This window comes from Luteibacter sp., from assembly GCF_036499525.1.
Lineage (GTDB): Bacteria > Pseudomonadota > Gammaproteobacteria > Xanthomonadales > Rhodanobacteraceae > Luteibacter.
Genome location: NZ_DASYDO010000072.1, coordinates 1 through 56,631, shown reverse-complemented (window position 1 = coordinate 56,631; position 56,631 = coordinate 1). Strand labels below are relative to the sequence as shown.

Sequence of the window (56,631 nt, the reverse complement as noted above, 5' to 3'; positions counted from 1 at the left end):
GCGAACCTGGATTCGGAGTACGACATGGACTACTACTTCCTTTCGCTTCCTTCGTCTCAGGCGCGGACAAACGTGAAGTTTAATGGTCCCTCGGGAGTGATTTTCGAAGCATTGCTGGGCGGAGGATGGGGCGCTGTTCCCACAGGTAAGGTGGCGACGCTTCCATCTTCCAAGCCGGTCATCTTTCGAACTCGCAAAGCCCAAGGTGTGCCCTATGCGTCGGGCAACTATACGATTCACACCTCTGATGCTGCTGGTGGATCTACCGTCGTCTCAAAGAAAATAAGTGATGAGGACATCTCTCACTTGGCACCAACCTACGGGACGACCCATCCAGTCCCGGGAGGAGCGAACGCAGCGCGAGTACTGGATGTAACGGCAAGCGTCTATGACAGTACCGGAAACCACCTCGCGCCAGCTGGCGAACACGTCATCGTTGTTGCATTTGACTACGATCCTGTGACGAAGGAAAAGGCGATTCTGGACACTGTTGAAGGGTATACGGATTCGAGTGGCCAATTCAGCGCGCGGTTGAATATTGGCGAGTGCCGGGCGGGTATACAAGGGCCTGTGCGCATGCATCGAATTTCCTATCCACCTGTGTTCTGGGACATAACCTATGTTCCGACGGCCTATGTCACGGCTTTACTGGACGATGGCAAGGGCCAGCATAAAACTGAGTTTCAACACGTATGCTATGAGCGGTATCGGGGTTCTCGGCCATGATCAGCATTTCCGGTCTTTCCGGATTCGACCATCTTCGGCAGGACAACGCTTTCAAGGAAGAAGCAGCGCCAGTGGAGACGTTATCGGAGGTTCGCGAACTCCTGCCCGAAGAGGCGGTGAACGCCGTATTTCAGTGGCTTGATAGAAAGGGTGCGGTCGAAAGTGCTTTCGTACCGGTTGCAGAGCGCCTGTCGGTCATGCTGGGCGCCATGGAAAACGAACGCCCGGATGTCATGGGCCGTCGTTTCGACCTTGTACACAAGAATGGCCGTATGAAGGTGGTTGATTCGGATCTCGACGCCGCGTCGACTGAGTGGGTCGAAAGTCGGGTCAATGAGGACAAGGAGCTCGGTCGTTCAGCTGGCTTGTTCAACCGGCAGGTGGTCGAGACCTATGGGGCAAATCACGACCGGGAAGGCGACGATGGGCTGACTCATCGGGGCAGTCATCGTGTCGGTCTGCACCAAATTGTCGAATACAACGATCTTTCCACGACAGTGGATGGCCTTGTCCGGTTTCGTTCCTTGCTGGCCGACGTGCGCCGGCTGGATCTTCCGTTCGGAGTGGACGAGTCGTCCCGTTTCCTTCTCTGTGGAGACCTTGTGCAGGACTATATCGTGGGTGACATAACCACCTATGGTCTCGACGCGGAGGGTAACGTGACGACGGAAAGGACGCGCGGCTCGGTGCGCCTTTTCAATATATGGGGATGAATGCGGCTCAGTCTTCGACGGCGGTCAGCAAGGTGCCGACTACCGCCGCGAGCGCCGCGTAAAGTTCCGGCGGCACGTCGTCACGCAAACGCACAGCGGCCAGTAGCGTGGCGATCTGCGGATCGAGTTGCGGTGCGAGGCCCAGCGCCTGTGCGCGTTCGAGCATCGACTTGACGCCTTCGGTATCGATGCGCTGGCTGTTGCCGCTGCTGGTAGGCGATGCCAGGCGGAGTGTGACGCTGCGCCTGGGGGAAGGAAGCTGCTGGTTCATGCGCGTGCTTCCAGGAGTACCGCGCTATACGCGGTGGTCGGCACCGGCAGGCCATGCATGCAGGCGAAGTGGTCGAGCACCAGGCCGCTCTTTTCGAGCAGGCGGCGCAAGGAAACGAATTCGTTCTCGAGGCGCATGACCGTGGCGGCGTGCTGTGCCCACAGGCGCACCGATACGCGCGGCACGCGCAGCTGGATTTCTCCTTGCACGGCGCCGAGCGTCGGGGGGTCGATGGCGAAGCCCACCGTCCACGGGCCTTCCTGCTCTCCGGGGCCCGGCTTGCCTTCCTCGATGCGCAGCTGGAGCACGTCGTAACCGCGCACGCCGGCCAACGGGATTTCGATCATCCACAGGCCCGCTTGCGGTTGCGATTCCAGCTGGGCGATCTCGACGCGCGACAGCGCCGCGCGCGTATCGACGCGAAGCTGGCCGACGAGGCTGTCGACATCGTCCTCCGCCACCGGCAGCTCCGGCGCGCGCGCCTGGGCGACCAGCGGGCGTTGGGCCAGCGGCGGTGGGGTATCGGCCGTCGGCCGAGGCATCGTGGTGCCCGGGCGGGTGGCCGGAAGGTCGGCGAGCGTGCGACGCAGCGCGAGCAGGGCGGCCTTGAAGTCGTCGGCAGCGGGGGTCGCTTCTTTCGGTTCGGCCAGGTGGGCTTCGAGGAAGGTACCGCTGCGGGCGATGGCTTCCTTCATGCCCAACGGCGAGCTGACCTCGGCCGGCTTGTTGATAGCAGCCTCGAGCGTCGCCAGGGCGGCGCGCAACGGGGCGGGGAGCAGGCGTGCGATGGGTCGCCGGCCAAGCGCGGCCAGTACGCCCAGCAGCGAGGCGTAGCCGTTCTGCTGGGGCAGGCGCTCGCGCAGGCCTTGCATCGCGACGCGCTCGTCCACGTTTCCGGGCAGCACTTCCAGCTGTGGCTGGGCGCCCTGGGTGAGTACGCGAACCTGGAACTGAGGCGGCAGCTGGGTGCCGGAGGCATCGGCCTCGACCGTAAGGCCGCCGATCTCCAGGAGCAGCTTGCCAAGGTCGTTCTGACCCATCACCCGGGCCGTGAGCAGGGTGCCGACCCGCCAGGTGTCCGCCGCGGACGTGGTGCCCGCGGCCGCGCCGGCCCACAGCTGGGCAGCGAGACTGGTCGGCTGGATGATCAAGGGGATGTCCTCCCGCGGCCTGGCGGGCCCCGGTTGGGCACGCTCCTGTGAGTCAGGGAATCGGCGGATTCTTGCGAAACTTTAGGGAGTCGGGACCTGTGGCGCATCGCGAGAAGCGGTCGCGCGCAAGGCGCGCTCCTACAACCACGTTAGAATGAGAGGATGACCCAGCTTCCCTTCGAACTCCTCGCCACCGATGGCGCGGCGCGGCGCGGCCGTCTCCGTTTTGGCCGCGGCACGGTGGAAACCCCCGCTTTCATGCCCGTGGGCACCTACGGCTCGGTGAAGGCGATGACCCCGCGCGATGTCCTCGACACCGGTGCCGAGATCATCCTCGGCAACACGTTCCACCTCTTCCTCCGGCCCGGCCTCGAGATCGTCGGCGAGTTCGGCGGCCTGCATCGCTTCATCGGCTGGGACAAGCCGATCCTTACCGATTCCGGCGGCTTCCAGGTGTTCTCCCTGGCGCATAAACGCAAGATCACCGAAGAAGGCGTCACGTTTGCCTCCCCGGTGGACGGTTCGAAGGTGTTCCTCTCGCCTGAGGAATCGATGCGGATCCAGAAGGTGCTGGATTCGGACATCGCGATGATCTTCGACGAGTGCACGCCGTACCCCGCCACGGAGAAAGTGGCCTCCGATTCCATGGAGCTCAGTCTGCGCTGGGCCGAGCGTTCGCGCCGGGCCTTCGACGACCTGCACAATCCCAATGCCCTGTTCGGCATCGTCCAGGGCAGCACCTTCGAGCACCTGCGGCGGCGCTCGGCGGAGCGGCTGGTGGAGATCGGCTTCGACGGCTACGCCGTGGGCGGCCTTGCCGTTGGCGAGCCCGAGGCGGAGCGCAACCACACGCTCGACTTCACCCTGCCGATGCTGCCGAAGGACCGTCCGCGCTACCTCATGGGTGTGGGCCGGCCGGAGGACATCGTGGAGGCCGTGCGCCGCGGCATCGACATGTTCGACTGCGTGATGCCTACCCGGAACGCCCGCAATGGCTTCCTGTTCACGGACGAGGGCACCCTGCGCATCCGCAACGCGAAGTTCGCCACCGATACCCGGGTGATCGAGGAAGGCTGCGACTGCTACGCCTGTGCCAACGGCTTCTCCCGTGCCTACCTGCGCCACCTGGACCGCTGCAACGAGATCCTGGGCAGCCAGCTGGCCACGATGCACAACCTGCGCCACTACCAGCGCCTGATGGCAGGCCTGCGCGGCGCCATAGAGGGCGGTGGCCTCGAGGACTTCGTGGCCGCCTTCTACGCGGCCCGCCGGCCTCCACATACATAAGCGCCGGGGTGCGTGGCATAATCCACGATCTTTTTACGTGAGCGGTGCTTTTCCTTGGCCGTTCCATGACTTGCGAGAAATCCGATGAGCCTCACCACATTCGCCGCCATTGCACAGGCCACCCCCGGCGCCGCTTCGCAGGGCGGGGCCCTGGGTCTCTCGCCGCTGATCATGATGGCGGTGCTGTTCGGCATCTTCTATTTCATGATGATCCGCCCGCAGATGAAGCGTCAGAAGGAGCATCGTGCCCTCCTGTCCGCCCTCGCCAAGGGCGATGAGGTCGTGATGGGCGGCGGCATGGCCGGCCGCATCGAGGACGTGGGCGAGTCGTTCGTTCGTGTCGAGATCGCACCGGGCGTCGTCGTCCAGGTGCAGAAGGGCTCGATCACCCAGGTGCTGCCCAAGGGCAGCCTCAAGAAGTCGTAAGACTTCCACCCCACAATGCGTCAGCCGCGGCCGGCGCACGGCCGCTCCCATGGAATGCAAGGCATGAGTGATTTTCCACGCTGGAAGTACGCGCTGGTCGTGATCGTGTTGTTGTTCGGCATCGTGTATGCGCTGCCGAACGCCTTCCCGCCGCAGCCCGCGGTGCAGATCTCGGGCAATCGCGGCGCGGCCGTCGATACCGCCCTGAAAAGCAGGGTCGAAGGCCTCCTCGCCACGGCGAAGGTGCCGGCCTCTTCGATCGAACTGGACGAGAAAGGCACGCGCCTGCTCGCCCGCTTCGCGAACGTCGACGCCCAGGCCAAGGCCTCCGACACGCTGCGCGCCGACCTCGGCGACAACTACACGGTGGCGCTCAACCTGGCCTCCACGGTGCCGTCGTGGCTGCGCGCGATCAATGCGAACTCGATGCCGCTCGGCCTCGACCTGCAGGGTGGTGTGCACTTCCTGATGGAAGTGGACCAGAACGCCGTCATCGACACGCAGGAAACCCGCTACGCCGACGACATCCGCGCGCTGCTTCGCGACAAGAACGTCTCCTACGATTCGGTGAACCGCAACGCTCGCGGCAAGGGCGTGAGCGTGGTGCTGCGTTCGGATGCCGACCGCCAGCAGGCCGCCACGCTGATCGGCACGGACTACCCGGACCTCGTCGTCGCCGACGGCGCCAACACTGGCAACCGCTTCATCCTCAACGCCACGGTGAAGCCGGACAAGCTGCGCGAACTGGCGCAGAGCACCATCAGCCAGAACGTGACCACGCTGCGCCAGCGCGTGAACGCGCTTGGCGTGTCCGAGCCGCTGATCCAGCAGCAGGGCGCGAACCAGATCATCGTGGAACTCGCCGGCGTGCAGGACACCGCCGAGGCGAAGAAGATCATCGGTGCCACCGCGACACTGGAATACCGCGCGGGCCTCTACACGCCGCAGCAGGCGGTGGACGCCGCCCGGTCGGGCAGCGTGCCGCCAGACGCGAAGCTGTACCACGGTCGTGACGGCCGGCCGTACCTGCTGAGCAAGAAGGTCATCGCGAAGGGCGACGAACTCACCAGCGCGGTCTCCGGCCGCGACCAGCAGAACGGCACGCCGAACGTCAGCGTCACGCTGAACAGCGCCGGCGCGCGCAAGATGCAGGAATTCACCAACGATAACGTCGGCAAGCCGATGGCGGTGCTCTACATCACGCGTACGGTGGAGACCAAGACGGTCGATGGCAAGGAAGTAAAGACGCCGAAGATCACCGAGGAAGTGATCAACTACGCCAACATCAGCTCGCCCTTCGGCAAGCAGTTCTCGACCAACGGCCTGCCCAGCGACGCGGAAGCGTCGGAACTGGCCCTGCTGCTGCGTGGTGGTTCGCTCGCCGCTCCGGTCGACATCGTCGGCGAAAGCGTGATCGGCCCCAGCCTGGGCGCGGACAACATCGACAAGGGCTTCAAGGCGGTGATGCTCGGCCTTGGCCTCGTGCTGGTCGCCGCGGCGATCTACTACAAGCTCTTCGGCCTCGTGGCCGACATCGCGCTGTTCTTCAACCTCGTGTTGCTCGTCGCCGTCATGTCGCTGATCGGCGTGACCCTCACCATGCCGGGCATCGCGGGTATCGTGCTCACCCTCGGCATGGCGATCGACGCGAACGTGCTGATCTGCGAACGCATCCGCGAGGAGCTGCGCAACGGCTCGTCGCCGCTCGCGTCCATCCGCACCGGTTACGACAAGGCCTGGGCGACCATTCTCGATGCGAACGTCACCCATCTGCTCGCCGCGCTCGGTCTCATGACCATGGGCTCGGGTCCGATCAAGGGCTTCGGTGTCACACTGTTCATCGGTATCCTCACCTCGATGTTCACGTCGGTGACGGTCACCCATGCCATCACGGCGCTGATCCACGGCGGCCGCAAGCTCAAGACCCTGTCGGTCTGACGGGAGGGACGCCATGGAAATCTTCAACCACAATTCGAACTTCAACTTCCTGGGCCTGCGTAAGTTCAGCATCGGCCTGGCCGCGCTGCTCATGCTCGGCTCGATTGCGCTGATCATGACGCGCGGCTTCAATTACGGGCAGGACTTCCAGGGCGGCGTTGCCGTCCAGGTCGAGTACAAGACGCCCGTCGATCCGGTCGACGTTCGTTCGGCGCTGGACAAAGGGCACCTGGAGAACCCGGTGGTGCAGGCCGTGGGCGGAGCGCGGGAATTCACCATCCGCCTGCAGCCGAAGGGCGACGTGGCCGCGGCCGGCAACCTCACGAACGACGAGGCGGCCACCAAGGTGGCGAACGACATCATGGCGGCGCTCAAGGCTTCACGCCCCGACGTCACGATGAAGAGCAAGTCCTTCGTCGGCCCGCAGGTGGGCGAGGAGCTGCGCAGCGACGGCATCGTCGCGGTGATCTTCGTCATCGTCGGCATCATGGGTTACCTGTGGATCCGCTTCGAAAAGCGCTTCGCCATCGCGGCGCTGGCCACGGAAGTCCACGACGTACTGGTGACCCTCGGTATCTTCGCCCTTACCCAGCGCGAGTTCGACCTGACGGTGCTGGCCTCGGTGCTGGCCGTGGTCGGTTACTCCATCAACGACAAGGTGGTGGTGTTCGACCGTGTCCGCGAACTGTTCCGTTCCAGCCGCAACGCCACGCCGGAAGAGGTGCTGAACCGTTCGATCAACAGCACGCTGTCGCGAACCATCATCACCTCGCTGTTCACCGGCATCACCATGGCCGCGCTGTATTTCATCGGCGGCCCCGTGGTGCATGGCTTCTCGATCACGATGCTCATCGGCATCCTGGTCGGCACGCTGTCCTCCATCTTCGTCGCGAGTCCCATCCTGCTCTGGCTGGGTGTGTCGAAGCAGGACCTCATGCCGAGGTCGAAGGAAGATCCGGAGCTGGAGCGCCGGCCGTAACCTGCCGTAATCGCAGCAGCGAAAGAACCCGCCGTCACCGGCGGGTTTTTTAAGCCTCAGAAGTCGTCCCCGTCCTCGGTAGCGCCTTCCGCGTCGTTGGCCAGCATGACCACGACGTAGGCGGAGCCGACCAGCGAGGCGCAAAGCCACGCATAGATCATCTGGATCGCCGTCTTCGGAATGGCGGCGGCCACGCGAGGTGCGAGGGCCAGGCCGATAATCCCGGCGAGCGCAAGTACGGTGGCGACGATCCACGCGACACGCCGCGACGGCGACGCGGTGGTGATGAGGTTCATGTTGCTGTTACCCCCCTCGTCTTCCCCTGTTTCGCGGCCTTCGTGTATTTGGTGTGAGGCCGCTTGATGTAGGAAATACCCTACAAACTGGGGGCGGGCAAGTGCCAGTTCGGGGCACTTTTCTTGTAAAGATAAGGACTTTCCTGCAAGAGGATCGGCAAGGTCCCGGCTGCGTTAGACTTTCGTCCCCCAATGAGATCGTACCCATGGCAGAGCGCGAATTCCCCGGCTTCACCCTGCGCAGCGGCGCCACCCGCGAGGGATCGCGCTACACGGCACTCCTGTCTGCCCACCCGGCGGACGGCAGCTATCCCAGCTACTTCGCCGTCTATGAAAACCGCAGTTTTCGCGACGAGGCGAGCGCTGTCGAGGCGGCCGAGAAGGCCCTGGGCCTCGTGCTCGGTGTGGAAGAGGACGGTGCCCCCGTATTCGCCGAGGGCGAAACGGGCTTCGACGACGAAGCTTGAGCCGCATCACAGGTATGGCTTGACAGCTGCCGGTGTCGCGGCGCGTCATAGCGTCACACCAGGCGTGACGTAGGGGGCGGCGGCGGCCATGAGCGATGGGGACGGTCAGTACCGGCAGTTCGTCGAGGCATGCTCCGACTGCATGAAGGAACTCGACCGGGACGGCAACATCCGTTTCGTCGCCGGGCTTGGCTGCGCGGCATTGGCGCCAGGAGGGGTGGAGAGGCTGATCGGCACGCGCTGGCTCGACCTGTGGCCCATCGAAGCCCGGGACATGGTGGCGCGGGTGCTCGATCGCGCGGCGACCGGCGAGCGCGTGGATTTCGTGGGGGCGCGCCGGCCGGGCAATGGCCCCTCGCGCTGGTGGGAGGTGATGGTCGCCCCCGTCGTTGCCGGGGACGTGCTGGACCACTTCATCGTCATCAGTCGCGACGTGACCGACCGGGTCGAACTCCAGGCGTCCCTGGAAGCGATCATCGAGCTGCTGCAGGATCGCCTCAACGAAACCGTGGCGCGCTCGGCGACCGCCAGCACGCGTTACGGCACGCTCATGGAGCGCCTGGAATCGGAGCATGGCGCGCGACGCGATGCCGAGAAGCGTCTCGCCGGCATAAGCGAGCAGATGGAGATGGCCAACCGCGCCCGCGAACTCGCCGAGGCGGGCGCCCGGCAGGCCCAGAAGCAGCAGGCCATCGGCCAGCTAGTAAGCGGCATCGCCCATGATTTCAACAACATGCTGCAAACGGTGATTGTCAGCCTCTCGGGTCTGCAGGACGATGCCGACGAACTGTCGCCGCGGCACCGGCGGATGATCACCTACGCAGTGGAAGGCGCCCGCCACGCCACGGCGCTTACCCGGCGACTGCTGGCCTTCGCCCGCAATCAGTACGCACAACCGGAGGCGGTCGACCTGGGCGACCTCGTCGCCGCCTTCGCCGACTTCGCCAAGCATGCGCTGGGCGGCCGGATCGGCCTCGAGGTGTTCCGTCAGCCGGTCGCGCTGCCCGCCTGGGTGGACCGGCACGGGGTGGAGCAGGCCCTGATGAATGTCTGCCTCAACGCGCGCGACGCGATGGACGGGTTTGGCAGCATCGTGATCGAAGTGGGCGAGCGGATAGGCGACAGCTCCCTGCACGGCCTCGCGCATGAGGCGGGAGGCTTACGCCAGGTATTCGTCAGCGTTACGGATGCCGGCAGCGGCATGACGGACGAAGTGAGGCAGCGCCTGTTCGAACCTTATTTCACCACCAAGGACGGCGGTTCAGGGCTCGGCCTCGCCCAGGTGTACGGCATGGTCGCGCAGGCGGGTGGGGCAATCGAGATCGAAAGCGAGACCGGCGTGGGAACCCGCTTCAGGCTTGTGTTTCCCCGGTACCCGGGGCCTTGCGCACTGGATGAATAAACGTTCAAAGAACGTGACGGAGGTCCTCAATTTGTCACCGCCCTGGCCGATAAGGAGGGTGACTGGAGGAAGCAAGTCATGTTGGTCATCATCGGCTCGATCGTCGTCCTGGTATCCGTACTGGGCGGTTACGTACTTTCGCACGGCGAGCTCGCCGCGCTCTGGCAACCCTACGAGCTGCTCATCATTTTCGGTGCGGCGCTGGGTGCCTTCGTCAGCAGCAATTCCATCGATGTCGTGAAGAGCGCGGGTCGCGATTCAGTCGCGTTGTTCAAGGGGCCCAGGTACCGCAGGCAGGACTACGTGGACCTGCTCTCGCTGCTCTACGACATCTTCGTAAAGATGCGCAAGGAAGGGCAACTCGGCATGGAGGCCCACATCGAGGACCCGGCGAACAGCACGCTGTTCTCGGCCTACCCGCGTCTAGTCGCGGAGCATCACCTCATCGATTTCACCACCGACTGCCTGCGCCTCATCGTGGGCGGGAGCATGGATCCGCACGAGCTCGAGCAATTGCTCGACCTGGAACTGGAAACCCACCACCACGAGGCGCTGGTGCCGGCGCTGGCGGTCCAGAAGATGGCGGATGCCTTGCCCGGCTTCGGCATCGTCGCGGCGGTGCTGGGCATCGTCATCACCATGAAATCCATCGACGGCGATGCCGTGGTCATCGGCCAGCATATCGCCGGCGCGCTCGTGGGTACCTTCCTCGGCATCCTGCTGTCCTACGGTTTCGTCGGCCCGCTCGCGGCCGCGATGGAAGCGCGCGTGGCCACCGACGGCAAGGCCTTCGAATGCGTGAAGGTGGCGCTGCTCGCCAACCTGCGCGGCTATAACCCCATGGTCGCGGTGGAATTCGCCCGCAAGTCATTGCAGTCGTCCACGCGCCCGACCTTCCAGGACCTCGAAACCCACCTGAAGGCGGCACGGTAAGTCGCCATGAGCGATCTCAAGCAGATCATCATCGTCAGGAAGCGGCGAAAAGCGAGCCACGCCCATCATGGCGGTGTGTGGAAGGTCGCGTATGCCGACTTCGTCACGGCCATGATGGCGTTCTTCCTCGTCATGTGGCTGGTGGGCGCGGGCACCAAGCAGCAGCGCGCCGCCATCTCGGAGTACTTCAAGAACCCGAGCCTGACCCAGGGCCAGTCCACCATGTCCTCTTCGGGCGCCATGGGGCCCGGCGGCGCCAGCACCAGCATGATCAAGCTCGGCGGCGCGCTGGACCTGCCCAGGGGTCCGGGCGACCAGCAGGCCTTCGCGAAGCCGAGCTCGGCGGAAGTCGACAAGCTGGCGCGCGAACAGGAGAAGCTCCGCCTCGAGCAGCTCATGCAGGATCTCAAGGAAGCGATTGCGAAGAGCCAGGCCATGGCGCCCTACAAGGACCAGCTACTGCTCGACATCACGTCCGAAGGACTGCGCATCCAGATTGTCGACAAGCAGAATCGCCCCATGTTCGACGTCGGCAGCGGCGTGATGAAGTCTTACACCGTGCAGATCCTGCACGAGTTGGCAGGCTTCGTGAACCAGGTGCCGAATGCCATCAGCATCTCCGGTCACACCGACAGTGCGCCGTACATCCGCGCGGACAGCGCGTATGGCAACTGGGAACTATCGGCGGATCGTGCCAATGCCGCCCGGCGTACCCTGGTCGAAGGCGGCATGCAGCCGGGCAAGGTCGCGCGCGTAGTGGGCCTCGCGGCTTCGGTGCCTTTCGACAAGACCGATCCGGCGGCAGCGATCAATCGCCGCATCAGCATCGTGGTTATGACGAAGGCAGCCGCGAGGGCCGCACTGTCACCCGACGTCGCCAATGAGCCGGATGTGCCCGATGCCCCGTCGACGCTCCATTCGGCGGAGCAGGAACACTTGGGCGCCGGCGTGCCGGATAAGCCAGCGGCAGCGACGGAATCCACGATAGGCAGCGCGACTCCCGCGCCGCGTGCCCTGCGCCGCAGCTGACGCGACAGCATAACCTTCACGCCGTCCTGTCGGCACCCACCGCTACTGTCACATTGTCCCGTGCCTGTCACGGAGGCCACTTGCAACAGTCATCCTGCCCCGGCAGTATCCGGGAGACAGGGGAGGGAAGACGTAGTGGAAAATCACAACAAGTACAGGGTAGTCGCCAAGGCGGTGAAGCACCACGGCGATGCCGGTGAACAGCTCTACCGCGCCAGCTACCGCATCCTCGACCACGTCGGCGAAGAGATCGAAGCCAGCACCGGCACCAACGATTTCCTGGACATCACCAGCGCGTTCAACGAAGCCTTTGCGCTCGGCCACGAGCGATTGCGCGAGATGGGCGTCGAAACCGTCCAGTAGCATCTTCCCGGGTTAGCTGGCTCCAGCGATTCGCCGCAGTTCGTCAAGTTGCGCGGGTGTACCCACGTTGCGCCAGAAACCATCGAAACGTTCGCCAGCGAGGCGGCCTTCGGCGATGGCGCGCCGGTACATAGGCAAGAGTTTGAAACGGCCGGGTGCCTGCTGCGCCACGATCTCGCGGCGATACACGCCCACGTTGCCGAAGGTGAGCCGTTCGGCACCCGTCGGTCCGTCCCCTTCGTGAAGCTTTCCATCGGCGAGCGCGAAGTCGCCCGACACATGGAACTCCGGGTTCGGGACCATCACCAGATGCGCCACGCCGTCGGGTTCCCGCGGCAGCGCGGCATAATCGACATCGCTCCAGATATCCGCACTCACGACGATGAAGGGCTCCGGGCCAAGCAGCGGCAAGGCGGCAAGCATGCCGCCTCCGGTTTCCAGCGGCGTCGGTCCTTCATAGGAATAGCGCAGGCGCACGCCCCAGCGCGAGCCGTCGCCGAGGGCCTCGGGAAACTGCGTGGCGAGATGCGAGGTGTTGATGACGATGTAGCGCACGTCCGCGGCGGCCAGCTTTTCGATGTGATGAACGATGAGTGGTTTCCCGTTTACCTCGAGCAGCGGCTTCGGTGTGTGCGTGGTCAGCGGACGCATGCGTTCCCCGAGCCCTGCGGCGAGGATCAGCGCATGCCTCATGCGTCGTTGGCCACGCGGATATCGCGATGGCCGATCTTCGACTCGATGTAATCGGCGAGCGGCGCGACGTCGGCATGCCTGCGCGCTGTATCCAGCACATAGCGCAAGACGCGCGGAAGGTCGTTCAGGTAGCCGGGTTTGCCGTCGCGGTAACACAGCCGGCAGAACAGGCCGAGGATCTTTATGTGCCGTTGCAGGCCGGTGAGGTCGAACCAGCGCCGGAAGCGGTCGGTATCCACGCTTTCCTCAAGCAGGCGCGCATCGAGCAGGCGCAGGCGATACGCCTCCACCCAGCCTTCCACGCGTTCGTTGTCCCATGCGATGTACGCGTCGCGCAGCAGGGACGCGAGGTCGTAGGTGATCGGGCCGGACATCGCGCCCTGGAAATCGATGATGCCGGGCGAACGCTCCGCGGTGACCAGCAGGTTGCGACTGTGGTAATCGCGATGCATGAAGGCGCGCGGCTGCCCGGCGATCGCATGCATGATCGCCGTGAACGCGTTCTCGATGATGTCCCACTCTTCGCAGGCGATCGTCACGCCAAGGTGCTTCTGCAGCAGCCAGGTCGGCATGATCTCCATCTCCATGGTCTGCCAGGCATGGTCGAAGGCGGGAAGGCCGTTCGTGTCCACATGCGCCTGCATGCGCAGTAGCGCATCGAGGGCGTCACCATACAGGGCATCGACGGTCGTGTTCGTCAATTCGGGCAAGTAGGTGCGTGTCCCGAGGTCTTCGATCAGCAGGAAGCCCTCCGTCATGTCCGCGACCATCACCTTGGGCACGTGGAGCCCCGCGGCGGCCAGCCGTCCGCCGACCTCCATCCACGGCGCCGGGTCTTCCTTGTCCGGCGGCGAGTCCATCACGATCACTGGGTGGCCGTCGACGTAGCCCCGCAAATAGCTGCGAAAGCTGGCATCGGCCGATGCGGGCTCCAGGGCGAGGCCGGGCTGGCCGGTGACCTGACGGGCCCAGGCGAGGCGTGCGGCGGAACGGTCTAGGGAAGAAGTCATGCCTGGTCGGGGAAAACGAAGACGTTCGCGAGCTTAGAACCTTTGCAACAACCTGTCATGGCACCCGCTGCCGGCCTTCAGGTTGTTGTGTTTCGCAACATGTGCCTATGCTCGGCGCAAAGTGTTCTATCGGGGGGTAGACGGCATGGGTAGCGATGGTGCGGCGTCGATGACACGCCGCGATCTCTTGCGAATGATCGGCCTCGCCGGTGGCGGCGCGCTTATGTACCAGGCGATGACCAGTCTGGGTTTTGCCGCCGAATCGCCTTATCGGAAACCGCCGCCGCTTCAGGGCTCCGGCCGCGGCAGCGTCCTGATCCTCGGCGCCGGCCTGGCGGGACTCGTCGCCGCCTATGAGCTGGGCAAGGCGGGCTACAAGGTCAAGGTGCTGGAATACAACGCCCGCGCCGGCGGACGCAACTGGACACTGCGCGGTGGCGACGAATATACCGAGCTCGGTGGCTACAAGCAGCGGTGCCGGTTCGACGAGGGCGAGTATTTCAATCCCGGTCCGTGGAGCATCCCTTACCACCACCACGCGCTGCTGGCTTACTGCCGGCAGTTCGGCGTGGCGCTGGAGCCGTTCGTGCAGGTGAACCACAACGCTTATGTGCACGGCGAGAACGCCATGGGTGGAAAGCCGCAGCGCATGCGCGAAGTACAGGCCGACTTCAACGGCGGGGTCGCCGAACTCCTGTCGAAGGCGGCGGGCAAGGGGCGCCTCGACGACCTCGTAAGCAAGGAAGACGGCGTCATCCTGCTGGAGGCGCTGCGCGGTTTTGGCGGACTCGACAAGGACTACCGCTACGTGGCGGGCCATGCCTGCAGTTCGCGTCGCGGCTATGCGAAGGACGCCGGCGCCGGGCCGGGCGGCGAGCCCGCGTTCTCCCAGCCGGTAAGCCTGCACGACGTTCTCGGCAGTCATCTATGGAAATCGCTGGGCATGAGCGGCATGTACGAATTCCAGACCACGCTCATGCAGCCGGTCGGCGGCATGGACGCGATCGGCAAGGCCTTCGTGCGCGAGATCGGCCCGAACGTGATCCGTTACAACACGAAGGTCACGGGCATCGCGCAGGATGAGCGCGGTGTCACCGTGAGCTACGAAGACACGGCGAAACCCGGACACGTGCAGCAGGCGAAGGCGGACTGGTGCGTGTGCACGATTCCGCTGTCGATCCTAAGCCAGATACCGATCCAGGTCTCCGAGGCGAAAGCCGCGGCCATCGGCGCGGTGCCGTACTGGGGCTCGGTAAAGGTCGGCCTCCAGTTCAGGCGCCGCTTCTGGGAAGAGGACGAGGCGATCTATGGCGGCGTTACCGCCACGGACCTGCCTATCGGGATGATTTCCTATCCCAGTCATGGTTTCGGCACGCAGAAGGGCGTGTTGCTGGGCGCTTATACGTTGTTCCTCGAAGCCTACGAGTTTACGGCGATGGATCCGGCCAGGCGCATTCGCCGGGCGGTAGAGGATGGGAGCAAGATCCATCCCCAGTATGCCCGCGAGTTCGAGAACGGCATGGCCGTGGCGTGGCATCGCTCGCCGGGCACGCTGGGTTGCTTCGCGGGATGGACGGAAGAGGCGAGGGCGAAGCACTACTCGGACATCTGCTCGATGGATGGCCGCATCGTCCTGGCGGGCGAGCATGCATCCTATCTGCCGGCATGGCAGGAGGGCGCCATCCTTTCCTCGCTCTCCGCCATCGATGCGCTGCATCGCCGTGTCGTGGTGGAAGCGACGGCATGAAGAAGATCGTTCTCATGTCGTGCCTGGCGATGTGTGTGGCGCCGGCCTATCCACAGCGCATCGACATCACGCCGCGGGAGGATGTCGCGCGCCTCACCGGCGAGCAGATCTATACGCACATCTGCCAGGGTTGCCACATGCCAGACGCGAGGGGTGCGGCCGGCGCGGGGCGCTACCCGGCGCTGGCGGGCGACGGCAAGCTCGCTTCCGCGGCCTATCCGGCCGCCATGGTGATGAACGGCCGCGGCAACATGCCAGCCTTCGGCCCGACGCTCACGGATGCTCAGGTGGCAGACGTGGTCAACTACGTCAGGACGCATTTCGGCAATACGTATATTGATTCGCTGAAGCCGGACGATGTGAAAACGTTCCGGCCCGTCGCCACGCCACCGGAGAAGCATTGACATGTTCAAGCACGCCATCCTCGCTTCGCTGCTCGCCGCCGCCACGCCCGCCATTGCCGCCGACGTCGTGCGACACAAGATCCCGAACAGCGATTTCCCGATTGCGGCGGCCGTGGAGATACCGGCAGGGAAGACGCTGGTGTTCCTGAGCGGGGTGGTTCCGCCTGTGGCGGACACCCATGCGCCGAAGGGAAGCGCGCAGGCCTATGGCGACACGAAGACGCAAACCGTCGGCGTACTCACGTCGATCGAAAAGCAACTCAAGGGCATGGGGTTGTCGATGGGCGACGTCGTGAAGATGCAGGCCTTTCTCGTCGGTGATCCCACCAAGGGCGGCAAGATGGACTTCTCCGGTTTCATGGCAGGCTACATGCAGTTCTTCGGCACGAAGGCGCAGCCGAACCTGCCATCGCGTTCGGCCTTGCAGGTCGCGGCGCTGGCGGCACCTGGCTTTCTGGTGGAGATCGAGGTGACCGCGGTTCGTCCCTGAGCGACGGTCACCAGTTGCGCGTTCAGTGCAGGGGCCTATGGGCGGCGGATGACGCTCGCATGCGAACTGTACGACAACCAGTTCAGGACACGCTGGTCTTCGGTGCGAGGGCGCCGCCATAGACTTGGCGCTTTCGCACACGGAGGTCACTCGATGGGGTCGCGACGTTTGAAATGGTGCGTATCGGCTCGAATCTTCCCTTCGTCGAGGAACTCGACAAAGAGCTGGACGCTTACTGGAAACGAACCCGCTCGTCCTGGCCCGTGACGGCACGCTACCAGTTCGTGCGACAGGCGCGCCGCGCGTTCGCCAAGGGTGTCAAACGGGGCCTGGAAAACCTGCGCGACGGCAAATGGAACGCGGACCGCGGTTCAATCGACCACGCCGACGCGGTGATCACTGGCGATGTTTTCGAGGACATGCGAGAACAGACTGAGCGCCGATGGCGCAGCGATGCCCGGATGGAGGTCCGCACGGTCTGGGACGCCTATCGCGTCGCTACGCGCCGCATCGTGAGTTTGCTGGCACCCGTGGGCTTCGTTCGTCCGCTGGCCATCCCGGTACAGGCGGGTTCGGCGCTGGCCGGATTGGGCACGGGCATCGAACAGGCCATCCACGGACGCACGGCGGACGCAAGGCGCAGCGGCCTCGGGGACGGCGTCATGGCGGCCGTGACCAACGTTCCCCTAGGTGCCGCCTTCGGCGGGGTGGGCACGGCGGAGCCAGGGGGAGGCACCGACGGTTTCAAGTTGCCACAGACGGTCAATGGGCGCATCGGTTACCCATTGAGCCCCATTGAGCCGCGTGGAGATGGCGAAGAAGGGATATATCGAACTATCGCGTGGATGCCCGTGCGCCGGAGCAGCTGCTTGCCCAGGGAGCCTTCGGCCATGGCCTGAACTTGCATGCCATCGATCCCATGATTCCCGGCATGGCGGCCATGGGCAGCGGTTCGTTGAGTGCGAGCAATACGGTTCTCCATGCCTGGAATGGCGAGGGTTACGCTGGCAAGGACTCGTTCGACCAGTATGTGGTCTGGACTGAAGGGCGCGACGTTGCGTCCGCGATCGACAACTTCGCCTACGACGTCGCGTTGGACGAAGCACATTTCCCCGGTTCAGTCAGCCGCCGCCGCTGGATCTTCCGGAACTCCACCGGATGGAGCTCCTGGACAGGCAGTAGCGCGGATCGCGCCAGGGACACGGCTGCAACCTGTCAAGGAGGTTGTAGTCGCGGGAGTTGCACCTGATTGGTGCATCGTCGTGCCTCACGGCACAGAACATTGCGTTCAGAGCGGGAAATCAGTACCATTTTGGTCCGGTATTGACGATCCCCTTCCCCCTATGCTCCGTGTCAGCCGACTGACCGACTACGCGACGGTGGTGATGACCTGCATCGCCGCTCATCCTGTCGATGTTCTGAGCACTGCCCAGATCGCGGAAGAGGCACGCCTGGAGCTTCCGACCGTGTCGAAGCTGCTGAAGCTGCTCGGCCATGCGGGCCTGGTGGAGTCCTTCCGGGGGGTCAACGGCGGTTACCGCCTGGCGCGGCCGGCGGAGGCGATCAGCCTTGCCGAGATCGTGGAGGCGATGGAGGGTCCGATCGGCCTGACCGAATGCAGCCTGGCCGAGGGCCACTGCGAGCGACAATCCACCTGCGGGGTCAGTGGCAGCTGGCGCTCCGTCTCGGGAACGATCGACGGCGTGCTGCGCGCCATGACGCTGGCACAAATGCTGGCTGGGCGCCCTTCGGCGCCGGCCGTACGGGCAAACGCATGAACGAGAGTGAGAACATGACACGTGAAGTGGCTGCGCCGGTGCGCGACAACGCCGAAGTCGAAGCGGCCCTCAACCGTCGTTACGAGGCGGGCTTTGTCACCGACATCGAATCCACCACGCTTCCGCCGGGCCTGAACGAGGACACCGTTCGCCAGCTGTCGGCGATCAAGGGCGAACCGGAATGGATGACCGAATGGCGACTCGCCGCCTACCGGCACTGGCTCACTATGCCTGAGCCGGATTGGGCGAAGCTGGACATCGCGCCGATCGACTACCAGGCCGTGAGCTACTACTCGGCGCCGAAGGCCGGCCCGAAGTCGCTGGACGAGGTGGATCCGAAGCTGCTGGAAACCTACGAGAAGCTGGGCGTGCCGCTGCACGAGCGCGCGCGCCTCGCCGGTGTGGCCGTGGACGCGGTGTTCGATTCGGTCTCCGTGGGCACCACGTTCCGCAAGGAACTGGCCGAGGCCGGCGTGATTTTCTGCTCCATGTCCGAGGCCATCCGCGACCATGGCGACCTCGTGCGCCAGTACCTGGGCAGCGTGGTGCCGACGGGCGACAACTATTTCGCCGCGCTGAACTCCGCGGTGTTCTCCGACGGCAGCTTCGTGTTCATCCCCAAGGGCGTGCGCTGCCCGATGGAACTGTCCACCTACTTCCGCATCAATGCGATGAACACGGGACAGTTCGAGCGCACGCTGATCGTGGCCGAGGACGATGCCTACGTGTCGTACCTCGAAGGCTGCACGGCCCCGATGCGCGACGAGAACCAGCTGCACGCGGCCGTGGTGGAACTGGTCACGCTCGAACGCGCGCAGATCAAGTACTCCACGGTGCAGAACTGGTATCCCGGCGACGAGAACGGTGTCGGCGGCATCTACAACTTCGTCACCAAGCGCGGCGACTGCCGTGGCGCGGATTCCAAGATCTCCTGGACCCAGGTGGAAACCGGCTCGGCCATCACCTGGAAGTATCCCAGCTGCGTGCTGCGCGGCGACCGTTCAGTGGGCGAATTCTACTCGGTGGCGCTCACGCACCACCGCCAGCAGGCCGATACCGGCACCAAGATGATCCACATCGGCAAGGGTACGAAGTCCAAGATCGTGTCCAAGGGCATCAGCGCCGGCCGTAGCTCCAACAGTTATCGCGGCCTGGTGAAGATCGAGAAGGGCGCCGAGGGCGCGCGCAACTACACGCAGTGCGACTCCCTGCTGATCGGCAAGAAGTGTGGCGCGCACACTTTCCCCTACATGGAAGTGAAGAATCCGAGCGCCATCGTGGAGCACGAGGCCACCACTTCGAAGATCTCCGACGACCAGCTGTTCTACTGCCTCTCGCGCGGCATCGGCGAGGAGGACGCGGTGTCGATGATCGTGGACGGTTTCTGTAAACAGGTGTTCCGCGAGCTGCCGATGGAATTCGCCGTCGAGGCGAAGAAGCTGCTCGAGGTTTCCCTTGAAGGCGCGGTGGGCTGATGGGCATCATCGGTTCCGCCCCCGGTCTCACCGACCTGCGCGTGCTGCTTGCCGCGCTGGACCCGGACATCGACCCGGTCCCGAAGCGCTTCCTGCACGTGTCGCACGAGAAAGCGCGTGAGCGCATGGCCGATGCGCTGATGATGTTTCGCGAGGCCGAGGGCACCACGCTCATCGTCGACGTGGACGCAGCCGACAGCGCCGGCAATGAGCGCCTGCTATGGGCGCGCGTCACGCTGCGCGTGCAGTCCAGTCTTACCGCCGTCGGCATGATGGCCGCCGTCTCCGCCGCGCTTGCCAGGCGCGATATTCCTTGCAACCCCGTATCCGCGTTCCTGCACGACCATATCTTCGTGCCCTGGGAACGCCGCGACGATGCGCTCGATGCGCTCTCGCACCTCACGCCCTGATTGGATCGCCTCATGCACATGCTCAAGATCGATAACCTCCACGCCCGCGTCGAAGGCAAGGAGATCCTCAAAGGCCTTTCGCTTACGGTGAAGCCGGGCGAAGTGCACGCCATCATGGGTCCCAACGGTGCCGGCAAGTCCACGCTGGGTAACGTGCTCGCAGGCCGCGACGGCTATGAAGTCACCCAGGGCGCCGTGGATTTCGCCGGCCGCGACCTGCTTGCGCTGGATCCGGAAGAGCGCGCCGCGGCCGGTGTTTTCCTCGCCTTCCAGTATCCGGTCGAAATACCTGGCGTGAACAACACCTACTTCCTGCGCGCGGCGCTCAACGCGCAGCGGAAGTTCCGTGGCGAGGAAGAGCTGGACTCCATGCGCTTCCTCAAGCTGGTGCGCGAGAAGCTGAAGGTGATGCAGGTCTCCGACGAGCTGCTGCATCGGGCCGTGAACGAAGGTTTTTCCGGCGGCGAGAAGAAGCGCAACGAGATCTTCCAGATGGCCGTGCTCGAGCCGAAGCTGGCGATCCTGGACGAAACCGATTCGGGCCTCGACATCGATGCGCTGAAGCAGGTCGCCGGGGGTGTGAATGCGCTGCGCTCGCCGGAGCGATCCTTCGTCATCGTCACTCATTACCAGCGCCTGCTCGATTATATCGAGCCGGACTTCGTCCACGTGCTGGCCGGAGGCCGCATCGTCGAAAGTGGCGACAAGGAACTCGCCATCAAGCTGGAAGAGCAGGGCTACGCGTGGCTCGCCGAGACGCATCCGGAATTGCGCAAGGCCGATCTCGCCGGAGCGCCGGCATGAGCAACGCGCCGTCCCCGTTCGTGCGGGCGGCAGTGGATGCCGCCGAGGCACTGCCGGCCAGCGGCATCGCGTGGCTTGACGCTGCTCGTCGCGAGAATCTCGAAGCGTTTGCCGATGCCGGTCTTCCGGAAGGCCGTAACGAGGCCTGGAAGTACACGCCGTTGCGCGCGCTGTCGCAGCGCGCGTTCGCGTTGGCCGACCGCGCGTTGGCCTTGGCGGTCGCCGTCGATCCGGCGTTATATGCGCTGCCCGGCGTGGATGGCGCGCGCATCGTATTCGTCGACGGCGCGTATCGCGCGGATCTGTCTTCGCTGGACGAGGACGGGATCGAGCTGGCGCCGCTGTCCGCCGCGCTGATCGCCCACCCCGAACCACTTCGTTTCGCCCTGGCCAATCGCTATCGCCGGGGCGCTGCCGATGCCTTCATGCACCTCAACGCGGCGTTGGCCGCCGATGGCTTCGTCCTGCGCGTGGCCGATGGCACGATCGCAAGCCGTCCGCTGCATGTCGTGCACGTGTCCAGCGGCAGCCAGGCGGATACCGCGTGGCATGTGCGCCTGGTGATCGAAGTAGGCAAGGGCGCTACCGCGGACATCGTCGAGCATTTCGTTTCCGCGGGTGACGCCGCCCAGCTGGGCACGGTCGTTTCCGACGTCGTGCTGCGCGAGGGTGGCCGCCTCGGTCTCGTCGTCCTGCAGGACGCTTCCGCGGCCACGACGCTGGTCCGGCGCGGTCACATCCGTATCGATGCCGGCGCCGCAGCCACGCTCCACGCCCTGGAGCTGGGCGGTGCCCTGGTCCGTCATGAACTGCACGCAGACCTCGAAGGCGATGGCGCGCGCTTCGACTCCCGTGGTGTCTTCGCGCTTGCCGGCCGGCAGCATGCCGACACTCAACTGGAGATTCGGCACAAGGCCCGCGACACGGTCTCCGACGCCTTGTGGCGCGGCATTGCCGATGGCCGTTCTCGCGGCGTTTTCCGCGGCGCCATCGTCGTCGCCGAAGGCGCCGACGGTGCCGACGCCACGCTCAGCAACAAGAACCTGCTGCTGTCGGGCATGGCTGAGATCGATACCAAACCCGAACTCGAAATCTATGCCGACGAGGTCAAGGCTGCGCATGGCGCCACCGTCGGGCAACTCGACGAGCGCTCGCTGTTCTACCTGCGCTCGCGCGGCATACCGCTGGCCGATGCGCGCAGCCTGCTGACCCTGGCCTTTTGCCGGGCCGCGCTCGAATCGCTGCCGAACGGCGCCTTGCGCGAACACCTTGGCGAGCTGCTGGTTGCGCATCTGCCGACCGAGCCCGCCGAATAACGCATCCGGAGCCAAGCCATGAACGCCAAGCCCGCGCCAGCCGTGCCGCCGCTGGATGTCGAACGCATCCGCGCCGACTTTCCCCTGTTGTCGCGCACGGTCCACGGCAAGCCGCTGATCTACTTCGACAACGCCAATACCGGGCAGAAGCCGGTGTCCGTCATCGAAGCGGTGGATCGCCACTACCGCGAGCACAACGCCAATGTGGCGCGCGCCGTGCACCTGCTCGGTGAAGAAGCGACTTCGGCCTATGAAGGCGCCCGTGACGCCATCGCGCGCTTTATCAATGCGCCGTCGCGTGATGAGGTCGTTCTTACCTCGGGCACCACGCAGTCGATCAACCTTGTGGCGTACAGCTACGCGCTGCCGAAGCTGAAGGCCGGCGACGCCATCCTCACCACGGTGATGGAACACCACGCCAACATCGTGCCGTGGCAGCTCGTTGCAGAGCGCACCGGGGCCACGGTCAAGGCCGCTCCCATCGACGCCCATGGCGAACTGATCCTCGAAAAATACTTCGAGATGCTCACCCCCGAGGTGAAGCTGGCCTGCGTCACCCACGTATCCAACGTGCTCGGCACGGTGAACCCGGTGCGCGAGATCGCGCGCGAGTGCCGCCGGCGCGGCATCCCGCTGCTGGTGGACGGCTCGCAAGCCGCGCCGCACCGGCCCGTCGATGTGCAGGCCCTGGGCTGCGACTTCTACGCGATCACCGGGCACAAGATGCTCGGCCCGACCGGCACTGGCGCCCTCTGGGCGAAACGGGAACACCTGATGGCGATGCCGCCGTTCTTCGGCGGGGGCGAAATGATCCGCGAAGTGCGCTTCGAAGGTACGGTGTTCGCCGATCCGCCGCACCGCTTCGAGGCGGGCACGCCTAATATTGCTGGTTTCGCGGGTATTCCCGCCGCCATCGATTACATCGAAGGCATCGGCTTCGACCGCCTCCACGCCTGCGAGCAGGACCTGCTGGCGTACGCCATCGACGCGCTTGAGAGCGTGCCGGGCATGCGCATCTTCGGCCGCGCGAAAGAGCGCGAGCCGGTCATCTCCTTCCTTGTCGAAGGCGCGCACGCGAACGATATGGCGACCCTGCTGGACCTCCAGGGTGTCGCGGTCCGCTCGGGCCACCATTGCGCCCACCCGCTGATGCACTTCTTCGGCGTGCCGGCGACCCTGCGAGCCTCGCTGGCCTTCTACAACACGAAGGCCGAGGTGGACGGTTTCATCGAGGCGATCGCGAAGGTACGCAAGCTGCTCCTGTGAGGCGGCTGGCGCAGTTCGAATACCAGGTGAAGGAGTTGAGCGCATGAACGGGTGGGTGAAGGTCGGTACGCGCGGCGAACTCCTGCCGGGGGAATTTCGGGTGGCCTGGGACGGTGACACAGCCATCGCCGTCTACAACATCGATGGCGACCTCTACGCCATCGAGGATGTCTGCACGCACGACGGCGGCGAGCTGGCCGGAGGTCCAGTGCAGGGCTTCGAGGTGGAGTGCGTACGTCACGGCGCACGGTTCGACCTGCGCTCGGGCGAGGTCACCTGCCCGCCAGCCTACGAGCCGGTGGCCACTTTCCCGGTGAGGGAAGAAGACGGCTTCATCTGGACGCGCGACGACCGCTGAACCGTAAGCGCGAACGGAAACGTTATAGCGCCGGACGCCCGTCGGGCCTAAGCTTCCCTGGCGTCTGCCTACCGACCGGGACATCCATGCTCAGGGACCACCGTTGGCGTGCCGCGCTCGCCTTCGTGCTCCTGTTCCTCCTGTACCAGGGCGCGGAGGGTATCGGCGCCCGCCTGCTCGACTACGTGACTGTCCAGGCCATCTTCATGCTGGCGATGGTCGCCGCCGCCTGGCCGTTGGGCCGTTGGCTGGGCTTCCGCGGCTACGACGCCTACGCGTTGGAATGGCAGCGGGCCACCCCGGTGTTATTGGCGGGTGGCCTGGTCCTGGCGTTGCTGGTCAAGTACGTCGCCGTTTGCATCGGCATGGCGTTCAATGTCTACGTGGCTCGTGCGCCCGCGGTGCCGTCCATGGCGTCGGTATCGTTCCTCTCGTCCATTCCCTGGGCGCTGGTCGCCACCTTCGTGCCGTCGATCGCCGAGGACATCGTCACCCGTGGTTTCCTCTATCGCGCGCTGCGCGTGCGCTGGGCGCCCTGGGTGTTCGTGCTGTCGAGCAGCGCGCTCTATGCGTTGAATCATATCTACCGGCCAGGCGCTGGCCCGGTGGAGTGGGCGATGCTGTTCTGCTTCGGCCTGGCCTATGCCACGGCCGTGGTCCGCACCGGCTCGCTATGGCTGGCCGTGGGCCTGCACTGGGGCTGGAACCTGGCCAACGTGCTGATCGGCGATATCCTTCCCTACCAGGTGGTGTCGCCCGCGTGGTCGTCGCTGCTCTCCGCCGGCGCACACCTCGTGGTACTTGGTCTCCTGTTCGCCGTTCCGCTGCAATTCGAGCGGGAGGGACTGAGCCCCGGCCCGGCCTGAAACGACGGGGTTTACCAGCGTCCGATCAGGTGCTGCACCAGCAGGCTGGTCAGCGCCACGGCCGCCCAGACACCCAGGCCGAGAAGGATTGGCCGGGGTCCCGTCGAGGCCATGCGACGCAGGTCGGCGGACAGACCGATGGCGGTGAGCGCCACGATGATCAGGCACTCCGCGATGAAGTGGATCACCGGTAGCGCGGGCGCAGGAACGATACCCGTCGTGCGGATCACCGAGGCGACCAGGAACCACACGATGAACCAGGGAAAGATCTTCGCGAGGCTGAAGTCCGACGCGCCGCCGCGCTTCTGGCGCCAGGCCACGATCAACGCGATGGTCAGGCTGATGGGAATGATCAGGGTGGCGCGGGTGAGCTTCACGATGGTGGCGTAGTCGCCGGCGGCGTGGCTGTAGCTGTAACCGGCCGCGACCACCGACGAGGTGTCGTTGATCGCCGTGCCCGCCCAGAGGCCGAAGCCGAGGTCGGACAGGCCGAGCCAGTGGCCCAGGGCGGGGAACAGCAGCACGGCGACGAGGTTGAACAGGAAGATCGTGGAGATCGCGAAGGCGGTCTCGTGTTCGTCCGGCTTCACGATCGGCACGATGGCCGCGATGGCCGAGCCGCCGCAGATGGCGGTGCCGACGCCGATCAGCAGTTTCAGCGTGTCGTGCACGCGCAGGACGCGGCCGAGGATCCATGCCGCGAGGCCGGCGGCGGCCACGGTGGCAAGCGTCACCGAGAGCGATTCCAGTCCGGTATGCGCCACCTGGGTGATGCTGAGCCCGAACCCGAGGGCGATGATCGACCACTGCAACACCTGCTTCGAAGCGAAGCGGATGCCCGGCAGGAATCTGGCGCCAGGCGGCGCGAACTGGCGAACGACGATCCCGAGCACGATGCCCCACACGGCACCGCCCACGAGCGGCATGAGACGGCCGAGGAGGAACGCGACGGCGGCAACGGCGAAAGCCAGGAGAACGCCTGGCAGGCGGGAAGGTAGGGCGGTTGCGGCAACGGTGGACACGGGCTTGTTCCCTGGAGGCTTCACATATTGTCCCTGTGGGCAGGATATAAGCATATTGAAAATAGCTTATGCGTCCTATAAAGAATCTTTATGCAATCCATCAGCCCGCGCCAGCTCGAGGTTTTCGTCGCCGTTGCCACCACCGGCAGCGTACGCGCGGCCAGCGAGCGCCTCTTCATGAGCCAGCCCGCCGCCAGCATGGCGCTGGCCGAGCTGGAACGGCTGATCGGTTCGCCGGTGTTTTCCCGCGAGCGCGGCCGTCTGCACCTCAACGACCGCGGCCGTGAACTGCTTCCGCTCGCGCGCGAACTGATCGAGCGGCATGCCGAATTCGCGCGCATGGCGGAAGGGGCTGTGACAGGGTTGTCGGGAGAGATCGGCGTGGGGGCCAGCAACACGGTCGGCAACTACCTTGTCGGCGATCTGCTCGGTCCGTTCGCCGCGGCTCATCCCGGCGTATCGCTACGGCTGGGTGTCGCGAATACCGCGCGTATCGCGCAAGGCGTGCTCGATCACGATTTCGACGTGGGTTGCGTCGAAGGCCCGGTTACGCATCCGGCTCTGGAAGTGCGGCCCTGGCGCGACGATCGCCTGGTGGTCTGTGCCCGACCGGATCACCCGCTGGCGGCGAAGAAGCGACTTCGTCGCGACGACTTCGCGGGACAGCGCTGGGTGCTGCGCGAACGCGGCTCCGCCACGCGTGCCTTGAGCGAACGCGCATTGGCGGAATTGCCGGAAGGCACCACCGTGCTCGAGCTGGACCAGTCGGAATCGATCAAGCAGGCGGTCATCGCCGGCCTCGGTATCGCGTGCCTGCCCGAGGTAGCGGTGGGCGACGCGGTAAAGATAGGGCGCCTTGCGATACTGCCGACACCGTTCCTCGATCTACGGCGAACGCTGTCGGTATTGCTGCATCGCCAGCGCTACCGGGGAGCGGTACTGGAAGCATTCCTCGGTGACTTGACTCACCTGGCCTGACGCACGCGCCAGCCGAACGCGAAGTGATGAACCCCAGGTCGCGCTGGCGCCTGCGTTGGCTGGAGATGTAGGCGGCGGAGCGAAGCGCAAGATCGCTGGGCATCGGTGTACGCCTTATCGATCCGGCAGTGGTCACGTTGACCTACACCGTCCATGTTGGTGCGCAACTGATTCAGTCCTGAGATCCGCCTCATCCTACCGTGTCACATTCAGTGAGTCCTCGGCCGGCCTGCGTTGCTCCCAGACACCATCCCGTAATACCCAATTAGCTTCCCATTCCCGTTGATAGAACTCATCTAGCCTGGTCAGCGTCGCTTCGTCTGCGCAACGATCAGAATCCAGTAGCGGAAGTCCGCCCGATTCGATGACGCGCCGCCCTGGCGATTTGGCATCCCCCCAGTAAGTGCCGTTGAACGTCTGTGGCGGATCGAAGACGATGGTTTCGCCCAGAAACTTTCCGGTGCTCACCTCGTACGCGCGCCGGAATGTCGGAACGTCCCACCCCTTTTCCGAGGCGGTTGCGAATCGTAGGATCGGGATGCGGAACTCTGTGGAACATTGACGGAAGCACCCAGAACGGCTCGTATGTCTCGACGCGAATGCATCCATCTGGACTGAGCTCCGATGACCTACGAGTCGCAAACGCGCGCTCCCACCAGTTGGATGCTTGATAAAGAGCAACGCTGCCAGCAACGGCGATGAGGCATGGGCGCCAGTCCCATCGTCTCGGCTTCCGTCTTCCAGCGCTCCAGGAGTGCCTGCAGACGATCCAGGCGTGACTCCTGCAGGGGGTTGTCCGTCATGAGGCCGCGCAGGTTCGCGAGATGGGCCGAGAGATCGCCGTCCGCGGTTTCGAAGTCCGCGTATTCGTCGTCTTTCCGGGCGACGATGTAGCCGCGTGCCGCCGCCTGGCGGACGTGAGCGGCGTCGCTCACGTCCGCCAGGGTCAGCAGCACGTCGTAGGTATGCGAGGCCCAGTCGCGGCTGTCCTGTTCGCGGCCGATCGAGATCAGGTTGCCCAGGTTCGTGGCCACGAAGAGGAAGAGCAGCGCCCCGATGGCAAGGACGATCTTGCGCTGCAGGGGCTGGTCGGCCAGCCAGGTATTCCGTTTCTGGGGAGTTTGCATGCGTGGATCGCTGGAATCGACAGTGGCTGGCCGTGTGTATTCGTTGGTACACCCAACAGGCGCGCCCTTCCATGGCGCGCACCGCGTTATGCGAATCCTGTCACGCGATGGCGGGCCGTTTCCGGCGCCAGGAAGGCGCGAGCAGGCTGCCGCGGCGCAGGGCGATGGCAAGGCAGAGGGCGGTCACCATGGAGCAAAGCCCCAACGCGACGACCGAGGCTTCGGCACCGAAAGCGCCACCGGTGAGCCAGTTCGGGCCCTGCATGTGCGCCACCAGAAAGCCGCGCTGCTCGAAACCCGACACGGGAATGCCGTAGAAGGGCCCTTGCGCCACGTTCCACGCGGCGTGCGCGCCCATGCAGACCCAGAGGGAACGGGTCACGTGGTAGAGCAGGCCGAACAGCAGGCCTGCCTCTAGCGCGATGGCCAGGGCGCTCCACGTCGTGGCATGGGGGTTCCAGATGTGCAGGCCGCCGAACAACGCGGCCGAGAGCAGCAATGCCGCCCATGTGCCCAGGCCGTCTTCCACGATACGGAAGATCACGCCCCGGCTGACGATTTCCTCGCCCACGCCGGCGCCCACGCCCATCACCAGGATCGGGCCCAGCCAGTGCACGTCATGGTTAACGCCATCGACCACATAGGCCCCTAGCGCCCACAGGGCGCCCACGACGAGGGAAAACACGAGGGCGCCCCCGGCGATGCCCAGCACTACGTGGGGCACGGCCTTGCGCGGGGCAAGTTCGTCGATGCGCCGGCGCTCGACGACGCGGGCCAGCAGCCAGTAGGCGAGCACCACGGGTGCGAGCCGGAACGTTTCGATCAGCGGCGAGACCTTGTCGAACGGGAGACTGCCCTTGGGAAGGCCGAGGCCCGAGTAGACCAGCCGTGCGACGAAAACGAGGGCGGTCATCATGACGAAGAAGGCGACGATGCGCCCAAGGGGCGAACGCAGCAGGCGCAGAGGCAGGGGTGTCGGCGTCGCGACTGTCGGTTCGGCGGACATGAAGGTCTCACAGGTGGGCTTGCAGTCGCAGTCTACGCAGGCATGATGGTGTTCCGATACAAGACCGCGACGTGCCGCTTCCACTAAGGTCGCGCCGCCGCCATACCTACCTGGATCCCTGGATCGACCGATGGCCATCCCACCTGACAACGACCCGTCCAGTCCGCTGAACCGCCGCGAGCAAACCTTCCCGCTCCTCAATGAGGAAATGGCGGCGCGCCTCGTGAAATACGGCGTGGAGGAAGTGGTACCGGCCGGCACCGTGCTGTTCCGCCAGGGTGACCGCAGGATCGATTACTTTTTCGTGATCGACGGCTGCATCGAGATCTATGACCTGGACAAGGAGGGCCAGCCGAATGTCTTCGTCGTGCATGGTCCGGCCCAATTCACGGGCGAGGTGGAGCTGTTCAGCGAGAGGCAGGTCATGGTGAACGGGCGTACGGGATCGGAGTCCCGGCTCATCCGCGTCGATCCGGTCGGTTTCCGTAAACTGGTTTCCGGGGAACCGGACATCGGCGAGATCATCATGCGCGCCTTCATCCTGCGCCGCGTGGCCCTGATCCAGGGCGGGCAGGGCGGCGTGACGCTGGCCGGGTCGGCGCATGCCGCCGACACCGTCCGCCTGCGCAGCTTCCTCATCCGTAACGGCTATCCGTACCGGCTGCTCGATACCGACGTGGACGAGGATGCCATGCACCTCCTCGACTGCCTGGGGCTGCATCCGTCGGAATGCCCCGTGGTGGTCTTGCCCGACCGGCGCGTGCTGCGCTGCCCCAGCACCGTCCAGCTGGCGGACGAGCTGGGCATCACCATTCTTCTCGACAGCGAGCACGTGCACGACGTGGCGGTGATCGGCGCGGGACCGGCGGGGCTCGCCGCCGCCGTGTACGCGGCATCCGAGGGCCTGGACACCCTGGTGCTCGAAGCGCTCGCTCCGGGCGGGCAGGCTGGCACCAGTTCGAAGATCGAGAACTACCTCGGTTTTCCCACCGGGATTTCAGGACAGGCACTGGCCGGACGCGCGCAGGTGCAGGCGATGAAGTTCGGCGCGCATATGGCGATCGCACGATCCGTGCAGGGTATGGACTGCACGAAGCATCCGTACCGGCTGCTGCTGGACGATGGCACCTCGGTGAGCGCACGCGCGGTGGTGGTCGCGACAGGTGCCCGTTACCGGAAGCTGGACCTCGTGGACTACGAGCGCTTCGAAGGCCAGGGCATCCATTACGCCGCGACGGCGATGGAAGCCACGCTATGCGCCGGCGAGGAAGTCATCGTGGTCGGTGGCGGCAACAGCGCCGGGCAAGCGGCGGTGTTCCTCGCGCGCACCGCGGCGCACGTGCATATCCTGGTCCGCGGCGAGGGGTTGGCATCGACGATGTCGGACTACCTCGTGCAACGCATCGCGCAATCGCCGCGCATCACCCTGCATACACGCTGCCAGGTCGACCATCTCGACGGCGACGTGTACCTGCGCGAGGTCGGTTGGAAGTGCGCTGATGGCGTGCAGAAACGGATGAAGGCGGGCAGCCTGTTCGTGATGATCGGCGCCGAGCCGAACACGGCGTGGCTGGACGGGTGCCTCGACCTCGACCGCAAGGGCTTCGTGCTCACCGGTCGCGATGCGGACGGTTACGCGACGCCGTCGCCTTACGCCACGACGCTGCGCGGCGTGTTCGCGGTGGGCGACGTGCGCTCGGGGTCGATCAAACGCGTGGCATCGGGCGTGGGCGAGGGCTCGGTGGTGGTGCAGGCCATCCACCGGTTCCTCAACCCGTCATCGATGTAGATCAGACATCGACGGAGGCCGCGTGCTCGCGCGTGGCCGAGAACCTCACCATCGGCCAGCGTTCCTGGGCCAGCTGCAGGTTCACGCGCGTCGGTGCGAGGTACACCAGCTCGCCCGCCGCGTCGATCGCGAGGTTCCCCGCGTTCTTTTCGCGGAATTCCTCGAGCTTCTTCGCATCGTCGCAGTGGATCCAGCGCGCGGTGGCGACGCCTACCTGCTCGAATGTGGAATCCACGTTGTATTCGTCCTTCAGGCGATAGGCGACCACGTCGAACTGCAGCACGCCGACCGCGCCGAGGATCAGGTCGTTCGACATCAGGGGGCGGAAGAACTGCGTGGCGCCTTCTTCGGACAGCTGTGCAAGACCTTTCTGCAGTGCCTTCATCTTCATCGGATCGCGCAGGCGCGCACGCCGGAAGAGCTCGGGTGCGAAGTTGGGAATGCCGGTGAAGGAGAGCGGCTCCCCCTCGGTGAACGTGTCGCCGATGGTGATGGTGCCGTGGTTGTGAAGGCCAATGACGTCGCCGGGATACGCACGTTCCACGATCTCGCGATCGGACGCCATGAAGGTGAGGGCGTTGGCGATGCGTACTTCCTTGCCGGTGCGCGTCTGCTGCATCTTCATGCCCGCGGTATACGTGCCGGAGCACACGCGCATGAAGGCGACGCGGTCGCGGTGGGCGGGATCCATGTTCGCCTGGATCTTGAAGACGAAGCCCGTGAGTTTCTCTTCCTCGGGCTTCACTTCCCGGCTGAGCGTGTTGCGCGAACGCGGTGACGGCGCATGTTCCACGAAGAAGTCCAGAAGCAGCTGCACGCCGAAGTTGTTCACCGCGGAGCCGAAGAACACCGGGGTCTGCTTGCCCGCAAGGTACGACTCCTCGTCGAACGGGTTGGATGCGCCCAGCACGAGCTCCAGTTCGTCGCGCAGCTCGTCGAGCGCCGCCTGGCCAATGCGCGCGGCGAGTTCGGGATGATCCAGGCCCTTGAAGATGGTGGAGTCCTGTCGGGTGAAGTTCTTGCCGGGCTCGAATACGTGTACTTCATCCAGCAGCACGTGATACACGCCCTTCAGGCGCGATCCCATGCCGATAGGCCAGGTGACCGGCGCACAGGCGATGCCGAGCACGGACTCGACCTCGTCGAGCAGTTCGATCGGCGCACGGCCTTCGCGGTCGAGCTTGTTGATGAAAGTCATGATCGGCGTGTCGCGCAGGCGGCAGACCTCCATCAGCTTGATGGTGCGCTCCTCGACGCCCTTCGCGCAGTCGATGACCATCAGCGCGGAGTCCACCGCGGTCAGTACGCGGTAGGTGTCTTCGGAGAAGTCCGCGTGGCCTGGGGTATCGAGCAGGTTGACGATGGCCTCGTTGTACGGGAACTGCATCACCGAGGACGTGACCGAGATGCCACGCTCCTTTTCCAGCGCCATCCAGTCCGACGTGGCATGGCGCGCGGCCTTGCGGCTCTTCACGGAGCCGGCCATCTGGATGGCTCCGCCGAACAGGAGGAGCTTCTCGGTCAGGGTGGTCTTGCCCGCGTCGGGGTGGCTGACGATGGCGAAGCTTCGCCGGCGGCGGGTTTCGGTGAAATGTGCGGACATCGTTGGGGGTCGCTGATCCTGGCTAACTCCCTATTCTAACAGGAACTTGATTGTCAAGCGGAGGCCCGTCGACGCAGGAGCGCGCCCTGCGCGCGACAGCCTTTCGCCTCGGGTCGCAAATTCACGCGCAAGCTCCAGGTCAGGCCTCAGAACATGTCGTACCCGACGCGGGCATAAACGCGCAAGGCGCGCTCCTACAGGCGATGTATCGCAAGAAAGGAATGGCCATCTGGACGTCTAAACGTCTGTTGACATGACAACCAACCGCGGCTATCGTCGAGTCCACTCATCGAGACCGGCTGAGGGACAGGCCCTTTGAAGCCGGGGCAACCTGCGGATTTCCGCGACGGTGCCAACTCCTGCGGGGCGTGTTTCGCGCCAGCCGATAGATGGGAATGTCCGTTCGGGGCACGCATTGGCGTACCCGTGGCGCGGGCAGTCCGACACGGTATCCGCAGGGGCTCGATCCCGCAGCAGGAACCCGGACATGCCAGCAGAGCCCGCCACCGTGATCTCTCTTCCCCAAGCGGCCGCCCCCGCCTCGCCTCGCCGCGTGTCCGACCTCACCGAGCAGCGCGGCACTCGCCGTGTCTCGTTCACGCCGAAGTACGGCAGCGACGCCGTCGAGGTGGACGTCCGTTACCTCTGGTGCGGCGCGCCCGATGCGCCGACGGTGATCGTGCAGGGCGGCATCTCTGCCGACCGCGATGTCTGCGCCGGCCGTGAACGGGCCACGGGCTGGTGGGAGGCGCTCGTGGCCGAAGGCGCGGCCATCGATCTTTCCACCTGCCGCGTGCTGTCCATCGACTGGCTGGTTCCGGAGGACATCGGTGGCGTGGTCTCGGTATCCAGCGAAGACCAGGCAACGGCACTGGCCTCGCTGGTGGACGAGCTGGGCATCGGCCGCGTGCAAGCCTTCATTGGTTCGTCCTATGGCGCCATGGTCGGCCTCGCCTTCGCCGCCGGGCACCCGGGGAAGCTCAAGGCACTGGTGCTGCTCGCCGGCGCCCACCGCCCGCACCCCCTATCCACGGCGCAGCGCTCGGTCCAGCGCGGTATCGTCCGGCTGGGGCTCGCATCGGGCCGTACCGGCGAAGCCCTGGCGCTCGCACGGCAACTGGCGATGACCACGTATCGCGGCAGCGAGGAGTTCTCCCGCCGCTTCGCCGCTGGCCCGGAACTGCGCGACGGCCGCTTCCATTTCCCCGTGGAGGACTACCTCGAGCACGCCGGCCGCCGATTCGTCGAACGTTTCGATCCGGAGCGTTTCCTCGCCCTGTCCGAATCGATCGACCTGCACGACGTGGCGCCAGAGCAGATCTCGGCGCCGACCACGCTGGTGGGATTCCCATCCGACCGCCTCGTGCCGCTGGCCGACCTGTGCGAACTGCAGCGCCGCCTTGGCGGCACGGCCACCCTCGAAGTGCTGGATTCGCCCTATGGGCACGACGCCTTCCTCAAAGAAACCGTGCAGCTCGCTCCCGTGCTGCGTCAGGCACTCAACGACTGTTGCGGAGACCGTTAGGGACACTCTGATGAATTATCGACAACGCCATGACCTCAGGAAGGGCCGCCAAGGTGGCTGCGTCGCGCCGGGAAGGGTCGTTCCCTTGCCAAGCGACGCGGGCGCCTTGGCGGCCCTTCCTGAGGTCACCCTATCTCTAGATATCTTTCGTGAGGGCCGAGCCTGTCTGTCCGCAGCTCTTCGGTCCGCCGGCTCAACAGACAGCCAGTCTGCTTTCGCCGCCGCTCCTGTGATCTGCGAACAGACAGGCTCGGTGGCGTTGTCGATAATTCATCAGAGTGTCCCTAAGCCATGACCGATTCCCGTCCCTGTACCCGCGCCGTGCGCGCCGGCATCGAATCCGACACGCAACATGGTGCGGTGGTCCCGCCGCTGCACCTGTCGACGAATTACACGTTCGAGGGTTTCGGCCGCAAGCGTCCCTACGACTATTCGCGCAGTGGGAACCCCACACGCGATCTGCTTGCCGAAGCGCTCGCCGAACTGGAAGAGGGTGCCGGTGCGGTCGTGACCGGTACCGGCATGTCGGCAGTGGCCCTGGCCCTCGAGCTGGTTCCTGCGGGTGCGCTGGTGCTCGCGGCGCACGATTGCTACGGCGGTACCTGGCGCCTGCTGGACGCCTGGGCGCGCAAGGGCCGCTTCCGGGTGCGCTTCGTCGACTTCACCGATCCGTCCGCACTGGCCGAGGGGCTTGCCGCGAAGCCTGCGCTGGTCTGGGTCGAAACACCGTCGAACCCGCTGCTGCGCATCACCGATGTACGCCACGTCGCACAAGCCGCGCATGCCGCCGGTGCGTTGACGGTCGTCGACAACACCTTCCTCTCGCCCGCGCTGCAGCAGCCGCTGAAGCTGGGCGCCGACATCGTGGTGCATTCGACCACGAAGTACATCAACGGCCACAGCGATGTGGTCGGTGGCGCCGTGGTCGCCGCCGATCCCGCGGTCGCCGATCAGCTGAAATGGTGGGGCAACTGCAACGGTGTCACCGGTTCTCCGTTCGACAGCTACCTCACGCTACGTGGCGTGCGTACGCTGTCCGTGCGCCTGCGCGCGCATGAGGAGAACGCGCGACGCATCGCGACGTTGCTCGACAGCCACGATGCCGTGGAGCGCGTCTATTACCCCGGTCTGGCCTCGCATCCGGGGCACGCGCTGGCCCAGCGCCAGCAATACGGCTTCGGCGCCATGCTGAGTTTCGAGATCGCCGGCGGCACCGACGCCATCGAGGCCTTCGTCGACGGGCTGCGCTATTTCTCGCTGGCGGAATCGCTGGGTGGCGTGGAAAGCCTCGTCGCCCATCCGGCCACCATGACCCATGCGGCCATGGCGCCGGAGGCGCGCTGCGTTGCCGGTATCGCCGACAACCTGCTGCGCCTCTCGGTGGGCATCGAGGACGGCGACGATCTCATAGAGGACATCGAAGCGGGGCTGGCGCGCGCCGCTGCCGTCGCCGCCGCGGCGTCCAAACGCAAGGTCGGCGCATGAGCGCGGTCGCCATCGCCCCGCTGGCTGACGTGGCGCCGCGCACCGCCGTCGTGCTGCTCGGTACGGGTGTCGTGGGTCGTGCGCTGCTGACGCTGCTCGGTACGCCGGCAGCGCGGACCGTGCGTCTCGTCGCTGCCGCCAACTCGAGGCGCCAGCACGTGTTGCCCGACGACATGTCTCCCGCCGAGGTGGTGGAGCGCCTGGCGCGGGGCAGGGAAGACCGCGACGACGCGCCGTTGCTGGCGGCATTGGACGCAAGCGGAGCGACGCGAAAGGTGGTGATTGACGCAACGGCCTGCGCGATCGAGGGCAGCCGTCATCCGGAATGGCTGGCGGCCGGCTACCACGTCGTTACGGCGAACAAGGCGCTCGCTGGCGGGCAGTTATCGGGCTGGCGCGCTTTGCAGAAGGCGACGGCAGGCGGAACGATCTACGGCGATGCGGCTACTGTCGGCGCGGGTCTGCCCGTCCTTTCCACGCTTCGTCGCCTGCGCCACTGCGGCGACAGCCTGCTCACCCTTGAAGGCGTGTTTTCCGGTTCACTGTCCTGGCTATTCAACCAATATGACGGCAGTCGCCCGTTCTCCTCCCTGTTGCGCGACGCGAGGCGTCTTGGCTTCACCGAGCCCGACCCGCGCTCCGATCTTTCCGGCGAGGACGTGGCGCGCAAGCTGCTGATCATCGCGCGCAATGCGGGCTTCGCCCTGGGCAGCGACGAGGTCGAAGTGGAAAGCCTGGTACCGGCCGCGCTGCGCGACGTGGACCCGGCTGCGTTCCTCGACCGGCTCGAAGCGTTGGACGAACCGCTGCGCGAGCGCCATGCGCAGGCGAAGGCCCATGGCAAGGTGTTGCGCTATCTCGCCCGGCTCAACCAACGTGGCCGCGCGCGCGTCGGCCTGGTCGAGGTCGCCCCCGATCATCCGGCCGCAAGGCTGAGCGGCACCGATAACCAGTTCGCCCTGACCACGACGCGCTATCACGCGACGCCGCTGGTGATACAGGGGCCTGGTGCGGGGCCCGAAATTACTGCGCAGGCGCTGCTGGGCGACATTCTGGCTCTTTGATCTGTCGGCCTCGGTTGGCCCGCTGGCGCGGTCCCGTGTTCAAGCGGCTTCGCCGCGAGGGGCTGCCCGGCTCGGCTTCGCCATCGAGCATGCAGCGTGTCGTTTCCGCGCGGGAAGGACCCTGGCGACTCACGCGTCACGCATGCGAAAACACTCATTCGCACCAGCTGTAGGAGCGCGCCTTGCGCGTTTATGCCCGCGTCGGGTACGACCGCTGCTCGCCCCAGTCCTAAGGTTGGCGCGCCAGCTCCAGGTCACGGCCTCAACACATGTCGCGCGCAAGTCGCGCTCCTACACATGCATGGCCGGCTCCCCTTGCCTCACCGCCAAAGCGCAACACGATGGCGAAGCCGAGCCGGCAACACTGCCCGCAACGCACAAAAAAAACGCCCCGAGGGGCGGTTCTTTTTCTTACCGATGGCCGGTGATCTTCTCGGCCTCGTCCGCGCTCGGCGGCAGGTCCGGCTCGCCGGTTGCCAGTTCGTCGTGATGAAAGCGCGCGGCCTCCACCATCGGCGTGCGCCAGCCCGTGGCGATGCCCCAGAAGTAGAAGATCGCGCCCAGCACCGCGACCAGCGCGAGGTCGTAACCGTACGGGATGTAATCGTGCCCGCCGAAGGTCTTGCTGCCCGCCCAGGAAACGAACGCGATGACCGGCAGGTAGACGATCAGCCACCACGCACCCTTCAGGTGCTTGCCGAACTCGTCCCAGCCCGTCTTGGCCGTGTAGTAGAAGTAAAGCGGCAGCGCGACGACCATCAGCAGGATGATCTCGCCGGTGAGCGGCCACTTCGCCCAGTACAGCAGTTCAGTGGCGAAAATGAAGGCCAGGGCGGCGAGGACCGGCAGGCCCGGGATGCGCAGCGGACGCTTCAGCTCCGGCGCGGTGCGGCGCAAGGTCATGACGCTCACCGGGCCGGTGAGGTAGGAGATGATCGTCGAAACCGAAATCACCGCCGCCAGTGTGCCCCAGCCGCGGAAGAAGAACAGGAAGATGAAGCTGACGACGAGGTTCAGCCACATCGCCGGGCGCGGGATGCCGAAGCGCGGATGGATGTGGCCGAAGATCTTCGGCAGGTGTCCGTTACGCTCCATCGCGTAGATCATGCGCGCGGTGGTGGCCGTATAGGTGGCCCCTGTGCCGCTCGGGCTGACGAAGGCGTCGGCGTAGAGCAGGATGGCCATCCAGTTGATCATCAGCGCGGTGGCAAGCTGGGCGAAGGGAGAGGCGTACTCGAGGCCGGCCCAGCCCTTGCCGAGCTGGTCGGGCGGCACGGCGCCGATGAAAGCCACCTGCAGCAGCACGTAAATCACCGTGGCCAGCAGGATCGACCCGATGACCGCGAGCGGCACGTTTCGGCCGGGGTTGTGCGCTTCGCCGGCGAGGTTCACCGGGCTCTGGAAGCCGTTGAAGCTGAAGACGATGCCCGAGATGGCGACGGCCGTGAGGATGGACGAGATGTCGAGCGCATGCGTGCCACCATGCGCGCCGATGTCGAAGTTGCCCGGGTTGTAGCTGGTGGCGATCAGCGCGATGCCGGTGGCGGCAGGCACGACGAGCTTGAAGACCGTGATCGCCGTATTGCTCTTGGCGAACATCTTCACGCTCCAGAAATTGAGGAAGAAGTAAATCAGTACCAGGACCACGGCGATGGCAAGGCCGGGCGGGGTGAGTTCGCCATGGCCATTGGTGACGACGTACAGGCCCTTCGTCCAGGTCGCCCATTCCCACGGCCAGGAGGCCATGTACTGGACCGAAGCCTCGGCTTCGACCGGGATCACGGAGACGATGGCGATCCAGTTCGCCCAGCCAGCGATAAAGCCTACCAGCGAGCCATGTGAGTAGTGGCCGTAGCGCACCATGCCGCCGGACTCGGGAAACATCGCACCCAGTTCCGCGTACGTAAGGGCGATGAAGAGGATGATGACGGCACCGATGATCCAGGCGTAGACCGCGCCGGGGCCGGCGAGCTGGGCAGCATGCCAGGCGCCGAACAGCCAGCCTGAGCCGATGATCGAGCCCAGGCCGGTAAGCATGAGGGCAAAGGCGCCGACGTCGCGGCGGATAGCGCTATGAGACATGGTGACTCCGGTCGAACGGGACAGGCGGGAACCCTGCCCCGGGGCGGCACAAGGGCCGGATGATGACAGCCCCGGCCGTCCCTGTCAGCCAGTGGTTGCCATCCCCAACGGTCGTCGCATCGATATACACTGGCCGACGCGGTAGGGACGAAGGGGTTCGGATGCGTTCGAAGTGGGTCGCCATTGGCATGTTGTTCCTTGCCCTGTCGGTATGCGGCATCGCCGCAGCCGAAGAGCAATGGAGCGACAAGGGCCGGCTGATCGATTCCGAGTCATACGACCGTACCGCCAAGGGTTTCTACTTCACCCTTTACCCCGGCGAGGACCCCGTGGAAGCCGTGCGGCGTTGCGCCATCGCCATGCGCGAACTCGGCCACCTGGCCTCGGTGTCGTGCTTCGCATACACGAGCAAGCAGCGCTTCGACACCCGTCGTGGGAAATTGCGGGTGTGCTACTCGGCCGTCGCCAACTGGTGGGGCGAGGACGAACCGGTGCGCGTGGAGACGGTGGACCGGCTGCCGCGCATATGCCCCGCCCGGTAGGAGCGCGCCCTGCGCTCGACATCTTTTGGGGCCGAGGGCAGCAGGTCCTGTTGCTCCTCGCGAAAATCTGTCGCGCGCAGGGCGCGCTCCTACCGTGGCCGCCGGTCGATCAGCACTCGATGACATTGACGGCGAGGCCGCCGCGCGAGGTCTCTTTGTACTTGTCCTTCATATCGCGGCCGGTGTCGCGCATGGTGGCGATCACCTTGTCCAGCGACACGTGGTGCTTGCCGTCGCTCTTCAGCGCCATGCGGCTGGCGTTGATCGCCTTCACCGCACCCATGGCGTTGCGCTCGATGCAGGGAATCTGCACCAGGCCGCCGATGGGGTCGCAGGTAAGGCCGAGGTTGTGCTCCATGCCGATCTCCGCGGCATTTTCCACCTGGGTGACGGTGCCGCCCAGCGTGGCGGCGAGGCCGCCCGCGGCCATCGAGCAGGCCACGCCCACCTCGCCCTGGCAGCCGACCTCGGCACCTGAGATCGAGGCGTTCTCCTTATAAAGGATGCCGATGGCGCCGGCGGTGAGCAGGAACTCGATGACGCCGTCTTCCGAGGCGCCCGGGCAGAAATGCCGGTAATAGTGCAGCACGGCCGGGACGATGCCCGCGGCGCCATTGGTCGGCGCGGTGACGACGCTGCCGCCCGCCGCGTTTTCTTCGTTCACGGCCAGGGCGTATAGGTTCACCCAGTCCAGGATGGTGAGCGGATCGCGCAGCGCAGCCTCGGGCTGGGCGCGCAGTTCGGCAGCCATCGCGGGCGCGCGGCGGTTGACCTTCAGCCCGCCGGGCAGCACCCCCGGCGAGCGCAGGCCGCGGGCCACGCAGTCCTGCATGGCCTTCCAGATATTCAGCAGGCCGGACCGCGTTTCGGATTCCGGCCGCCAGATGCCTTCGTTGCGCATCATCAGCTGCGCGATGGTGAGGCCGTGCTCCTTGCACAGCGACATCAGCTGGTTGCCGGTGGAGAACGCATACGGCTGCTCGCTGGTGTCGGCGACGATGCGGTCTTCCGCCGCCTCGTCGGGATTTACGACGAAACCGCCGCCCACCGAGTAGTAGTCGCGCGTGGCCAGTTCGTTGCCTTCCGCGTCGTACGCCGAAAAGCGCATGCCGTTCGTGTGGAACGGAAGCTTCTGTCGCTTGTTGAAGACGAGGTCGCCCTTCTCGTCGAAGGGGATCTCATGGCGGCCGAGTATGCGGATGCGCTTGCTGGAGCGGATGCGCTCCAGCATGGCGGGGATGGTGTCCGGATCCACGCGATCGGGCCATTCGCCCTCGAAGCCGAGCAGGACGGCCTTGTCGGTACCGTGGCCACGACCAGTCATGGCCAGCGAGCCGAACAGTTCGCAACGCACGCGCGCCACCCGCTCCAGCACGCCTTTCTCCTCCAGCCAGTGCTCGGCGAAGCGTGCGCCGGCGCGCATCGGCCCCACCGTGTGCGACGAGGACGGACCGATGCCGATCTTGAAGAGGTCGAAGACGCTGACTGCCATGGCTGGAGAGGACGTTTGCGATAGGAGGTGACCAGTTATTCTACGCCTCCGCGCCCTGCGACCCCATACATCCGAAGAATGTCCCTATTCATCCTCTTCCAGCGCGACGACTGCCACCTCTGCGACCAGGCCCTGGCCCTGCTGGCGGAGGCGAAGTTCCCGGATTTCGACTCGGTATGGATCGACGACGACGAGTCGCTGGAGGCGCGCTACGGCGCGCGTGTGCCGGTGCTGCGGCGGAGCGATGGGGCGGAGCTGGATTGGCCGTTCGACCGGGAGGCCGTGCGCCGGTTCGTCCCGTAGGAGCACGCCCTGCGCGCTCCTACATCCAGGGTCAGCGGGTGGTTTTCAGTCGCCGCAGGATCTCGTCGCGTGCCTCGCGCAGGATGGAGTCGCGGTCCAGGCTCGCCACGATGCCGGCCACCGCACGCTTGGCGCCGTGCTCGCCCCAGGATTTCCCGCAAACCAGGTAATGCTCCGCCGCGCGCCCGATCAGCACCGTGGCGTACCAGCCCAGGGCACCCTGCGCCGCGGCGGTGACGACGACGGACAGGCCTCCACTGAGACCCTTCAGTGCCGAAGCCACTAACTGCACGCCCCACACCGCACCCATCAAGGCAGCCAGCTGCGTGGTAATGACGGCGACGAGTCGGCCCGACTCGCCGCGCGTGAGCGGCAGGCCGTACACGCGGCCGAGTTGAATGACCATCGCGGCGTCCAGCCCGCCCGCCAGAAGCAGGTCGGCAACGGGTACGGGATTGAGCGCCACGGCCACGGCCTTGGCGATGCAGTACTGGCGAATGACGCCACTGGCGACTTCGCGCCGCGTGGCCGCGATGCGTTCGCTCACCTGGTCGGTGAGCCGGCCGGCGAACAGTCCAGCATTGATCGCCGATAGCGTCTTGCCTTCGCGATCAGCGATCGCAAGCAGGCGTGCCCGCAGTGCCGACACGTCGGCAGGCCGGGGCTCGGGGGTCCGGTGTTCGTGCCCCGTGGCGTCCACTTCGACGACGTCGCGTGGCGAGGGTCGCGCCGCGACGGCGATGACGTCCTCGGCGCCGACCAGTCCGGCCGAATGTTCGCGCAGCCGCGCGAGCAGCCCTTCGCGCTCGTCGTCGCCGTAGCGGTCCGCCTTGTTCAGCACCAGCAGCAGTGGCCGGCGCGTCGCGGCGAGCATGCGCAACGCATCGCGCTCCTCGCGCGTCAGGTCGCCGTCGGCGACGAAAACGACGAGGTCGCTGACTTCCGCTACGTCGAAGGCGAGTTTCTCCCGCGCCTCTCCGCCGAGTTCGTTGATCCCGGGCGTGTCGATGAGCACGAGCCCCGCAGTGGATGCCTCTTCCAGCCGCGCGGCATCGGCCTCCGTGGTGGTGCCATGGAGGACACCGACGGTGAAGGCATCGCGGCCGAGCAGGGCATTGCCGAGCGCCGACTTGCCGGCGGACACACGGCCGAAGACAGCCACGTGCAGCTCCTCGTTCTCCAGCCGGTCGAGCATGTGCTCGACGCGCTTGAAGTCCGCGGACATCGACTCGCGCACGTCGGCGGGAATCGAAGGATCGGCCAGCAGGTCGCGCAGGCTGGCCGCGACAGGGCCGCCGCGTTCATCGGGTGCGCGCACGACATCGCCACCGCGATGAAAGCGACGGGCGAGTCCACACAGACGTTCGCGCCAGGGCCCCATGCGTTGCTTATTTCGGCAGCAGGTTCAGTGTGCCGTTGACCAGAACGGGGTCGGCGATGGTCGAGGTGTCCTTGTAGTCGCCGCTGCCCACGCCGAAGTCGAGGCGCTTGAGCGTGCCCGTGACCGACAGGCGCGCGCCGCCGGCGGCGGGATTGAAGACGACCTTGAGCACCACCGGCTTGGTCACGCCGTGCAAGGTGAGGTTGCCGTCTGCGACGACGTTGCCCTGGACATCCTTGCTGAAGCCGGTGGTGACGTAATGCGCCTTCGGGAATTTCGAGGCGTCGAAGAAGTCGGCGGTCGGCAGCGCGTTGTCGCGATCGCCGTCGCCGGTCTTCGCCGTCGCGACGTCAACCGTCACGTCGAACTTCGCCTTGGCCAGGTCGGCCGGATCGTAGGTGATCGCCGCATCGAATTTGCCGAACGTGCCGTCGAACTGCTGGCCCTGGAACTTCCCGCTGAAGCCGAGCGTGCTGCCGGGGCCAACCTTGTAATCCGCGGCGGAAGCAGCCAGGGGCAAAGCCAGCGCGAGGCCGAGGACGGACAGGCGGCGGATCGTCGGGTTCATGGGGTTTCTCCGGGAGGGGTGGGGGTGCTCCGCTTCGCGCGGCCGAAGGGCAGCATGCGACGGAGGGTGTCGTCGCGGTCGACGACGTGGTGCTTGATGGCGCCGCCCACATGGGCGAGCAGCACGAGGAGCAGGAACCAGAACAGGTACACGTGCACGGTACCGAGAACGTGCGAGAGATCGTCGTTCTTGTCGACCAGCGCGGGCAGGTTGAACAGCTTGAAGTACTGCAGCGGAAAGCCATGGGCGGAATTGAACGCCCAGCCGCTGAGCGGAATACACACGATCAGCAGGTACAGGAAACCGTGCACGGTATGCGCGGCCACACGTTGCCACGCCGGTGCAGGTTCGTCAGGCGGGCGGCGGTCGAACGCGCGCCATGCCAGGCGCAGGAAGAACAGCGCCAGCACGGTAAGCCCGACCGACTTGTGCAGCGCGAACATGTTGATCTTGTGCAGTGACGGCTTCAGGCCGTCCATCCACAAGGCGAACGCGCCGTTGCCGAGGATCAGCAGCGCCATCGTCCAGTGGAAGGTCTTGGCGACGGTGCTCCAGCGGGTAGGTTCACTGCGCAGGGGCATCGGAAGTTTCCTTGTTGTTGCGGCCGGGTTCTCCGCCACGGATGGCCTCGACCTCGAGCCATACCGCCACGTCGGTACCGATCGAGTTGCGGTTGGCGGTCATGCCGTAAGCCGTGCGGTCGAGCGATACGTGGGCGGAAAATCCCGCCACGGTATGCAGCCCGTAGATCGTCTTGCCGACGCGGTTCACCTGGAAGGGGATATCCAGTGGAAGCGTGATGCCGCGCAAGGTGAGTTTTCCATGCGCCACGCCTTCGTCGTCGCCTCGTTTCTCCACCGAATCGCTGACGTAGCGCGCGGTGCCGGCACGATCGCTGCTCAGCAGGTTGGAACCCCGTACGGCCTTGTTCCAATCGGCGTTGCCCATGTCGACGGAGGTGAGGTCGACAGTGGCCTGCACGGAGGACTTCGACCAGTCGTCGCGATCGAAGACCACGGTGCCTTCCACGATCCTCAGGCGACCGAACGAGCGGGAGAAGCCATTGTGGTCGACGTTGAAAACGACCTGGCTATGCACGGGATCCATCCGGTAGGTGACGGCTTCCGCGTTCGCCAGCGCCGGCGCGAGCGCAAGCAGGAACGTAAGCAGGAGGTGGGCGTGACGCATGCGTGATGGCCTGTCGCACGGAGGCCGCAAGGCGGCCGATAGACGACAGTGTGGCGCGACAAGGCCTGCCTTGTCAGCCCGCGGAGCGCGAACGCATCGTTCGCTCAGCGATCCCGAAGCGCCTCGCCGGTCAATTCGGCGAGATGGCGCAGCCGGGAAGTGCCGGCGTCGCCCAGCAGTTCGCGCATGCGTTCGCCGGCGTCGGCCTGGTCCAGCGTCCGGCGCTCGGCCAGCGTGGCGGCCAGGGCACGGCCGAAGCTGTCGAAGATCAGTGCATAGGCAAAAGCGTGCAAGACACCGCCGCCAAGGGTGCCGAGGCCGGGAAAGGCTTTCAGTGCATTGCCCGCCACGGCGAGTACCACGGAGGTGCCGGTGCGCAAGGTCATGCGAACCTGGCGCAGGAGGTTGTCGATCTCCACATCGGTGACACGCACGTCGTAGAGCGTCGCCAGCGCGCGCACCATGCCCGTGGCAAGCGCGCCCTGGATCACCAGGTCGCTGCCCGGCGCGACCGCCGCCATGGCGCCGACGATCGCACGCCGCGCGTAACGGCGCACGATGCGCTCCGCTTCCACGCTCCGGTAAGCGTGCTCGCGTTCGCCGGTGCGTTGATGCAGCCCGGCGAGCACGGCGTTCTCGCGCTGCGCTTCCAACCCGGCGGCGCCCGGCGCCAGCAGGCGGTGCAGCGCTTCCAGCAGGGCCCGCACGTTGGCGGCCCGGCGGCGCGTGACATCTTCCGTGCTTCCGTCGGGCAGCTGGCGCGTGAAGCGCTCCTCGCCCCCGGCGCTGATCGCGAGCACGGCGTCGGGTACGCCACCTGCCTGTTCGCGCACGCGCGAGAGGATTCGCTCGAGTTCGTCGGGGGACCACTGGTCCGCCTTGTTCACCGCCAGCAGCAAGGGTTTCCCGAAATCGCCGAGCCAGCGCAGCTCTTCGCCCTGCGTGCGGGTGAGGTCGCCCGCGCATACATAGATCACCGCGTGGGCGCGCAACGCTTCCTCGCGTGCCAGGCGCTCGCGCGATTCGCCGTCGGCTTCGGACGAGCCGGGTACGTCGGCGATGGTCCAGGAGCCGCCCCATGCCGGGGTCTCATAGGTAACGACGTCGCGCGTGGTCCCGCCACGCGCATCCCGATCGGGCGCCGCTCCCGGCACGAGGGCGGCGATGAGGGTGGACTTGCCGGTGGAAATCTCGCCGAACACGGCGATATACGTGCGTTCGCTGTCGCGGCGACGGTCGAGTTCGCCGAGTTCTTTGCGAAGTTCCTCAACGTCGGTATCGACTTCGCGCAGTCGCTCGATGCGCGCCTCGAGCGACGCGCGGTCCGGTGCGACGACGGGTGCGCGCGGCTTGCGCGGGCGCAACCACCAGGTGCCGAGGCTGATGCCTGCCAGCGCGACGAGCAGCAGGACACCGCCCACGAGCCAGCGCATGCCGGCCGGTAACCCCATGAAGCGCTGGGCCAGAGCCAGTGCGCGGTCCAGCGCGGCCAGCAGCAGCCAGACCAGGGCGAGCAGACCAACCGCCGCCAGGAGGAGACGAAGCCGAGAGGACATGCCCGCATTCTAGACGCACCGCGTCGGCGGATACCTACAAGCCACATCGGATTCCACCGTTTTGCCGCCGATGCCTGCGTGCCATGATCGGGAACGCACCAGGAATCCGCGTATGCATTACACGCTCATCCCGAGATGGATCCTCGCGACCGTGATCGGCTCGATCATGGCGCATCCCGCACCCGCCGCCACGATGCCGCCGGTTCCTACGCCGCAGTTCCGTAGTTACGGCCTGCTCGAAGGCCTGCCCAGCAGCAAGGTCCAGGCCGTGGCCCAGGACAGCCAGGGTTTCATCTGGGTCGGGACCTCGGTGGGGCTTTCCCGTTTCGACGGCGTCCAGTTCATCAGCCCGGGCGGCGGGTCCGACCGCGCGAATCCCTTTCCCGCGGGCGGCGTCTCCGCCTTGCTGGTGGATACCGTCGACCGGGTATGGATCGGGGGTGCGGATTTTGGCCTGGGTCGCTACGACCCCGCCACCAACACCTTCGTCCAGTGGCGCGACGGCCTCGTGGACGACGACGTGCGTGCGCTCGCACAGGCGCGCGACGGGTCGATCTGGGTGGGCACCGGTGGCGGCCTCATGCACATGCAGACCGACGGCAGCGACATGCGCGATCTTCCGCCGGGGCCCGATGGTCCTTCGACGTCGTCCATCCGGGCTCTGCACGCTTCCGACGACGGCCGCGTGTGGATCGGTACCGATGCCGGTGTCGACGTCGTCGATGCTGCGGGCAACCTCTCACGAGTGCCTTTCGAGGATGGAAGCCATCCTCGTGTGCTCAGGATCGATGGGCATGCCGCGGAACTGCGCTTCGCTACCGAGCGTGGCCTCTACCGTCTCGCACCCGACGGTCTCCTGCATCGTGATCGCCGGTTGGCCGGATCGCCTGTATACGCCTCGTTGGCAGACAGCCACGGCACCCTGTGGGTTGCCGGATCCGATGGGCTCGCCATGCTTGACCGCTACGGCCGCCTGCACCACGTACGCGGCGCCTGGACCGCCCAGGGCGGGCTGCCCGGGCGCACCGTGCGCGGCATGCTGGAGGATCGCGAACACGGCCTCTGGTTCGCGTTGAGCGACGGGGGGCTCGGCTACCTTGGCCCGGCCTGGGAGGACTTCACGCGCTTCGCCCATGTGGCCACGGACCCTTTCAGCTTTCCCGGCCGCACCGTCACGGCGGTGGCCGCGCAGGGCAGCACGAAGCTGTGGGTGGGCGGCATGCATGGCTGGATACGTGGCTTCGATCCCGCCACCGGACGAACATCGGACGGGTTCGACATCGAGACGATCCGCGTGCAGTCCCTGCTGGAGATACCACGCGGACTGCTGATCGGCACGGTCAAGGGCCTGGCGGTCGGTCGCGATGGGCATACATGGGCACTGTTCCGGGGCGTCATCGACCACCCGGTGACGATGCTGGCGCCAGGCCGCGACGGCACGGTATACGTGGCGGCTTTGGGGAAGGGGCTGTTCGCCGTGGACGCGAACCTGAGCCACGCCAAGGCGATCCCTTTCGCCGCCTCGCGGCGCGGCATGGCCGACACGCGTCAGATCGAAGTGGTCGGCGACGAATTATGGCAGGCGAGTCTGGCCGGCCTTGCCCGATTGGACCCCGCATCGGGCGAGATGCGCTTCATCGCGGGTGTCGCACCCGGTCGTATCAACGCCTTCGAGCCGGACGAGGACGGTTTCTGGATCGTCCGCCCGGATGGCCTGGAGCACTACCGCTGGGATGGACGCATCGCACAGCGCGACCGCTGCGTGAAGGGCGTGCATGGTTTTCCTTCGGCGGATATCCTCAACGTGCGCCGCGACGTGGCAGGGCGCCTCTGGCTTTACGGCGAAACCGGCGTGTGGCGGTTCGATCCGGGTACGGACAAATTCAGGCCATTTGGAGTCGCCGACGGCCTGGCCAGCGGCGAGTTCACGAATGCGACCACGGTGCTGCTTGACGACGGCACGATGTACGGCGCGACGCTCGGCGGCCTCGTGGGTTTCCGCCCCGACCGGCAGCGCGACCATACCCGTAAGCCGTCGATCGTGGTGCTTGGCGCCACGGTGTCGCGAGGCGGTGCCCGTGTGTCGCTGCCTATCGAAGCGGATAGCCTGCGCCTCGGGTGGAACGATCGCGAGTTGATCGTGCGCGCGCGGGCACTCTCCTACGTCAACCCCGACCGCAACCATCTCGTTTTCTCACTCGAACATGACGGCGAAACCACGAAGCTGCGCACGGGCAAGGACGGGCAGCGCAACTTCGCACCGCTCGCGGCTGGCGACTATCGGCTTTCGATCACCGGGTCGGGGCGCGACGACGTCAGCGGCACGTTGACGCATCCACTTACCATCGTGGTCGACGCGCCACCCTGGTGGCGCTGGTGGGCGTGGTTCACCTACGCGTTGCTCGCCGCCGCCCTGGCTACCGCTGTCGTCGTGAACACGCGCCGCCGCGTGCGCCAGGCCATGCGCCTGAAACTCGCGGAACAGCAGAGGCGCCTCGCCGAGGAAGCCAATGCCGCGAAAACGGACTTCATGGCCACCCTTGGCCACGAGATCCGTACGCCGATGACGGGCGTGCTGGGCATGGCCGAGCTGATGGCAAGCACGTCGCTGGACGACACCCAGCGCGCCTACGTGGAGGCAGTGCGACGTTCAGGCACGACGTTGCTGCGACTCGTGAACGACGCGCTCGACCTCACGCGTATCGAGGCACGCCGGCTCGTACTCGAATCCGAGTGCGTTTCGCTTCGCACCGTGGCCGGCGAAGTCATCGCCCTGGGCGCGGGTGGCGCGAAGGAAAAGGGCCTGAGTTTGTCGTCGTCCTTCGACGCCGATGTGCCTGTGTGCGTGGTGGGCGACTCGATCCGTCTTGGTCAGATCCTCCAGAACCTCGTGAACAACGCGGTGAAATTCACCGAATGCGGCGGCGTCTCGCTGCACGTGGGCTGCGACGGCGCATCGCTGGTGATGACTGTGACGGACACCGGACCGGGCATGTCCCGGGAGCTCTGCGCCCGCGTGTTCTCCCGTTTCGAACAAGGCGGTTCGCCGCAGCGTTCGCAGGGCTCCGGTCTCGGCCTCGCGATCTGCCATGAACTTTGCGGGTTGATGGGTGGAAGCATCCGCGTACGCAGCGAACCGGGCCGGGGCGCGGCCTTCATCGTGCGTCTTCCCTTGCCGCCGTGCCGCTGCGGCGAAAGCGGCACACGCGTGCCGTTGCTCGCGTCTGCCACTGCCGGCAAGCGGTTGCTCCTCGTGGAAGACGACACGGTGGTCAGCGACGTGATCGCCGGCCTGCTGCGCGAACGCGGCCACACGGTGACGGCGGTGGGCGACGGTCTTGCCGCGATGATGGAACTCTCGCGCGGCACGTTCGATGCCATGCTGCTGGACCTCGACCTGCCGGTAGTGGACGGCTTCCAGGTGGCACGCATGGTTCGCCGGATGGACGTCATGGGCGATATCCCGATCGTCGCCGTGACGGCACGCTCCGCAGGCGACGAGGTCGCGGCGATCAGGGAGGCGGGCATGGATGCGCTGCTACGCAAGCCGATGACGGGCGATGACCTGGATGCGGTGTTGGAGAATGTGTGTGCGATGGTAGAGGGCTGAACATCGCCTCTCCCACCCGCGGTTTCATCCGGTCCGGCGGGCAGTGCGTTTCAGGCACCTCAAGCGGGAGGAATAGGCTCAAACAGTGCATCGAGGTCACTGGCTGAAAATCCGGGTGTTCCGGTGGCGGCGTCCAACAGGATGCTATTGGCCAAAGCTGCTTTCTTCTCCTGCAAGGCAACGATTTTTTCTTCGATGCTTCCCGCCGCGATCAGCTTGTAAACGAATACTGGCTTGTCCTGGCCAAGCCGATGCGCGCGATCCGTCGCCTGGTTTTCTGCGGCGGGGTTCCACCACGGATCGTAATGGATGACGGTATCGGCCGCGGTCAGGTTCAGGCCGACGCCTCCGGCCTTCAGGCTGATGAGGAACAGAGGCACTTCTCCCTGCTGGAAGCGTCGCACCGGTGTCGCGCGGTCGACGGTTCCGCCTGTGAGAGTGGCATATCGAATGCCGGCCTTGTCGAGCGCTTCCGAGATCAGTGAGAGCATGCCGGTGAACTGCGAGAACACGAGCACGCGGCGGCCTTCGTCGATCAATTCAGGCAACATGGCAAGGAGCAGGTCGAGCTTGGCCGAGGTCCTGATACGCCTGGTTTTCTCCAGTTTGACCAGCCGGGGGTCGCAGCAGACCTGCCGCAGCTTGAGCAGTGCTTCCAGCACGATGATGTGGCTGCGCGAGAGCCCCTGAGCGGCAATGGCGGCCCGAACCTTTTCCTGCATGGCCATACGCACGGTCTCGTACAGGTCGCGTTGCGCGCCTTCGAGCTCTACGGTGCGCACGATGAGCGTCTTCGGTGGCAGTTCGGTCGCCACTTCGTCCTTGCGCCGGCGCAGCATGAACGGCCGAATGCGGCGTGCAAGAAGGTTGCGCCGCACGGTGTCCCCTCCTTTTTCGATCGGCGTGCGCCATCGCTTTGTAAAATCCTTCTGGGTGCCCAGGAACCCCGGCAACAGGAAGTCGAACTGGGACCATAGCTCGCCGAGGTGATTCTCCAGTGGCGTTCCGGTAAGGCACAGGCGATGGGCCGCGCGCAGTTCGCGGATGGCTATCGCGGCCTTGGTGGTCGCGTTCTTTACATAGTGGGCCTCGTCGAGGATGAGCAGGTGATAGTCGTGCCTCTCGAAGGTGGCATGGTCGCGCCAGAGCAACGCGTAGGTCGTCAGGATGAGATCGTGTTCGCTAATCCGGTCGAAGCGATCCCGCCGCTCCGGGCCGTTCAGGTTGAGGACTTTCAGGGAGGGCGTGAAGCGCTCCGCTTCCTGGCACCAGTTGTGGACCAGCGTGGTGGGCACGACGATCAGGGCCGGCTGCTGGAGGCGACCTGCTTCCTTCTCCGCCAGCACGTGAGCCAGTGTTTGCACGGTCTTGCCCAAACCCATGTCGTCGGCGAGTACTCCCGACAAGTTGTGCTCGCGCAGGAATTGCATCCAGTTCAGTCCCTGCTTCTGGTAAGGACGCAGTTCGGCTTGCAACTGGCGCGGTACGCACGCGTCAGACAGGCCGGGGCCTGCCAGAAGGCTTTGCGCGAGTTCGCGGACCGAGGCGTCGCCGTGGAACTGCCAGCGACCCGTGCTGCTCAGTGCTTCAAGGCGAACGGCGTCCAGTCTGGAAATGCGTAGAGAGCCTTCTCCACCACTATCGAACAGATCGACCAGTATGCGAACTACCGGCTTGAGCCGATCCGACCGCAATCGTAGACGCTCGCCTTGATCGGTCTTGAGCTCGATGGCTTCGTCATCCGCAATGAGCTCCATCTGCCCGCCTGTCCAGCGCCGGTCGCGCCGGAACAGATCCATCAGCAGTGGCTCAAGGCGCACTGCGCGGCCATTTACCGTGATGCCCATCTCCAGGTCGAACCAACCGTCGTTCGCACGTTGTGCGATCCCATCGATGGAATCGATGTCAAGCACATTGAAGCGAAATTCCGTCGACATGACGACGCGCCACCCGCGGTCACGCAATGTGGGAAGCGCTTCACTCATGAAAACGTTCCACGCCTCGGATTCGGGTAATCCAAACATTCCATGGGGAAACGGTGGTGATCCACGACCTGAGGGAGTCGTCTTTAGCCCCGCCTTGCTCAATTCGCGCATTCTCGCCTTCTCGGCACCGGGGCGCCGCCGGATGTGAACCCCCTCCCCGCCGGGCAGGAGAAACAATGACTGGGTGCTTTCCACGTCGATGATCACGCCGTCGTAATCGAAGCAGACGACGGCGAAATCGATTTCCTGTGACCGCCGGTCATAGGTGAGTCCGATTCGATCATCGGGGCTGAAAGCAAACCATGGGCGGGTATCGAGCGACAGCACGGGGACCGGTTCCGTATCGACGATGCGTGTCTCGGACGTATCGTGCGCGGGCGGCAGGGGCATACCCGGTGCGCTTTCCCGTATGACTGCCGCCACGAGCGGAGCCTCTGCCAGCGAAATCGGTGGCATGGACATATAGTCCCGCAGTGCGTCCAGCGGCACCGTCATGAGCACGACGCCCGCTTCGCCAGTCTGCGCGTCCACATACCACGGCGGTTCTGTCGCGATGACCATGCTGGCACCGGGCTCGGTCCGAATGACCGGCCGCACGTGTTCACCATCTTCCGATTGCCACGCTACGTGTCCCGATCGGTCGGCGCCCGGCGCAATGGCCGATCCGAGCGCACGCAGGTCGACCTGCATGGATATGCCAGGCTGGGCTGTTTGCTCGACAAAGAAGCGGCCAGTCGCCACCAGTCTGGACAGGATGGCGGCGCCATTGGGGCCGCGCAGGGGAAAGCCCTCGAAATCCTGCCGGGAACGCTCCCACGATAAATCGCGCAGCAATGCCAGGTCGTCGGAAGTGATGAACTTTGGCGTTTTCTCGCGGGCGGCCTCCACGTTGTTCCAACTTACGGCGCGCGCGCCGTATGAGCCATCCCTGTTCAAGTCTGCCTTATAGATCAGGATCTCGTGACATTGCTGATAGTCCACCGATAACAGGACGTAAGCGAGCCCGTGCTTTGGTTTCGTCGCCGGCGCGTTCGGGTGGGCTGCCATTGCCGCGCGCCGCTCACGAAACGCCTCGATCCAGGCGTTGAGGTCGGGCCGAACGCCAGTGATGGCGCGGGGAGGAGTCGCCGATGGCTTTTCCAACGCAGCGAGGAGCAGTGCCGCGGCATGTTTACAGTCGTGGCCGACGGGGCACGTGCATGCGCTCTCGATCCATAGACCATCGATCGAATCGTAGAAGCGCACTTCCATCTCATAGGGATAGTACGCGGTGCCCTTCACCCTGCCGGTAAGCGTGGTGCCCCGCCAGCACACATCCCGCACGGCAGAGATGTACCCGTGCCCCTTGGCGACGGTATGGGCGCCAAGCCAGCGTGTAATCTGTGCGCTGTCATACGATATGGGGGGCATCGTTGCAGGTCTGTTTAACCGAATCGCCTGAAGTAAGCCAACGCCCCTGCGATCAGCAGCGACGTAGGCAACAGGTTGGCCAGCAACGGCGGCATTCCATACACCGTGCCGAAATTCACCATCGCTCCCTGCAGGAAGTACCAGCCGATGGCGAGGATGATGCCGATGAAGAGGCGTTTGCCGAGACCGCCGGAGCGCAGCGAGCCGAAGGCGAAGGGCATGGCGCAAAGCACCAGCACCAGCGTGTTCACCGCGAACAGCGCACGGCCCCAGAAGGCGACCGCGTAGGCGCCGGGATTCTGTCCGTTGGCCTCGAGGTAGCGCATGTTGCGGCGCAGGTCGCTCATCGACAGGTATTCGGGGTGGATCACGGACTGCTCGAGCACGTGCGGGTTGAGCTTCGAAGCCCAGGTCTGGGTGTCTTCGTGCGTGGCATGTGTGCCTGTCGCATCGAGCGACGTGGTGCGTACGTTGGTCATCACCCAGTGGTTGCCGTCATGGACCGCGCTGTCGCCGTGCGAGAACGTCTTTACCTGGCCGTCCTGCGTGAAGTCGTAGACGCGCACATCCACCAGCTTCACCGTGGCGCGGTCGCCGTCCTGCGTGGCGATGGCCGACTTGGCGTTGATGATCTTGCCGCCGTCGCGGGCCCACAAGCCGCTGCTGGTGGAACCAAGGTTGCTCGAGCGCATGCGCACCTGGATGGCCTGCGCGTGCTGGTCGCCATACGGCGCCACCGTTTCGCCCATGACGACCACGGCGAGGGTGAGCACGGCTACCACGCCTGCCGCGGACAGGGCGATGCGCAGCTTGGACATGCCGGCGGCTCGCAGCGCGGTGAGTTCGCCGGTGGCGGCCAGGCCTCCCAGGCCCAGCAGGCCACCGATGAGTGCCGCATTGCTGAACATCTGGTACAGGCGCCGCGGCACCGTGAGCATGATGTAGGCAATGGCGTCGTACAGCGTGAAGCCGTTCTTGCCAATGTTGCCGAGCTGGCGAACGAATTGGGTGAGGGCGTCGAAGCCGGTGAGCACCAGCCACACGAGGAGCAGGGTGCCCAGGACGCTGAAGGCGATCAGCCGATCGGCGCGCTTGACGGTCAGCGTGGCCATCAACGGACCCCCTTCACGCGCCGGGCCGTGTTCTGCCGCCAGAAGTACCACGCCGCCACGCCGAACACGATGATGTGCAGCAGCCACACGGGTACCGACGTATGCAAGTTGCCCTTGAGGATCTGCGCACGCGCGATCAGCTGCCACACGACGTAGAGGAAGTAGGCCAGCACGGCAATGAGAAGGCGTCCGTAGCGCGCATCGCGAGGCGCCTGCCGGGACATCGGCAGCACCATCATCATCAGCACCAGCGTGCTCACGGGAGCCGCGAAGCGGGACACGAGTTCACCGAGGCTTTCCTTCGTGCCGGCCTTGAACAGGTCGCTGGTGGACGACTCGTGGGCGGTGTCGGTATCGGTGTCGTCGTCCGAGATGTTGGACAGCGAGATGTCGTTGCGCTCGTACTTCATGCGCCGCCAGTTGTCGGCAGCCAGCGGAATTTCGAACTGCCAGCCGTCGAAGAGGGCCAGGAACCGGTTTTGCCCGTCGCTTTCCTGGTACATCCGGCCGTTCTTCGCGTTCACGACGCGAACCTGGGGCTTGCCGTCGCTATCGGTGCGGTCGGTGGCGAGGAAGGTCTTGCCCAGCACGGTGCCGTCGCGGCTCAAGGTGTCCACGAAAATGATGCCGCCCTTGCCGGGCAGTTCGGTGAAGCGTCCGGCGTCGAGGCCGGCGGCGATCACGGACTTGTTGGCGACGGCGATCACCTGGTCGGCGGTGCGCGACGAGAGGGGCCCCAGCCACAGGGAAACCAGGCCGACCACGATGGTGGCCGTCGCGGCAAGCAGGGTGACCGGCCGCAGCATGCCGCGGGGGCCCATGCCTGAGGAAGCCAGCACGTGCATCTCGCTCTCGCGGTACATGCGTCCCAAGGCGATCAGGGTGCCCAGGAAGGCCGACATGGGCAGGAGGGTCGAGAGCAGGTCCACCATTTGCAGGCCCAGCACCTCGAACATCACGCTCGGCTGGATACTGCCGTTGGCGACTTTCTGCAGGACGGTCGCGAACGCGCCGCCGGCGAAGATCACCAGCAGCACGATGGCCGTCGCGAGAACCCCGTAGGCCAGCTCGCGCAGGAAATAACGGTCGAGAATGCTGAGCATTTGATAGAATTGGCGGTTCGTGCCGCGTCAGTCCCTGCCGGCAAACCACAAGTCTAGCCTGTCCGGGCCCCGGCGGGCTTTCGCAGGACAGTTAGCTATGACGGTTCAGTTCAGCCTTGGTTCCAACGCTCCCGAAACGACCGCCACCCCCGTGGCCGTGGTCGGCGTCTACGAGAACGGTGTCCTGACCAGCGCCGCGGCGCGGATCGATACCGCGGCCGATGGCGCCATCAAGCGCCTGGTCGAAGCGGGTGACGTGACAGGGAAGGTCGGGAACGTCGTCACCCTGCTGCAGCCGGCTGGCGTGGCAGCGGCCCGTGTGCTGATCGTGGGCCTGGGCGCCCAGAAGACCTTCGACGCCGCACGCTACCAGCGCGTCACGACCGAGGCCGCCCGCGCCATGGGCCGCCTCCCGGTCGCTGAGGCAGTCAGCTGGTTGCCCGAGGTCGACGTGCCGGGCCGCGATGCCGCCTGGCGCCTGCGCGTCGCTGCCCTGGCCACCGACCACGTTTCCTATCGCTACACCGCCACGGTGAAGCCGCGCGACAAGGCCCAGCCCGAATTGGCTTCGGTCACCCTGGTCGGTCCTGCCGAGGGCGAGGCCGGCCTCGACGAGGCGCGCGCCATTGCCGAGGGCGTCCGCTATGCACGCGAACTGGGCAACCTGCCGCCGAACATCTGCAACCCCGATTACATCGCCGACCAGGCCCGCGCCTTCGCCGATACCCATGAAGGCGTCACCTTCGAGGCGCTCGATCGCGCAGACATGGAGCGCGAGGGCTTCGGTTCACTGCTCGCCGTGGCCCGCGGCTCGGCGAACGCCCCGCGCCTCGTCATCCTGCAGTGGAACGGTGGCAAAGAGGGCGAGCGTCCCTATGCCTTCGTCGGTAAGGGCATCACCTTCGACACCGGCGGCGTCAGCCTCAAGCCCGGCCCGGGCATGGAGGAGATGAAGTTCGACATGTGCGGCGCGGCTGGTGTGCTCGGCGCCTTCGTGGCCGCCGTCAAGCTCCGCCTGCCGGTGAACCTCGTCTGCGTGGTGCCGGCTGTCGAGAACATGCCGGACGGCGCGGCCTATCGTCCCGGAGACGTCCTCACCAGCCTCTCGGGTATCACCATCGAGGTGCTCAACACCGACGCCGAGGGCCGCCTGATCCTCTGCGATGCGCTCACCTACACGGGCAAGCGCTTCGATCCGCACACCATCATCGACGCCGCGACGCTCACCGGCGCCTGTGTCGTCGCGTTGGGCAAGCACGCGAGCGGCCTGATGACCAAGGACGAGGCGCTATCCGCCGAATTGCTCGCCGCCGGCGAATCGACCCTCGACCGCGCCTGGCGCCTGCCGCTGTGGGACGAATACCAGAGCCAGCTCGATTCCGGCTTCGCCGACATCGCCAACATCGGCGGCAAGTACGCCGGCGCCATCACGGCGGGCTGCTTCCTCGCCCGCTTCACGGAGGGCCGTCGTTGGGCGCACCTCGACATCGCTGGCACCGCCTGGGAAGAGGGCCGCAAGGGTCTCGCCACAGGACGCCCGGTGCCGCTGCTGACCCAGTGGCTGCTCGACCGCGTCGCCTCGGCCGGCTGATCCCGTACCGATGCCGCGCGCCGATTTCTACCTGATCGACAAGCCGCGCTTCCGCGAGGATCCGCTACTGCTGGTGTGCGAACTAGCCAGGCGCGCGGTTGGCGCGCAGCAGCCCACGCTGATCCTCACGCGCGATTTCGAACAGGCCGAGGCGGTGGAGGCCAGGCTCTGGGACTTCGACGAAGATGCTTATATTCCTCATCAGATGGCCGGCGATGACGACGATGCGATCAGCGCCGTCCTTGTCGTGCCGCCGGGCGTCGACACGGACGACCGCCCCCTGGTGATCAACCTGCGCGATACATGCGCACCCGGCCAGTTCGAGCGCGTGCTTGAGGTGGTTGCCGCGGACCCTGCGGAGCGCGAAGGTTCACGCGCCCGCTGGGCGCAGTACAAGCAGGCCGGCTTCGAGGTTAACAAGCACGACATGTAGGAGCGCGCCCTGCGCGCGACATCTTTTCGCGTCTGTCCCCAGAACTGGCGCGAAAAGATGTCGCGCGCAGGGCGCGCT

Annotated in this window: 53 protein-coding genes and 1 riboswitch (1 of these 54 only partly in view); of the genes, 34 read left to right on the top strand and 19 right to left on the bottom strand. The window is 65.6% G+C overall.

Annotated elements, in window-relative coordinates:
• Positions 1–726 carry the 3' portion of a hypothetical protein gene (locus tag VGM71_RS15510; RefSeq protein ID WP_331546765.1) on the top strand. It extends 519 nt beyond the left edge of the window, so only the last 726 of its 1,245 coding nucleotides appear in the window; its start codon lies off the left edge, out of view; the stop codon is at positions 724–726.
• Positions 723–1,439 carry a hypothetical protein gene (locus VGM71_RS15505; RefSeq protein ID WP_331546763.1) on the top strand — a complete coding sequence of 239 codons (717 nt, stop codon included), beginning with the start codon at positions 723–725 and terminating at the stop codon, positions 1,437–1,439. Before VGM71_RS15510 ends, VGM71_RS15505 begins: the two co-directional genes overlap by 4 nt.
• A 7-nt stretch (positions 1,440–1,446) precedes the next feature.
• Here the strand turns inward: VGM71_RS15505 and VGM71_RS15500 are convergent, their stop codons facing one another.
• Together VGM71_RS15500 and VGM71_RS15495 are read right to left on the bottom strand one after the other, a co-directional pair.
• Positions 1,447–1,710 (bottom strand): flagellar biosynthesis protein, encoded by a 264-nt coding sequence (locus tag VGM71_RS15500; RefSeq protein WP_331546761.1) that lies wholly within the window; start codon positions 1,708–1,710, stop codon positions 1,447–1,449.
• Complete coding sequence (locus VGM71_RS15495; RefSeq protein WP_331546759.1) at positions 1,707–2,861, bottom strand: flagellar hook-length control protein FliK; 1,155 nt, start codon at positions 2,859–2,861, stop codon at positions 1,707–1,709. Before VGM71_RS15495 ends, VGM71_RS15500 begins: the two co-directional genes overlap by 4 nt.
• Before the next feature lie 162 nt (positions 2,862–3,023).
• Between VGM71_RS15495 and tgt the strand changes: the two genes are divergently transcribed.
• The 4 genes from tgt (at position 3,024) to secF (ending at position 7,491) form a co-directional block, all read left to right on the top strand.
• Positions 3,024–4,148 carry a tRNA guanosine(34) transglycosylase Tgt gene (gene tgt / locus VGM71_RS15490; protein WP_331546757.1) on the top strand — a complete coding sequence of 375 codons (1,125 nt, stop codon included), beginning with the start codon at positions 3,024–3,026 and terminating at the stop codon, positions 4,146–4,148.
• A gap of 84 nt (positions 4,149–4,232) precedes the next feature.
• Positions 4,233–4,574, top strand: a complete 342-nt coding sequence (yajC, locus tag VGM71_RS15485; RefSeq protein ID WP_331546755.1) for a preprotein translocase subunit YajC — start codon at positions 4,233–4,235, stop codon at positions 4,572–4,574.
• Between the two features lie 63 nt (positions 4,575–4,637).
• Entirely contained in the window at positions 4,638–6,512 is a 1,875-nt protein-coding gene (secD, locus tag VGM71_RS15480) for a protein translocase subunit SecD (protein WP_331546754.1), read from the top strand.
• A 13-nt stretch (positions 6,513–6,525) separates the two neighbouring features.
• Positions 6,526–7,491 (top strand): protein translocase subunit SecF, encoded by a 966-nt coding sequence (gene secF, locus VGM71_RS15475; protein WP_331546753.1) that lies wholly within the window; start codon positions 6,526–6,528, stop codon positions 7,489–7,491.
• Positions 7,492–7,547: 56 nt separating this feature from the next.
• Here the strand turns inward: secF and VGM71_RS15470 are convergent, their stop codons facing one another.
• On the bottom strand, positions 7,548–7,787 hold the full coding sequence (locus tag VGM71_RS15470; RefSeq protein ID WP_331546752.1) for a hypothetical protein: 240 nt from the start codon (positions 7,785–7,787) through the stop codon (positions 7,548–7,550).
• A gap of 206 nt (positions 7,788–7,993) precedes the next feature.
• On the opposite strand from VGM71_RS15470, the gene VGM71_RS15465 reads away from it, so the two are divergent.
• From VGM71_RS15465 to VGM71_RS15445, 5 genes are all read left to right on the top strand, one after another.
• Positions 7,994–8,254: a hypothetical protein gene (locus VGM71_RS15465; protein ID WP_331546750.1), complete on the top strand. Its 261-nt coding sequence runs from the start codon at positions 7,994–7,996 to the stop codon at positions 8,252–8,254.
• 88 nt (positions 8,255–8,342) lie between these two features.
• Complete coding sequence (locus VGM71_RS15460) at positions 8,343–9,656, top strand: PAS domain-containing sensor histidine kinase (protein WP_331546748.1); 1,314 nt, start codon at positions 8,343–8,345, stop codon at positions 9,654–9,656.
• Positions 9,657–9,734: 78 nt separating this feature from the next.
• Positions 9,735–10,589 (top strand): flagellar motor stator protein MotA, encoded by an 855-nt coding sequence (motA, locus tag VGM71_RS15455; RefSeq protein WP_331546747.1) that lies wholly within the window; start codon positions 9,735–9,737, stop codon positions 10,587–10,589.
• 6 nt (positions 10,590–10,595) lie between these two features.
• Positions 10,596–11,618 (top strand): flagellar motor protein MotB, encoded by a 1,023-nt coding sequence (gene motB, locus VGM71_RS15450; protein ID WP_331546745.1) that lies wholly within the window; start codon positions 10,596–10,598, stop codon positions 11,616–11,618.
• Between the two features lie 135 nt (positions 11,619–11,753).
• Positions 11,754–11,981 (top strand): hypothetical protein, encoded by a 228-nt coding sequence (locus VGM71_RS15445; RefSeq protein WP_331546743.1) that lies wholly within the window; start codon positions 11,754–11,756, stop codon positions 11,979–11,981.
• Between the two features lie 12 nt (positions 11,982–11,993).
• On the opposite strand, the gene murU is transcribed toward VGM71_RS15445, so the two are convergent.
• Complete coding sequence (gene murU / locus VGM71_RS15440) at positions 11,994–12,674, bottom strand: N-acetylmuramate alpha-1-phosphate uridylyltransferase MurU (RefSeq protein ID WP_331546741.1); 681 nt, start codon at positions 12,672–12,674, stop codon at positions 11,994–11,996.
• Positions 12,671–13,684, bottom strand: a complete 1,014-nt coding sequence (locus VGM71_RS15435; RefSeq protein WP_331546739.1) for an aminoglycoside phosphotransferase family protein — start codon at positions 13,682–13,684, stop codon at positions 12,671–12,673. The genes murU and VGM71_RS15435 overlap by 4 nt, the downstream gene beginning before the upstream one ends.
• 145 nt (positions 13,685–13,829) lie before the next feature.
• On the opposite strand from VGM71_RS15435, the gene VGM71_RS15430 reads away from it, so the two are divergent.
• The 13 genes from VGM71_RS15430 (at position 13,830) to VGM71_RS15370 (ending at position 24,598) form a co-directional block, all read left to right on the top strand.
• Positions 13,830–15,431, top strand: a complete 1,602-nt coding sequence (locus VGM71_RS15430) for a flavin monoamine oxidase family protein (protein ID WP_414675147.1) — start codon at positions 13,830–13,832, stop codon at positions 15,429–15,431.
• Positions 15,428–15,835, top strand: coding sequence for a cytochrome c (locus VGM71_RS15425; RefSeq protein WP_331546735.1), 408 nt, complete (start codon positions 15,428–15,430; stop codon positions 15,833–15,835). The genes VGM71_RS15430 and VGM71_RS15425 overlap by 4 nt, the downstream gene beginning before the upstream one ends.
• Before the next feature lie 16 nt (positions 15,836–15,851).
• On the top strand, positions 15,852–16,325 hold the full coding sequence (locus VGM71_RS15420; RefSeq protein ID WP_414675148.1) for a RidA family protein: 474 nt from the start codon (positions 15,852–15,854) through the stop codon (positions 16,323–16,325).
• Between the two features lie 173 nt (positions 16,326–16,498).
• On the top strand, positions 16,499–17,224 hold the full coding sequence (locus VGM71_RS15415) for a hypothetical protein (RefSeq protein ID WP_331546731.1): 726 nt from the start codon (positions 16,499–16,501) through the stop codon (positions 17,222–17,224).
• Positions 17,167–17,574, top strand: coding sequence for a hypothetical protein (locus tag VGM71_RS15410; protein ID WP_331546729.1), 408 nt, complete (start codon positions 17,167–17,169; stop codon positions 17,572–17,574). The genes VGM71_RS15415 and VGM71_RS15410 overlap by 58 nt, the downstream gene beginning before the upstream one ends.
• 94 nt (positions 17,575–17,668) lie before the next feature.
• Positions 17,669–18,103: an SUF system Fe-S cluster assembly regulator gene (locus VGM71_RS15405; RefSeq protein ID WP_331546727.1), complete on the top strand. Its 435-nt coding sequence runs from the start codon at positions 17,669–17,671 to the stop codon at positions 18,101–18,103.
• A gap of 14 nt (positions 18,104–18,117) precedes the next feature.
• Positions 18,118–19,578, top strand: coding sequence for a Fe-S cluster assembly protein SufB (gene sufB / locus VGM71_RS15400; RefSeq protein WP_331546779.1), 1,461 nt, complete (start codon positions 18,118–18,120; stop codon positions 19,576–19,578).
• A complete protein-coding gene (locus VGM71_RS15395) occupies positions 19,578–19,988 on the top strand; it encodes an ACT domain-containing protein (protein WP_331546725.1) in 411 nt (136 codons plus the stop codon). Before sufB ends, VGM71_RS15395 begins: the two co-directional genes overlap by 1 nt.
• Positions 19,989–20,006: 18 nt before the next feature.
• The gene (gene sufC, locus VGM71_RS15390; RefSeq protein ID WP_331546777.1) at positions 20,007–20,792 is read left to right on the top strand and encodes a Fe-S cluster assembly ATPase SufC; all 786 of its coding nucleotides are present in this window, start codon (positions 20,007–20,009) and stop codon (positions 20,790–20,792) included.
• The gene (gene sufD / locus VGM71_RS15385; RefSeq protein WP_331546723.1) at positions 20,789–22,108 is read left to right on the top strand and encodes a Fe-S cluster assembly protein SufD; all 1,320 of its coding nucleotides are present in this window, start codon (positions 20,789–20,791) and stop codon (positions 22,106–22,108) included. The genes sufC and sufD overlap by 4 nt, the downstream gene beginning before the upstream one ends.
• 18 nt (positions 22,109–22,126) lie before the next feature.
• Entirely contained in the window at positions 22,127–23,374 is a 1,248-nt protein-coding gene (locus VGM71_RS15380) for a cysteine desulfurase (protein WP_331546721.1), read from the top strand.
• 43 nt (positions 23,375–23,417) lie between these two features.
• The gene (locus VGM71_RS15375) at positions 23,418–23,732 is read left to right on the top strand and encodes a non-heme iron oxygenase ferredoxin subunit (RefSeq protein ID WP_331546719.1); all 315 of its coding nucleotides are present in this window, start codon (positions 23,418–23,420) and stop codon (positions 23,730–23,732) included.
• A gap of 86 nt (positions 23,733–23,818) precedes the next feature.
• Positions 23,819–24,598, top strand: coding sequence for a CPBP family intramembrane glutamic endopeptidase (locus VGM71_RS15370; protein WP_331546717.1), 780 nt, complete (start codon positions 23,819–23,821; stop codon positions 24,596–24,598).
• A gap of 11 nt (positions 24,599–24,609) precedes the next feature.
• On the opposite strand, the gene VGM71_RS15365 is transcribed toward VGM71_RS15370, so the two are convergent.
• Complete coding sequence (locus tag VGM71_RS15365; protein ID WP_331546715.1) at positions 24,610–25,620, bottom strand: YeiH family protein; 1,011 nt, start codon at positions 25,618–25,620, stop codon at positions 24,610–24,612.
• A gap of 90 nt (positions 25,621–25,710) precedes the next feature.
• Here VGM71_RS15365 and VGM71_RS15360 point away from each other — a divergent pair, with 90 nt between their 5' ends.
• Positions 25,711–26,598 carry a LysR family transcriptional regulator gene (locus VGM71_RS15360; RefSeq protein ID WP_331546713.1) on the top strand — a complete coding sequence of 296 codons (888 nt, stop codon included), beginning with the start codon at positions 25,711–25,713 and terminating at the stop codon, positions 26,596–26,598.
• 629 nt (positions 26,599–27,227) lie between these two features.
• On the opposite strand, the gene VGM71_RS15355 is transcribed toward VGM71_RS15360, so the two are convergent.
• Positions 27,228–27,725, bottom strand: a complete 498-nt coding sequence (locus VGM71_RS15355; RefSeq protein ID WP_331546711.1) for a CHASE3 domain-containing protein — start codon at positions 27,723–27,725, stop codon at positions 27,228–27,230.
• A gap of 100 nt (positions 27,726–27,825) precedes the next feature.
• Positions 27,826–28,731: a type II CAAX endopeptidase family protein gene (locus tag VGM71_RS15350; RefSeq protein WP_331546709.1), complete on the bottom strand. Its 906-nt coding sequence runs from the start codon at positions 28,729–28,731 to the stop codon at positions 27,826–27,828.
• A 130-nt stretch (positions 28,732–28,861) separates the two neighbouring features.
• Between VGM71_RS15350 and VGM71_RS15345 the strand changes: the two genes are divergently transcribed.
• The gene (locus VGM71_RS15345; RefSeq protein WP_331546707.1) at positions 28,862–30,520 is read left to right on the top strand and encodes an FAD-dependent oxidoreductase; all 1,659 of its coding nucleotides are present in this window, start codon (positions 28,862–28,864) and stop codon (positions 30,518–30,520) included.
• 1 nt (position 30,521) lies between these two features.
• On the opposite strand, the gene VGM71_RS15340 is transcribed toward VGM71_RS15345, so the two are convergent.
• Positions 30,522–32,123 (bottom strand): peptide chain release factor 3, encoded by a 1,602-nt coding sequence (locus VGM71_RS15340; RefSeq protein ID WP_331546705.1) that lies wholly within the window; start codon positions 32,121–32,123, stop codon positions 30,522–30,524.
• 283 nt (positions 32,124–32,406) lie between these two features.
• Positions 32,407–32,519, top strand: a riboswitch (SAM riboswitch).
• A gap of 91 nt (positions 32,520–32,610) precedes the next feature.
• Between VGM71_RS15340 and metX the strand changes: the two genes are divergently transcribed.
• The 3 genes from metX (at position 32,611) to VGM71_RS15325 (ending at position 36,197) form a co-directional block, all read left to right on the top strand.
• Positions 32,611–33,648 (top strand): homoserine O-succinyltransferase MetX, encoded by a 1,038-nt coding sequence (gene metX, locus VGM71_RS15335; protein WP_331546703.1) that lies wholly within the window; start codon positions 32,611–32,613, stop codon positions 33,646–33,648.
• Between the two features lie 291 nt (positions 33,649–33,939).
• Positions 33,940–35,133 (top strand): cystathionine gamma-synthase, encoded by a 1,194-nt coding sequence (gene metB, locus VGM71_RS15330; RefSeq protein ID WP_331546701.1) that lies wholly within the window; start codon positions 33,940–33,942, stop codon positions 35,131–35,133.
• Positions 35,130–36,197 carry a homoserine dehydrogenase gene (locus VGM71_RS15325; protein WP_331546699.1) on the top strand — a complete coding sequence of 356 codons (1,068 nt, stop codon included), beginning with the start codon at positions 35,130–35,132 and terminating at the stop codon, positions 36,195–36,197. Before metB ends, VGM71_RS15325 begins: the two co-directional genes overlap by 4 nt.
• A 411-nt stretch (positions 36,198–36,608) precedes the next feature.
• Here VGM71_RS15325 and VGM71_RS15320 read toward each other — a convergent pair whose 3' ends face one another.
• Positions 36,609–38,279, bottom strand: coding sequence for an APC family permease (locus VGM71_RS15320; RefSeq protein ID WP_331546697.1), 1,671 nt, complete (start codon positions 38,277–38,279; stop codon positions 36,609–36,611).
• A gap of 161 nt (positions 38,280–38,440) precedes the next feature.
• Between VGM71_RS15320 and VGM71_RS15315 the strand changes: the two genes are divergently transcribed.
• A complete protein-coding gene (locus VGM71_RS15315) occupies positions 38,441–38,821 on the top strand; it encodes a hypothetical protein (protein WP_331546695.1) in 381 nt (126 codons plus the stop codon).
• Between the two features lie 109 nt (positions 38,822–38,930).
• Here the strand turns inward: VGM71_RS15315 and VGM71_RS15310 are convergent, their stop codons facing one another.
• A complete protein-coding gene (locus tag VGM71_RS15310; protein ID WP_331546693.1) occupies positions 38,931–40,313 on the bottom strand; it encodes an L-serine ammonia-lyase in 1,383 nt (460 codons plus the stop codon).
• A 78-nt stretch (positions 40,314–40,391) separates the two neighbouring features.
• Between VGM71_RS15310 and VGM71_RS15305 the strand changes: the two genes are divergently transcribed.
• Positions 40,392–40,616, top strand: coding sequence for a glutaredoxin family protein (locus tag VGM71_RS15305; protein ID WP_331546691.1), 225 nt, complete (start codon positions 40,392–40,394; stop codon positions 40,614–40,616).
• 31 nt (positions 40,617–40,647) lie between these two features.
• On the opposite strand, the gene VGM71_RS15300 is transcribed toward VGM71_RS15305, so the two are convergent.
• From VGM71_RS15300 to VGM71_RS15280, 5 genes are all read right to left on the bottom strand, one after another.
• Positions 40,648–41,934, bottom strand: coding sequence for a GTP-binding protein (locus VGM71_RS15300; RefSeq protein ID WP_331546689.1), 1,287 nt, complete (start codon positions 41,932–41,934; stop codon positions 40,648–40,650).
• A gap of 70 nt (positions 41,935–42,004) precedes the next feature.
• Positions 42,005–42,565 (bottom strand): YceI family protein, encoded by a 561-nt coding sequence (locus VGM71_RS15295; protein WP_331546687.1) that lies wholly within the window; start codon positions 42,563–42,565, stop codon positions 42,005–42,007.
• Positions 42,562–43,146 carry a cytochrome b gene (locus tag VGM71_RS15290; RefSeq protein WP_331546685.1) on the bottom strand — a complete coding sequence of 195 codons (585 nt, stop codon included), beginning with the start codon at positions 43,144–43,146 and terminating at the stop codon, positions 42,562–42,564. The genes VGM71_RS15295 and VGM71_RS15290 overlap by 4 nt, the downstream gene beginning before the upstream one ends.
• Positions 43,130–43,753, bottom strand: coding sequence for a YceI family protein (locus VGM71_RS15285; RefSeq protein ID WP_331546683.1), 624 nt, complete (start codon positions 43,751–43,753; stop codon positions 43,130–43,132). The genes VGM71_RS15290 and VGM71_RS15285 overlap by 17 nt, the downstream gene beginning before the upstream one ends.
• A 104-nt stretch (positions 43,754–43,857) precedes the next feature.
• Positions 43,858–45,309 carry a GTPase gene (locus VGM71_RS15280; RefSeq protein WP_331546681.1) on the bottom strand — a complete coding sequence of 484 codons (1,452 nt, stop codon included), beginning with the start codon at positions 45,307–45,309 and terminating at the stop codon, positions 43,858–43,860.
• 112 nt (positions 45,310–45,421) lie between these two features.
• Here VGM71_RS15280 and VGM71_RS15275 point away from each other — a divergent pair, with 112 nt between their 5' ends.
• On the top strand, positions 45,422–48,919 hold the full coding sequence (locus VGM71_RS15275) for a hybrid sensor histidine kinase/response regulator (protein WP_331546679.1): 3,498 nt from the start codon (positions 45,422–45,424) through the stop codon (positions 48,917–48,919).
• A 59-nt stretch (positions 48,920–48,978) separates the two neighbouring features.
• Here the strand turns inward: VGM71_RS15275 and VGM71_RS15270 are convergent, their stop codons facing one another.
• The 3 genes from VGM71_RS15270 to lptF form a co-directional block, all read right to left on the bottom strand.
• Entirely contained in the window at positions 48,979–52,185 is a 3,207-nt protein-coding gene (locus VGM71_RS15270) for a DEAD/DEAH box helicase (protein ID WP_331546677.1), read from the bottom strand.
• A gap of 143 nt (positions 52,186–52,328) precedes the next feature.
• A complete protein-coding gene (gene lptG, locus VGM71_RS15265; RefSeq protein WP_331546676.1) occupies positions 52,329–53,426 on the bottom strand; it encodes an LPS export ABC transporter permease LptG in 1,098 nt (365 codons plus the stop codon).
• Positions 53,426–54,529: an LPS export ABC transporter permease LptF gene (gene lptF / locus VGM71_RS15260; RefSeq protein WP_331546675.1), complete on the bottom strand. Its 1,104-nt coding sequence runs from the start codon at positions 54,527–54,529 to the stop codon at positions 53,426–53,428. The genes lptG and lptF overlap by 1 nt, the downstream gene beginning before the upstream one ends.
• Before the next feature lie 97 nt (positions 54,530–54,626).
• On the opposite strand from lptF, the gene VGM71_RS15255 reads away from it, so the two are divergent.
• Together VGM71_RS15255 and VGM71_RS15250 are read left to right on the top strand one after the other, a co-directional pair.
• Positions 54,627–56,120 (top strand): leucyl aminopeptidase, encoded by a 1,494-nt coding sequence (locus tag VGM71_RS15255; RefSeq protein WP_331546673.1) that lies wholly within the window; start codon positions 54,627–54,629, stop codon positions 56,118–56,120.
• Between the two features lie 10 nt (positions 56,121–56,130).
• Positions 56,131–56,553, top strand: a complete 423-nt coding sequence (locus VGM71_RS15250; RefSeq protein ID WP_331546671.1) for a DNA polymerase III subunit chi — start codon at positions 56,131–56,133, stop codon at positions 56,551–56,553.
• Positions 56,554–56,631 lie beyond the last annotated feature (78 nt).

Bases quoted from the DNA above. Each gene is read 5' to 3' on its own strand.
- VGM71_RS15460 (WP_331546748.1), top strand. From the start codon at position 8,343: ATGAGCGATGGGGACGGTCAGTACCGGCAGTTCGTCGAGGCATGCTCC.
- VGM71_RS15425 (WP_331546735.1), top strand. From the start codon at position 15,428: ATGAAGAAGATCGTTCTCATGTCGTGCCTGGCGATGTGTGTGGCGCCG.
- VGM71_RS15470 (WP_331546752.1), bottom strand. From the start codon at position 7,787: ATGAACCTCATCACCACCGCGTCGCCGTCGCGGCGTGTCGCGTGGATC.
- tgt (WP_331546757.1), top strand. From the start codon at position 3,024: ATGACCCAGCTTCCCTTCGAACTCCTCGCCACCGATGGCGCGGCGCGG.
- metB (WP_331546701.1), top strand. From the start codon at position 33,940: ATGACCGATTCCCGTCCCTGTACCCGCGCCGTGCGCGCCGGCATCGAA.
- VGM71_RS15290 (WP_331546685.1), bottom strand. From the start codon at position 43,146: ATGCCCCTGCGCAGTGAACCTACCCGCTGGAGCACCGTCGCCAAGACC.
- VGM71_RS15395 (WP_331546725.1), top strand. From the start codon at position 19,578: ATGGGCATCATCGGTTCCGCCCCCGGTCTCACCGACCTGCGCGTGCTG.
- VGM71_RS15375 (WP_331546719.1), top strand. From the start codon at position 23,418: ATGAACGGGTGGGTGAAGGTCGGTACGCGCGGCGAACTCCTGCCGGGG.
- VGM71_RS15340 (WP_331546705.1), bottom strand. From the start codon at position 32,123: ATGTCCGCACATTTCACCGAAACCCGCCGCCGGCGAAGCTTCGCCATC.
- lptF (WP_331546675.1), bottom strand. From the start codon at position 54,529: ATGCTCAGCATTCTCGACCGTTATTTCCTGCGCGAGCTGGCCTACGGG.
- VGM71_RS15320 (WP_331546697.1), bottom strand. From the start codon at position 38,279: ATGTCTCATAGCGCTATCCGCCGCGACGTCGGCGCCTTTGCCCTCATG.
- VGM71_RS15350 (WP_331546709.1), bottom strand. From the start codon at position 28,731: ATGTCCGCCGAACCGACAGTCGCGACGCCGACACCCCTGCCTCTGCGC.
- VGM71_RS15435 (WP_331546739.1), bottom strand. From the start codon at position 13,684: ATGACTTCTTCCCTAGACCGTTCCGCCGCACGCCTCGCCTGGGCCCGT.
- motA (WP_331546747.1), top strand. From the start codon at position 9,735: ATGTTGGTCATCATCGGCTCGATCGTCGTCCTGGTATCCGTACTGGGC.
- sufD (WP_331546723.1), top strand. From the start codon at position 20,789: ATGAGCAACGCGCCGTCCCCGTTCGTGCGGGCGGCAGTGGATGCCGCC.
- VGM71_RS15345 (WP_331546707.1), top strand. From the start codon at position 28,862: ATGGCCATCCCACCTGACAACGACCCGTCCAGTCCGCTGAACCGCCGC.
- VGM71_RS15250 (WP_331546671.1), top strand. From the start codon at position 56,131: ATGCCGCGCGCCGATTTCTACCTGATCGACAAGCCGCGCTTCCGCGAG.
- VGM71_RS15295 (WP_331546687.1), bottom strand. From the start codon at position 42,565: ATGAACCCGACGATCCGCCGCCTGTCCGTCCTCGGCCTCGCGCTGGCT.
- sufC (WP_331546777.1), top strand. From the start codon at position 20,007: ATGCTCAAGATCGATAACCTCCACGCCCGCGTCGAAGGCAAGGAGATC.
- murU (WP_331546741.1), bottom strand. From the start codon at position 12,674: ATGAGGCATGCGCTGATCCTCGCCGCAGGGCTCGGGGAACGCATGCGT.
- VGM71_RS15505 (WP_331546763.1), top strand. From the start codon at position 723: ATGATCAGCATTTCCGGTCTTTCCGGATTCGACCATCTTCGGCAGGAC.
- VGM71_RS15255 (WP_331546673.1), top strand. From the start codon at position 54,627: ATGACGGTTCAGTTCAGCCTTGGTTCCAACGCTCCCGAAACGACCGCC.
- VGM71_RS15370 (WP_331546717.1), top strand. From the start codon at position 23,819: ATGCTCAGGGACCACCGTTGGCGTGCCGCGCTCGCCTTCGTGCTCCTG.
- metX (WP_331546703.1), top strand. From the start codon at position 32,611: ATGCCAGCAGAGCCCGCCACCGTGATCTCTCTTCCCCAAGCGGCCGCC.
- secF (WP_331546753.1), top strand. From the start codon at position 6,526: ATGGAAATCTTCAACCACAATTCGAACTTCAACTTCCTGGGCCTGCGT.
- sufB (WP_331546779.1), top strand. From the start codon at position 18,118: ATGACACGTGAAGTGGCTGCGCCGGTGCGCGACAACGCCGAAGTCGAA.
- motB (WP_331546745.1), top strand. From the start codon at position 10,596: ATGAGCGATCTCAAGCAGATCATCATCGTCAGGAAGCGGCGAAAAGCG.
- secD (WP_331546754.1), top strand. From the start codon at position 4,638: ATGAGTGATTTTCCACGCTGGAAGTACGCGCTGGTCGTGATCGTGTTG.
- VGM71_RS15275 (WP_331546679.1), top strand. From the start codon at position 45,422: ATGCATTACACGCTCATCCCGAGATGGATCCTCGCGACCGTGATCGGC.
- VGM71_RS15285 (WP_331546683.1), bottom strand. From the start codon at position 43,753: ATGCGTCACGCCCACCTCCTGCTTACGTTCCTGCTTGCGCTCGCGCCG.
- VGM71_RS15280 (WP_331546681.1), bottom strand. From the start codon at position 45,309: ATGTCCTCTCGGCTTCGTCTCCTCCTGGCGGCGGTTGGTCTGCTCGCC.
- VGM71_RS15360 (WP_331546713.1), top strand. From the start codon at position 25,711: ATGCAATCCATCAGCCCGCGCCAGCTCGAGGTTTTCGTCGCCGTTGCC.
- VGM71_RS15500 (WP_331546761.1), bottom strand. From the start codon at position 1,710: ATGAACCAGCAGCTTCCTTCCCCCAGGCGCAGCGTCACACTCCGCCTG.
- VGM71_RS15380 (WP_331546721.1), top strand. From the start codon at position 22,127: ATGAACGCCAAGCCCGCGCCAGCCGTGCCGCCGCTGGATGTCGAACGC.
- VGM71_RS15465 (WP_331546750.1), top strand. From the start codon at position 7,994: ATGGCAGAGCGCGAATTCCCCGGCTTCACCCTGCGCAGCGGCGCCACC.
- VGM71_RS15355 (WP_331546711.1), bottom strand. From the start codon at position 27,725: ATGCAAACTCCCCAGAAACGGAATACCTGGCTGGCCGACCAGCCCCTG.
- VGM71_RS15310 (WP_331546693.1), bottom strand. From the start codon at position 40,313: ATGGCAGTCAGCGTCTTCGACCTCTTCAAGATCGGCATCGGTCCGTCC.
- yajC (WP_331546755.1), top strand. From the start codon at position 4,233: ATGAGCCTCACCACATTCGCCGCCATTGCACAGGCCACCCCCGGCGCC.
- VGM71_RS15405 (WP_331546727.1), top strand. From the start codon at position 17,669: ATGCTCCGTGTCAGCCGACTGACCGACTACGCGACGGTGGTGATGACC.
- VGM71_RS15415 (WP_331546731.1), top strand. From the start codon at position 16,499: ATGGTGCGTATCGGCTCGAATCTTCCCTTCGTCGAGGAACTCGACAAA.
- VGM71_RS15325 (WP_331546699.1), top strand. From the start codon at position 35,130: ATGAGCGCGGTCGCCATCGCCCCGCTGGCTGACGTGGCGCCGCGCACC.
- VGM71_RS15305 (WP_331546691.1), top strand. From the start codon at position 40,392: ATGTCCCTATTCATCCTCTTCCAGCGCGACGACTGCCACCTCTGCGAC.
- VGM71_RS15430 (WP_414675147.1), top strand. From the start codon at position 13,830: ATGGGTAGCGATGGTGCGGCGTCGATGACACGCCGCGATCTCTTGCGA.
- VGM71_RS15315 (WP_331546695.1), top strand. From the start codon at position 38,441: ATGCGTTCGAAGTGGGTCGCCATTGGCATGTTGTTCCTTGCCCTGTCG.
- lptG (WP_331546676.1), bottom strand. From the start codon at position 53,426: ATGGCCACGCTGACCGTCAAGCGCGCCGATCGGCTGATCGCCTTCAGC.